Here is a 57,671-nt window from a genome sequence, read left to right as displayed (position 1 = left end):
CGGTGAATTTCCTGACCCGATCGCATAACCCATTCCGCTACCCATTTTCGGTGAATCCCCGGTTCAAAAACCTACTCAAACACCACCGTTCGGTTGCCATACACCAACACCCGGTTTTGTAAGTGCAACCGCACCGCTCTGGCCAAAACCACTCGTTCTAGATCTTTCCCTTTGCGAACCAAATCCTCAACGGTGTCGCGGTGGCTGACTCGGGAAACATCCTGTTCAATAATCGGCCCTTCGTCCAAATCTTGGGTGACGTAGTGGGCCGTTGCGCCAATCACTTTCACACCCCGATCGTGTGCCCGTTGGTAGGGATTGGCTCCGGGAAATGCCGGCAAAAAGGAATGGTGAATGTTAATCGCATTCGGAAAAGCCGCCACAAATCCCGGGGTGAGAATTTGCATATATTTCGCCAGCACCACCAAATCAATTTGATATTCCCGCAGTAGCTCCAATTGTTTAGCTTCGGCTTCGGCCTTGGTATCTTTGCTGATGGGCACGTGGTGATAGTCGATACCAAATTGTTGGGCGATCGGGGCCAAGTCCGGGTGATTGCTAATAATGAGAACAATTTTGGCGGGGATTTCACCGGCTTTGTTCCGCCACAGCAAATCCAGCAGGCAATGATCTTGACGGCTAACCCAAATAGCCATCCGGGGTACTTCGTCAGAGAAGTGAAGCTGCCAAGTTGCGCCGAGGGGTTTGGCGATCGCCCCAAAGGCTGGATCAATTAAATCGCGGGGCAAATTAAACCCATCTAGTTGCCATTCCACCCGACTCAAAAAGAGATTGGCTGTCGGGTCTTGGTGTTGGTCGGCGTGCAAAATATTACCACCGTTGGCATCAATAAAACTGGCAATTTTGGCGACTAAACCCCGTTGATCTGGACAGTTAATGAGCAGTGTTGCAGTGGCTAAAGACATGTTTGCAAAGGTGGGAGGCGCGATCGAACCTTTGAATTTTAAGCGAAACCCTGACGAACACAGGGCCGTAGATTCCGTAGGGGCGTACCGCTGTACGCCCTCCGCTGTACGCCCTCCGCTGTACGCTCTCCGCCAGGATCAATCGCTTGATCTCCTTTGGGTATTGGGGGATCTGGCGTACCGGAGGGCGCATGGCGATGCGCCCCTACGGTGAGGCTGCGGGCGATCGGGGTTGATCGCCTGATCTCGGTTGGGTATTCGAGATTTGGTGGGTATCCGAGATCTGGCGTACCGGAGGGCGCATGGCGATGCGCCCCTACGGTGAGGCTGCGGGCGATGGTGAGGTCGTGGGGCTGGGGCTGGCTGTGGGGCTAGCCGTCGGGCTGACTGTGGGGCCGGCTGTCGGGCTGGGCGTGACCGATCCACTCGGGCTAGGACTTGGAGGCGGCGGCGGTTGCTTCCATTCCGCTAAGGGCCGATCGACCGTGGCGAGCTGGAAATCCTTGGGGATTAAGGCCACAGACACCTTGCCGGGCAAGGGTTGGGGCGGATCCACCAGCGCATAGAGAAAAGAATCGTCAAACCCAGCCTGCCCGATCGCCAGCCGATGTTGCTGGCCGGTTTTCAGGCGCATCGTGATTTCGGCACGGGGGCGATCGAGGCCCAATTCTGCAAGCTGGGCGGGCGATCGCTCAATGGTGCGATCGCGCTGAGACGAGGCCAGCAAACTGGTCAAAAACGCCACGGCTCCATCGCTGGCCGGTTCCGCTGCACCTCCATTCAACCGCAGTTCCCAAAGGGTTTGCCCCGGTTGGAAGTTGGCCCGGCGATCGAGCTGCACGGTTCGATCGCCCAGTTTCAGGGTCAACTGTTGAATATCAGCTTCCGCAAAGCCAAACAGCTTGGCCTGTTGCTGTTGTTGGGCTTGTTTTTGGGTGGATTGCGTCTCAAACAAAGCCACGCCACCGGCCACCCCCAGGGCGATCGCCAAAATCCAAAGGGTCGAAGATTTGAGCTTCATGGTCGTTCGCTCCCTAGCGTCGCTTCCACCACATCACACCCGCCAAGGTCAGCCCCCCGATCGGGAACACCCCCAACGCCAACAGCAGCAACAGCGCGGACTGTTGATTCGTGATGGTGAAACGTCGGTTATTGGGTTCGCGCGGCCGAATGGAAAGGCTGCTTTCCGCGCGATCGCCCAACCAACCCACCGAATTCAGAAACACATCGCCATTGAGCTGCTGGCTAAATAGCCCATCTGCCATAAACGACGAGTTACCAATCACCACCAGCCGAGCGGCTTTCGGAGGGGCCGGGCTGAGGGAAGGACTCGGCGAAGGACTAGGGGCCGGGCTGGGGCTGGCCGTCGGGGATGCGGTTGGGGATCCAGTCGGACTTGGGCTAGCCGTCGGAGAAGCAGTTGGGGATGTGGTCGGGGATACGGTCGGACTTGGGCTAGCCGTCGGAGAAGCAGTCGGGGATGCCGTTGGAGATACGGTCGGACTTGGGCTGGCCGTCGGGCTAGGACTGGGGGAGGGACTCGCGGCCGGTTCAGGGGCGATCGCCCGTTCCAAGGCAACCCCCAAAACCAACGGCCCTTGGCGATCTTGCGGGGGCGTGAAGGTGAGTTGTTGGGCGGTGGGTTCGCTTTCAGCCCAACTCTTTTCGTCGGTTTTGATGAGAGGTGTGGCCGTGATGCCGCTGGTGGTGACGATTTCGAGCGATCGCGCCACCGGGTAAATCGAAACCCCGCCTTTGAAATCCTGGGTGATTGGGTGGTCGCCATATTGGGTGACGATCGGGGCATCGGGGCCTAAACCGGCCAACTGGCCCGTTCCCGACGCATCCACCACCAGGCGGTTATCCAGCTTCACCCCCCAACGGGTCAGCAACTGGCTGAGGCCGCCATCGGACGCGGGATCCAACAGCGCCAACAGCCGCCCACCCCGCTGCAAATAGGTTTCCAGCAGCACCAGTTCCCGATCGAGCAAAGGACGTTGGGGGCCAATGATCGCCAAGGCAATGCCATCCTCAGGAATTTTGCCCTCACGAATCAGGTTCAAGGGTTTGGCGATGAAGTTTTTGGTTTTCAGGCCCGTCACCGCTTCCGTCAAACCGCCCTGTTCCCCTTCAATTGGGCGCTCTCCATGGCCTTGCAGGAAATAAATCGTTGCTTGGGTGGTGCTGGAAAGCTGGGCGATCGCGTTGGTTAACTCCGTTTCCTTCAGGCGACTTTCGGGCCCCAAGGTGGTCACTAAGCGTTTTTGTTCACCTGCTTCCAAATACACTTCCCCAAAGGATTTGACCTTAAAACTTTGGGCCCGGCCAAAATCCACCTGTGGATCGACTAATTCATAGGTGAAGTTGGGATTTAATTTGGCGTAATTACTCAGCAGTTCCCGATCGGTATCAGAGAGCGATCGATCAAAAACCAAGATTTTGATTTTTTGACCCAAATTGCGCACCGTTTCCTGGGTTTCGGGAGCCAGCGTAAACAGTTGAGTTTCGGTTAAATCAAACTTGGTACTGTAACGAGATCCCAAGAAATTGATCGCCCCAAAAATTAGCAACGCGGCCAAGGTCGCCAACAATGCATTGGTATTGGATTGGGTTGATCGCTGGCTCCAAGTGCGGCGCAAATTACCGTGGGTGACCAGCCAAATCCCGATCGCCACAATGCCAGCCACCATCAGTCCCCCAGCCAAGGGGCCCCAACCACCCACAAAGCCCGCTGACAGGCCCGCCGCCATCAGGAACAGGCCCACGAAAATTAGATATTTACCGAGATATCTAAGCCCAGATTTGAGATAACGAGGCAACAGTTGCCGTACAGATGCCAGTTTCATAGCCACTAAATCAGTTCCCCCTGAATGGCAAACAAGCCAGAATTAATACTGAATTCGCTCAATTTCACTTGCACAATTTCACACGAACAATTTCATCTGCTCAATTGCAGTTCCTCAGTTGCATTTCCCTAATCGCACCCAGGCGCTTGAACTCAGGCAATGAAGTTTAGGCGATGAAATTTAGGCGATGAAATTTAGGCGATCGCCCCAAAATCCAGACTGCTGAGGATATGCCTAAGAGCGCTGAAAACGGAAGGTTTCCACCGATTGAGCCGTCAAGAAAATGCCGAGTAGGATATAGCTCAAAAACAAAATTACACTGCCTGTTTCGGGCACACCACGCACCGCCGCTTCGTAATGTTTCAGCAAAGATAAATGCCCGATCGCCTGACCCACATCACCCCCGATCGCGTTAGCCAACAGATCAATAATCCAGAGGGAAAGATTGAGGGCAAAGGTCATCATCGCCGCCAAAACCGTGCTGGCCGTCAGGGATGACAGGAACATTCCCAGAGACAAAACGCCACCCCCCATCAGCAACAGCCCCAGATGCCCCGATACTGCCACCCAAGGAGAAATGGGCGGATTAGAGGCCGCCAAAACAATCAATTCCAGCAACAGAATCGGAGCCAAAATGCTGGCAAAAAAGGTCAGCACCCCCAAGAGCTTGCCCAGGGCTACGGCCCAGTTCGTAATTGGTGATGTGGCTAATAGCTCGATCGTGCCGCGTTTGCGCTCTTCGGTATAGAGACTCATGGACAAAATCGGCAGAATGAAAAGGGATAGTGACCCCAAACTCCCCAAATAAATTTTCAGAAATTCATAGGGAACATCGATCGGCGGCACAGGAATGCCCATTTGCTGGCCCTGCATATCGCGCATGGCCGATTGGGCAATGATACCCGCCGGCCCCAGCAGCACCGCCACAAAGAAGATGCCTGCAATTAGCCAAAAAATACTAGCCACTCCATAGGCCAAGGGAGAGACAAAATAACTCTGTAATTCCCGTTGATAGATGGCCACAATATTGGCCAAAATTACTCGCAATCGATGTCCTAAGTTAACAGCCATGCCTCAGTTTCAACCATCCTTGAGAAAAATCTAAAAGTTAGCCGTGAAAGATGCGCAAGCAAAATCGAGAAGCCAGCATTCAGAATTGAAAGTTGAGAAGCAAGAAGAATCAGTCGTGGCAATTAGAGCAGGAAAGTATTAGGAAACAAGGCCAGGAGAAAGCACTTTTTGATCATGCAATTCGTTGACTAGCTGGTTGCCGATTCCATATCCGTCACTCACAATCTATGGGCAGAAAAGTTGGCAGCTCAAAATTGGTATGACAGGTCAACCCAAGCGGGCCTTATTCAGCCGCTTCCGGGGGCGAGTCCGGGGAAATGGCAAGGTCGATCGGTTCGGGATCCACAGCCACCGGATCATGGGAGTCGATCGCCCCAGTTGTCTCCGTTGGGGTCGTCGGTTCCTCCGTGGTCAAATCCAAGAACACATCTTCCAAGGTGGCTTGGCTGCGGCGCAATTCACATAGCCCCAAATCGGCGGCAATGACGGCGCGGGCAATTTCCTGGGCAGGTTCCGTATCTCGCTCGATCGCCACCTTCAACCGCAATCGATCGGGTCGATCGCCCGGAGATCCTTGGGGCGTGACCGATCGCACTCCCGCCAACGTTTGCAACCGCTCCACCAACTGGGCCGCCCGATCGAGCAATTGCGGCGACTCCCCTTCCGTCAGGGCCACCAACGCCGACTCAGCGCCATCGATTTCCAAGTCGTAGGCCGCGCCGCCCACACGACCCGCCATCAGGTTGTCGGGGGTGTCGGTGGCCACCACTCGCCCACCGTTCACGATCGCCACCCGGCTGCAAGTCATGCTCACTTCCGGCAGGATGTGGGTGGACAAAATCACCGTATGGTCGCCCGCCAAACTTTTGATTAGGTTACGGACTTCCGCAATTTGGCGCGGATCCAGACCCACCGTTGGCTCGTCCAACACAATGGCCGGTGGATCATGCACGATCGCCTGGGCAATCCCTACCCGCTGGCGATAGCCCTTCGACAATTTATTAATGATGGTTTTGCGGCGATCGCTCAAACCACAGCGCTCGATCGACCAGCGCACCCGCTCCGCCCGATCGCCCGCCGAAACGCCCTTAATTCGCGCCACAAAGTTCAAAAATCCCTCCACCGTCATATCTGGGTAGAGAGGCGGCGTTTCTGGCAAATAGCCAATCCGTTCGCGCACCGCCATCGAATCGTCATGCACATCAAATCCCGCCACCCGCGCCGTGCCACTGGTGGCCGGTAGATAGCCGGTCAAAATTCGCATTGTGGTGGTTTTGCCTGCACCGTTGGGGCCCAGAAACCCCAAAATTTCTCCCGGCTCCACAGAAAACGTCACCTCGCGAATGGCTACGGTGCTGCCGTAGACCTTCCGCAACTGTTCCACTTCAATCATGGCGAGCGATCTCGGTCAAAAATCCCAGTCGATCGGCCCCAAAGCCGAGACCACGCCCCATTATGCCGCACGGCTTCCCGAACGACATGACCCGATCGTCAACCGGTTCGATCGTTTCAATAATGGTTAATGGTCGGGTCTATCAAGTCGATCGATCAATTCATGGGTTTTAAGGTTTATCTTTTAAGCTTTATTTTTAAGGTTTACAGCCTTTACCTAAAATAATTGGCACGCCATATCGCAAATGCCATGAAGCAACAATTTGGTGGGCAATGCCCACCCTACGGGCTAACGAAGACAAGGGGCTTAAGCCCCTTATTCCGATGATTTTCAATTCAATTTTTTCGGTTATTGAATCACGGATTTTATCAAGATAAAACTACCAATAAAAACAAGGGGCTTAAGCCCCTTGCTCCGATGGTTTTCAATTCAATTTTTTCGGTTATTGAATCACGGATTCTATTTCAAGCTTCCGGATCAAAGGCCTATGATTCCAGCAACTCCGGCGGCTGATGAATATTGCGCGCCAAGCCCAAAATAGACAGCACCCAAATCGCCCACCAGGTCATATCAATTTCCCACCAACGCCAACCACATTTCGCCACATGGGGGTAGGCATGGTGATTGTTATGCCAACCTTCGCCGTAGGTCAAAATGGCCGCCCACCAGAGATTGCGGGTAGTGTCTTCAGTTGCAAAGGGACGATAGCCCCCGTACAAATGGGTTACGGAATTGATGAACCAGGTGGAATGCCAAAGCAAAACGGCTCGCAGGAAAATGCCGTAAATCACAAAAGACCAACCACCCCAGAAATACAACCCGATCGCGATCGGGAGTTGCAGCCACAGGAAGTTTTGATTTAACCACCGATAAACGGGGTCGCGGGCCAAATCCGGCGCATAGCGTTGGTATTGATCGTATTCAAAAAACTCCGGCCGCGGATACAACATCCAGAGCATATGGCTCCACCAAAAACCGCGCCGAGAGGAATAGGGGTCTTTGTCTTCGTCTTCGGTGAAAGCGTGGTGCAATCGGTGACCCGCGACCCAAAAGATTGGCCCCCCTTGCAGCGCCATGGAGCCAATTAAGGCAATCAAATATTCTAGGGGTTTGGGCACTTGGAAACTGCGATGGCTGAGGAGGCGGTGAAAGCCGAGACAGATGCCAATGCTGCCAAATAGCCAGTGCAACAGGAGGCAAACTCCCAGGGCTGACCAAGAGAAAAACCAAGGGGCAGAGAGGGCAACAAGATGAAAGACAGCAAAGAATCCTACGGCCCACAGGTTTAACTTGACCGGCGGACGATCGGCTGATAGCTGTTTCCAAATAACGGTCATGAACACAACTCCTCAAGAGCCACAAATAAACCGGTGATTTCGGCTGGGGTGGTTTGGCCGAACAAAAAGGGGAGGTGCGATCGCGCAGTCTCCCCCATCCAATGAGTGCTGAGAATGACGAATCCGAGAAGTTAACCTGAGAAGTTAATCTGTTGCGCTTCTACGGGGTAACGAATTCATGCCAACCATGACATTGATTCATCATTTCCATCAGCCTCAAGACCAATTTCGACACCACAAACTTTCAGTTAGCCTGTCACAAACTTTCAGTTAGCCTGCGATTGCGGGAACTGTCAGGCTAGCGGGTTGAAAGTCCGCTTGAAAGTCCGATTGCAAGGCCGAAACGGGTTGAAAGTCCGCCGAACTTGCCAAGTCTAAAGGAAACTGGTGCGCGTTCCGTTCGTGCATCACTTCGATGCCCAAGTTGGCTCGATTCAGCACATCAGCCCAGGTGTTAATCGGGTGTCCTTGGCTATCCAAAATGGAGTTATTGAAATTAAATCCATTCAGGTTAAAAGACATGGTAGAAACGCCCAAGGCGGCGAACCAAATGCCAATCACGGGCCAAGCGGCTAAGAAGAAGTGCAACGAACGGGAATTGTTGAAGCTGGCGTATTGAAAAATCAACCGGCCAAAGTAACCGTGGGCTGCCACGATGTTGTAGGTTTCCGTTTCTTGGCCGAACTTGTAGCCATGATTAGGCGATTCGTTCATGTTGGTTTCCCGTACCAAGGAAGAGGTCACCAACGAGCCATGCATGGCGGAAAACAGTGCGCCCCCAAAAACACCAGCCACGCCCAACATGTGGAAGGGGTGCATCAGGATGTTGTGTTCCGGCGAGAACACAATCATGAAGTTGAAAGTGCCGGAAATGCCGAGCATCATGCCATCGGAAAAGCTACCTTGCCCGATCGGGTAAATCAACAAAACAGCGGTGGCAGCAGCGACGGGAGCCGAAAAGGCCACGGGAATCCAAGGACGCATTCCCAATCGGTAGCTCAGTTCCCATTGGCGACCCAGGTAGCTGTAGATCGCAATCAGGAAGTGGAAAACGATCAGCTCGTAGGGGCCACCGTTGTAGAGCCATTCATCCAATGAGGCGGCTTCCCAAATGGGGTAAAAGTGCAACCCGATCGCAGCGGATGGGGGAATCACGGTGGCGGAAATCAGATTGTTGCCATAGAGCAGGGAACCGGCAACGGGTTCGCGGATGCCGTCAATGTCTACGGGCGGCGCGGCAATGAATGCCAGGATAAAGACGATCGCGGCGGTCAGCATGGTGGGGATCATCAACACACCAAACCAGCCCACATACAAGCGGTTTTCGGTGCTGGTGATCCAGTTACAAAACCGATCCCAGCGACTAGGCGCGGGAGTCGATCGCAAAGATAGGGTCATGGATGAGTACCTCTGTCAAACCTTGGTTAAGGTTGGTATTCTGGGGACTCAGAAAGCCCACCAGACTTGGGGTTATGGCTACTGGAGGCCGGGTAAGCAGGAATTAAATGGGGGCACAGGGGCGATCGAACAAGTCGAAAGCGATTCCCTATGCCCCTATGGGACTAGCACTCCAGTGACGGACAATGCCTTAGATTCAGAGAGCTAATGCTTTGAGCAACCCGCAAGCGATCGCCCAGTCAGCCTTCAGCCTTTGATTCCGGGCATTGCCCATTGAGATGGGACGCTCAATCTCCCAGGAATTGAGTGACCCCAGCCCGAACCTGTATTCGTTTTATAACTATAAAGCGATTGAAGAATCAAGCATCATCCAATCAACTAATGAAATCAATCTTGATTAATCAGAATTGTTAATTTATAAATCGGCCCATTCCGGGGCGATCGGCCAGTCGATCGAACCCCCAGTTCTCGAAACCTTGATATCGTTGAATTTTTATGACCACACCTCTTTGGCCCTACGTCACACCCGGCATTCCCGATGATTTGTTTGAGCGGTTGCCGGGCATTCCGATGACCAAACGCGAAACCCGGCTAGCGATTTTGTCCATGTTGCGGTTGTCGGCCAATTCCGTGCTGTGGGATATCGGCGCAGGCACGGGGACGATTTCGGTGGAAGCGGCTTTGATGATCCCACAAGGGCGAGTGGTGGCGATCGAGCGAGATTCCGACGTGGTGCAACTGATTCGGACTAACTGCGATCGCTTTGGGGTCAAGAATGTGCGGGTGGTGGAAGGCAGCGCACCGGACTGTTTTGGCCTGCTGAAGCAACCGCCCGATCGGGTCTGCATCGGTGGTGGGCGGCCCCTGAAGGACTTGTTGGAAACGGCGTGGGAGCGGCTGCCTTTGGGGGGGCGCGTGGTGGCCCTGTCTACCAGCCTGGAGGGTCTATACGCCCTTTCGGAAGCCCTGGCGGAGGTGCAAGCGTTGAACATTGAGGTGGTGCAAGCGGCGGGCAATCGCTTGGAGCGGCGGGCCAATAGCCAGGTTTTGGCGGCGATCGACCCGCTGTTCATTCTCTGTGGCGAGAAGGGCGAAGGTTAGGGGGATAGGCGGAGATTTTTAGGCAATCTATGCCGGCCTCGTCAGAAATGGTTCGTATTGCGCTATATCCTTGGGCATTTCCGTCCCTGCGGTGAACATGCGATCGAACGGGCAGCAAACACCATGACACGATCCCCAGCGCCTCTATGCGGCGTTTTGGCCAAATCCCAAGCCTTAGCCAAGCCAGTCAACCAGCCATTCAACCAGCGATTAACCCAGTTATTCAGCAAGCCATTCCACAAGCCATTCACCAAGCCGTTAGGGTTGGGCAGGCTCTTATCAGGCGCATTACTCTCGGGCGCGATCGGGGCGGGGCCCCTGGCGCTGGGGGCGATCGCAGCTCCCACCGATGGCGGTGATCATTGGTCGCGAAGCTGTTTGGCAGCTTTGGCCGAGCGGCGATGGTTACCCCTGAACAGCGCTGGGCAATTTCAGCCCGATGAGCCAGCCACCCCGGAAGATTTGGCGCGGCTGCTGAATCAGGCTGTCCCAGAAGGCCCCCCGATCGCCCGCACCGGCAAGGACAACGAACCCCTGCGCCGCGATCGGGCAATTGCCATGATCATGACCCGCTTGGGCTGGACGGATAACGCGGCTGACCCTCGGGCCGGAACCCTGTTGCGCCAAACCTTTGAGGATGGTGAGCGGGTGGAATTTCCAGTGCGACCGGCCGTGGCCGCCGCCGTCCGGGCCGGCAAGGTGGTGAGCTATCCCAACCCCCGTCGCTTGGAACCGGAGCGATCGGTCACCCGAGGAGAGGCCGCCGCTTTCCTCTGCCAAGCCCTGAATGATCGGTTGGAAACCCCCGCCACCGATGCCTTCACGCCCTTCGTGGCCCGGCCGCCGGAAACACGCGGCGCTTGGTTAACCAACATTGACAGCGATATCTTGTTCGATCGCGATCGCCTGCGTCAGGCCCTTGAAAACCTGAAAGCCGCCAACTTCAACACCGTTTACATCACCGTTTGGAACGGTGGCTACACCCTCTACCCCAGCGACGTGGCCGAACGGGCCAGCGGCCAACGCATTGACCCCCACCCCGGTCTGCAAGGGCGAGACATCCTCGCCGAGGCGATCGCTGAAGGTCGTCGTTTAGGTTTGGCCGTTGTGCCCTGGTTGGAATTTGGGTTAATGGCTCCGGCCAACTCCGAGTTAGCTCGGCGGAATCCAGGTTGGATTGCCCAGCGCCGTGACGGTTCCAACCGGTTTCAGTACGGACGCGATACAAGGGTTTGGTTGAATCCTGGCCACCCGGATGTGCAGAAATTCATGACCGATTTGGTGGATGAGCTGGCTGCTCGCTACCCGGTGGACGGCATTCAATTTGATGACCATTTCGCCTATCCGGTGGAGTTAGGTTATGACCCCACCACCTTGGCCCAATACGCCCTGGAGCGAGCTGGCCAAACCCCGCCGGATTTAGCCACAGATCCAGACTGGATGCGCTGGCGATCGGGTCGGCTAACGCAACTGATGGGGCAAATTCAACAAACCCTCAAGGCCAAGCGATCGACGGCGATCATGTCCCTTTCGCCCAATCCCCAACCCTTTGCCTACAGCACTTCCTTGCAATCTTGGTCAGACTGGGTGGGGCGCGGCTGGATTGATGAACTGATTGTGCAAATTTACCGGGAAGATCCGGCCCTCTTTGAGGCGGAACTACTCGATCGGGATTTACAAATTGCCAGTTACAAAATTCCCGTCAGCGTCGGCATTCTCACGGGGCTGAAGGTCAAGCCCATGCCAATCGATCGCGTGGCCACCCAAGTGCAACTGGTGCGCCAAAAGCAACTGGCCGGCGTGTCCTTCTTTTTCTATGAAAGCCTCTGGAATTTGACCTCTGAGAACCGAGAGCGTCGCCAACAAACCATCCGCCGACTCTTTTTCAATCCCGCCTTCCGCTCCAATCGCTAATCCTTGCCCAAGCGCGGCCGATCGATGGGCTGCATCAGCCCCTTCAGCAACCAGCCCCATTGCGTCCTGTGGGGATTGGTTGCTGCCAAAATCCGTCTCCACCCCTCCGAAAACCTGACTTCTCCCTTTAGCAAAAGTGATGGATAAGCAAACTAATTTTATCGATCTTATTTAAAGATTGCTTGAAGATTGGAGAGATAGATTGAGTTTTTATGGATTTCGCCAAATAATGGATGAATCGTAATTTAACGACAACCCAAGAATCAACTCAAGATGGGTTGTATGGGTGCTGTGAGGATGGTGCGCGGCACAATTCAAGAAAGTCTGTCAGGAAGCTGTGGCCACACCCATTTGTCAACGTTTGGGGTCTAAATTAGGCTGAAGTTTGGATAGTGTTTTTTCTAAATCCAACTTTGTCCTTGTTGCTTCATGATCGCAACAGAGCCTGAATTGATCAAATTCAGGTTAAATCCCATACTTGGCCGATTGTTGTGGTCTTCTTTCTAAGCACCTAATTGCAGACTGAATTGAGGCGATCGCTCCTCTTTTTTGCAGATCTCGAATTTCCCAGATCTCCATGTGTCAATCAATACCCGATCGCCTCGGATCAGATCCTGATTTGATTCTGGGCTGGTCAGGATATGATCGAACGCGAGCTTTGCTCTTTTCCTAAGAAGACAATTTAAAAACCCCCTTAGAAACCACCGGACTGTTGGTTCTAGGCGGAGATAAATGAGTTCTAGGAGATTGCCAATGTGGCATTGGGGCAATGAAATTTCATGGGATTGACATCAACAGGGACGTGATTGCTAGGTGGGCAAAATTTAGTTAGCCTTCCCGCAATTTTCCCTATCGATTGTTATCAACCATGGTGTTGAGTGTTGATCGATCGCTAGGTGGCCAGACACCCCATCCCCCAAAGACCCCCAAAAGAGTCCCCATCGGGGGCCCCAAACGCACCCCAGAAAATGCCCGAGACTGAGGAGGCTAATCAACAGTCGGCACAGGTGTGAAGATGGTTAGCATCAAGGCAGTTCGCTGCTGTTGATGGGTGGTTGGTGTTCCTAAAGATTGTGGCCCCGTTGCTCATGCTGATTCCCCAAAACCTGGTTCGATCGAGTTACCCATGCGCTGACCTGCCTTTGCAAATCCGACCGGCGGAGTTTCGAGACTTAGCCGAGTTAGCCGATTTGTTGGCGGACAGCTTTCACCGACGACAAGGCTGGTGGCGTTGGCTGTTCCCCCTGTTGCGGGCTGGCATCTACGAAGATTTGCGAACGCGACTGCAATCCCAGCGCGATCGCTGTCTGTGTTTGGTGGCTTTCACGGCCCCCACGGCGGCGACGGGTCGGGGTCAGCATCCTGAGCTGATCGGCACGATCGAGATTGCAGCACGCTCCAATCTGCCTTGGCGATTGAACCAACATCACTATCCCTACATTTCCAATCTGGCGGTACGCACCGACTATCGTCGGCGGGGAGTTGCACTCCAACTCCTGTCCGCTTGCGAAGAAGTGGCACGTCACTGGGATAGTTCCGCCCTGTATCTTCATGTCCTGGCCGATAATTGTGCGGCGAGGCGGTTATACGATCGAGCTGGCTTTGTCCCCAGCGGGCGATCGGGCGGTGGTTCTCGACCCAGTTGGCAACGTTCCACACGTCTGTTGTTGCAAAAGCCATTGGGGTAAGCTACGACCGTGATTCGCCTCTCTCTCTCTCCCGATCGTTTTTCTACCGCCGCCCATCGAGACCCGTCCCACGTCGCCTCTGTGTTTCAGCTTGACCCGCCGCCCCTCGACCCGATCAACCCCGAATCGCCCCTCGGCCGTGTTCTGAGTGGTCAGGTTTGGATTGTCAACAATCGCCGCCGCAACGGCCTGTTGTTGATCAAAGAGTTCTATGCCGAATTTGCAGGGCCCGGGGCGGCGGTGGGCGGTCTGGTGGATCAAGACTGTCAGGCGGTGATTCCGTTGGGAGATTTTGAGCTGTTGCTGCCCAAGTCTTTAAAGGAGCAGGAAACAGGCTACCGAATTCGGTTGCAATGGCTGAAGTTGGTGGAACGATTCACGGCGCGGGGCGATGCCAAGCAGCGGGCCCGCAAACTGCTGGATCAGTTTGAAGAATTTTTTGATCGCTCAGATATTGACAAGTTACCGGATCAAGTCCTAGCGGCGGCCGTTGGTGTATTGCCCCACGTGATTCGTGCGGCCCGCCACAAGTGATCCTAGAAGATATCTAAGCATCTTCTAATGAGCGCCCATTGGAGTATTCGTTAGCAGCATAAGCTTCAGTCCCCCGAACGAACGGGTTTGCACCGGCATAACGAACTTGCGGTGCTTGGGAGAGGACGTTTGGTGTTTTGATGGTTGGGTTCTTTTCGATCGCCCCGGTCGCCGTCGTGTATCTCCAGCGTCTGCATCTGCGCCAGTTTCGGAACTATGCCGAGCAGTGGGTTGAATTTGTTGCACCCAAGACGATCCTGGTGGGGGACAATGCCCAGGGCAAATCCAACCTCTTGGAGGCGGTGGAGCTGCTGGCCACCCTGCGATCGCACCGCACCAGCCGCGATGGAGATTTGGTGCGATCGGCCCAAGACTGTGCCCAAATTACCGGTTGGATCGATCGAGCAGCGGGGCCCCTGGAACTGAGCTTGAGCCTGCGACGGGTGGGCAGACGCACCCTGGTACGGAGCGGCGAAACCCTGCGGCGGCAACTCGACGGGCTAGGATCCCTGAATGCGGTGGAATTTTCCAGTCTTGATCTGGACTTGGTGCGGGGCGGGCCGGAACAGCGCCGCCGTTGGTTAGATGGCTTGGTGATGCAACTGGAGCCAATCTATGCGCACCTGTTGCGCCAATACGAGCGAGTGTTGCGCCAACGGAATGCCCTGCTGCGAGATTGGGCCAAGCAACGCCGCCAGGGTCAGGCCTTGAGCGATCGGGCGGCAGAGCTGGCCGTTTGGGATGCGCAATTGGCGGCTACGGGAACCCGGCTAATTCGACGGCGGGCCAGGGCGATCGCCCGGTTAGCCCCCTTGGCCAGTCGTTGGCATGGGGCCATTAGCGGCCGCGTGGAAACCCTGACGTTGACCTATGCGCCGAATGTGGCGATCGCGCCGGATGTGTGGCAATTGCCGGCCCTGGAAGAAGCGCGGGCCATTGAAGCCACCTTGTTGGCCCAAATGCGCGATCGGGGGGAAATTGAGCAATACCAAGGCACATCCCTGGTGGGCCCCCACCGGGATGAAGTGACCCTGGCGGTGGATGATGCCCCGGCTAAACAGTACGGCTCCCAAGGGCAACAACGCACGTTAGTTTTGGCGCTGAAGCTGGCGGAACTTTGCGCGATCGAGGCCGTGGTGGGGGAACCGCCGCTGTTGCTGTTGGATGACGTGTTGGCGGAACTGGACTTAGCCCGCCAAAACCAATTATTGGGGGCGATCGCCGATCGGTTTCAAACGATTGTCACCACCACGCACCTGGGAGCCTTTGATGCTCGCTGGCTGGATTCAGCCCAGGTGCTGACGGTGCGATCGGGCGAAATCGTAGCCTGACGGCCTGATTCAAGGAGTTTCAGTTCGGACGTTTGAACCTTTGAATTTGGCTAAATTCAATTAAATTCAACTAAATTTGACTGAATTTAACTGAATTCAACTCGTTAAAACGGAATTTCATCATAATCCAGCTCATCACTCGGAGCCGGAGCCGGGGTCGGAGCCGGGGCCGGACGAGGCGGCACGGTGGCAGCCGGCGGCGGAGCCGATCGATAGCTGGCATTGGTGGGCGGGGCCACGGGCGCGGCCATGGCTGAGCTGGCCAGCGATCCCAAGCTGTGAACACGGCCCACCCGCAACTCGGCCCGTTTTTCCTTAAATCCTTCGGGACGGTCGATCGTGGTCATGGTGAGTCGGCCTTCCAAAATCACCCGATCGCCCTGATGGCAAGACTGCTGAATTTCATTGGCCAAGTTGCCAAACCCCACCGCCTTAATCGTCGCGGACGGATCTTCAGGGCGCTGCCCCGGAAATTGCACCAACATCTCCGCGATCGCCAAGTTATCCGGCGTGTAGCGCAGTTCGGGATCCTTCACCACCTCTGCCATCAACACACAGCTATTCATGACGCGATCGCCTCCAAAATTACGAACATTAATCAATATCTAACCTTACGCCTAACCTTTAGACCCAGCACTTTCTCTCTCCCTCATGCCAAGCCTTGGTCTCTAGTTTCAAGGCCCTCGCCGCCAAAAGCAAATGGTTGGGGTGATCAGGACGAATTACAGCCCACCGGAATCGCCACCCCATCAGAATTGCATGAGAGACCCAGTTAGAGGTTAGGATTGGCCGCCGATCGGCCCCCGGCCAGTTGTTAAAGATAGTTAAAAAATCGCAAAACCACCAGCAAAGTAGGCGTGAATTGAGCGCAAGGACAACCGCGCCTGGCGGTGACCATGCCCTCCTTTGGGGCCATCGTGATTCTCTGGCCCTCTTTGGGGTTAATCAACGGTCTATCTCCCCTTCAAGCGACCCAGCGCGATCGCTCGTCAATGGGCAGGGCGATCGCACCCGCGCCCAGGGATATTTAACAAGACCCAAAAGGGACAAAGCCAGCGGCTGACCGGCGCGTTGGTTGATGTCTGGGGTTGTAGCTGTTAGAACGTAAGGGTTAATCAACGGTGATTGAGCGGATGAAGCTGACTTCGCCGCAATAAAGCAGGAAGTCTCCTGATTGCCGCATTTGCTGGCGAGTCGCAGCCATGATTTAGAGAAGCCGTAACGAAAAGAAGCAGGAACCCGACTCGCGAGGCTCGGGAATCGCCGCCCATCAGGGGTGGAGAAGATGTCAACAGCGCTGTAACCAAAACGTTTGGGTAAGGGTTTGTCGTCGTGACGCTCGATCAAGACTTGGAAATTAAAAGCCTTTTGGCCGACCTAGACGCGGCTCTTGCTGCGGCTGGTAACGATACAACGCAGGTTCAAGCGCCCCGAGCCTTAATCGAGCAGGTGCGAAGTCGTTTAACCCAATTGGCGACTCCGACCCCGGATGCCGGTGAGGTAGCGATCGATGAGGCCCTGTGGGTTCAGCAGTCTTGGGATGCGCTCGCGCCGGACTTGCAAACGGAGCCACCGGCCACCACCACCGTGCAAGCCTTGGCCCAAGGACTGCTGCGATCGATGCAGCAGGAGATTGACCAACTGCGCCAAGGGGCGATCGCCCCAATCCAGTCAGATTTGGAGTCTCTGCGTCAACAGCGCCAAATTCTGAGCGAAGAAATTGCCCAACTGGAAAATCAGCGCCAGTATTACCAATCCCTGGCCCAGCAGCAGGCGAACCAAGAGCAGATCATCGGCGACTTTTTGCAACAAGTGCGCGATCGCCTGCAAACCAGCATCACCGACCAAGTTTCGCAGCTCGTGGCTCGCAAGGAAGCGGCCCCTAGCTCCCAAGACCTCACGGAACTGGACAGCTCCGCCAGCAGCATTCTGGAGCATTTGCAAACAACCCTCAACGCCATCACCAGCACCCTGCAATCCAATTCGCAGCGCTACGAAGAGGCCCTGAATGCGGCCCTGGAGCGGATGCATGTGCTGGGCGAAGAAAGTGAAGCGGTGCTTGATCACTGGCTCAGTCGTTTGGCTTCGGCCCTGGGCCGCGATTTGCCGGCCGATGAAGCCGCGATCGAGGGCCGTTCCGAGGCAACCAACGCGGCCGACGAACGTTCATCGGCGATCGCCACCAGTTTGGCCCTGTCAGCCCTGGGAGGTGGGGCGATCGCGGCCACGGCTGCGGCCACCGCAGACCCCGCCGACGCTACGGAAGCAGCACCCCTCGATTTGGATCTGAACTATGACTTACCCACCGATGACGCATCGGATTGGGCGGGGAGTTCGGGTTTCGGTGAACCTGAGGCCGCTGAACAGGGGAGTGAGCTGACAACGGCCGAGGCTGGTCAAGCACCGGATGCGCTGGATTTGGATCTGAACCTGGCGATCGATTCCACGGCCCATGACCCCACGGCAGACCTGAGCACGATCGCCCCGATCGAGGATCTTCCCGATTCGGAAGCTGATTTCAGGGCTGAACTAGATCCGCTGCTAGCTCCCGATCAAGACAACAGCACCGCCACGGACGATCTCGGGGCCATTGATGATCGAGCCATTGCCGATCAGGCCGTTGATGATCAGACCATTGGCGACATTGACTTTGATGCCCTGGATCTGCCGCCCTTGACAACAGAATCGATCGCGGCGGGAGATTCAGCAATCGAACTGAACGAGGCGATCGACTCGCCCACCACGGAACCGGCGATCGCCACCGAAGCGCCCGCACCAACCGACAGCGACGATCTAGACACCAGCGATCCCACCTGGATTGGGTCAGAGGAAGATATTTTTTCGGATGTGGATGCCATCTTCCGGTTTGATGACCCCGTGGAGCCGGAAACCACCGCCCCGGGTGATTCAGCCTCAGATGATGCCGACCCAGGCGATTGGGATCCTTTGGCCGCCGTGACAGGGGCAACTGTGGCCGGCGTTGGCCTGCTGGGCGTGGCCGCTTCAGCGGAAGCTGCCCTCCCGCCCGCAGACCTGCCGATCGCCCTCGATGCGATCGCCCCGCCCCCCTCTCTGGATTACGGCGCAGAGCCGGATCTCAGCGACAGCCCCCCCTTGCCCGATGGCCAATCCCCGGCGGACATCATCGACGCGGTGGATGCTACCAGCGAGGTCACCAATTTGGATCTGCCTTGGCAAGCGGAATCCACCGCCACGGCAGATTTGAGCAGCTTTAGCGGCGGTGGGGGTTCGTTCACCACAGCTGACGGTTTGGATCTGGATGAGCCAAGCCCGGCGCTGGGGTCAGACCTCCCTTCAGACCTCTCTTCAGAGGTGAATTTTGAGGCGATCGGGGAGCCAACTGCTGCACCGGAGGCGATCGAAGCGGCCGCCGCCAGTGAATTCAGCCCCCTCGCGGGGCTTGAGGATTGGTCAGTGGAGCCGGATTTGGAAGCGGTCGCCCCCGCCGATAGTGTTTTGCCAGAACCCTGGCTGGACTCGGAACTCACGGGTGATGCAGACCTGGCCGAGGACGTGAGCCAGTGGGATCAAATTGCGGTGGAAGCCCCGGATGCGGGTAGCTCGCCCCTTGAGCCGACCGATGCTTGGGATTTGGGGAATGAAGTTCCATCCCTGGAACCCGATGCCGAAGATTCCGCGCTTGCTCAAGCATTCCCCTCCGAGCCTGACCCCAGTGCTGGGCTGGATCTTGGTCTTGAGCTGGATTCGGAACCGGAGTTACCGCCGCTGGCCGCTGAGTTGGCTTCCGAGTCGGAAGATTTGGGCGGTGATTTGCGGGCGGAGCTGGCCGCTTGGCAGCAACCCAGTGATGCTGGGGTCAGTGATGATCTGGAGTCGATCGCCCCGTCCATCGAAGATTCCTTCTGGCAAGTGGAGGAAGAGGAACAGCCGATCGAAAGCTCGATCGCTCCCAGTGATTTGGAATTGCCAACGCCGGAAGCTATTGCCACCTTTGATCCGCTTAATCAGTTTGACCAATCCCTTGGGCAACCCCCTGAGGAATCTTTTGAGGAATCTTTTGATCAACTGCCTGAGCCGTCGCTCGATCAGCCCGAGGATGATCTGTTCGCGCAGGATCTTGACCCAGCGATCGACCCAGCGATCGAACTAGAGCCAGAGTTGATGTCTGCCTTCGACGGCACACCCGACACCAGCTTGGTGGCAGAAGAAACGCCCGGGTTTGAAGGATCCTGGTCAGATGAGCCTTCCGATCTGCTGGCGGCGGAATCGGCGGCCCCAGCAGATCTCCTGGGAGGCGCGGCGGATGATGACCTTGGCCTTGACCTCGCGCTAGATGTGGCCAGTGACAGCGACCTCGGAGCGATCGACCTATCCGGCAATGTTGAATCGCTGCCCTTGGGCTTAGGGGCTGACCCGGGCGCGGGCGACTTGGCAGACTTGGGAGTCGCTGATCTGGGAGCGATCGAACTGGAGGGCGATGGGGCGAGTGAGCTGGGTGGTGATCTGAATGATCTGAATAATGATTTGGATTTGGACTTGGCCACTGATCTGGCTGACGACCCAGGCTCGGATCTGGAAGCAGCCTTGGGCACAGACTTGGGCGCGGATCTCGATCAGTCCACTCCGGCCGATGAACTCAACACCCCAGGTTTCGAGAACCTGGGATTCTTGGCCGCCCCCATCGGTAGCCTGTTGACCCCCGACCAGGGACAACCGATCGGCGAAACCGCAGAGGCAGTAACGTTTGATTTCTGGGACGGCGAAACGAACCAGCCAGCCCCGGAACCCGAGTTGGCATCCGAAGGGGCGATCGAGCCGGGCCTCGAAGGGTCGGATTTAGGGGATTTGGCATTACCGGAAGATTTGGTCTTGCCGGACGGCGGTTCCGGGTCTGATTTTGGCGCAGACTTTGGCGATGATCTGCTGCCGGGTTTGGATTTGCCGGTGGATGAGGTGATCGAGGAACCCAATGATTTCACAACCGACGCGGCCATCGGTTCCGCGATTGATTTGACCTCGGAAGCAACCGATTTTGCGATCGCCAGCTCCGGGGATACAGCCCTTGAGGCCCTGGAAACCCCAGATCTGGACTGGTCTTCCGATCCTCTGGACTCGTCGGAAGCCTCATTGCCGAACGAATTTGCAGAGGCATTCCCAGCCGAGTCGGTTGCTGTGGGCGACTTGGGTTTGGATCTGTCTTTGCCCGCCGATGAACAAACCCAAAGCGATCCCTTCGATGCCGGTTTAGAGGCGATCGCAGGGTTGCGCGACGACCTGAGTTTCGGTGACATCAGCAGCGCCTTTGGCAATGCTCTGGATTCCGAGGCCACAGCGGAGTTATCAGAACTGGAAACCGACGCAGCCCTCAATCTCCCTGAGCAAGTGGATTGGGAGGCGGCCTTGGCGGAACCGGCTGTTGAGCAGGATTTGACCGCCGAGGCCTTGGCCACAGACGACTTGGCCACAGAGGCGGCGACCACTGACGCATGGACTGATCTAGGCAACGCCAATGATCCAAGCATCAGCGCTCCCGTGGGGTTAGGTCAATTCATGACTGACGCATGGACTGACTTAGACAACGCCAGCGATTCCAATGCCGATGAACCAGAGGAGTCCAGTGATCTTGCTGCCTATTTCGTGGAGTTCAGCGATCAACCGTCAACGACCGCTGAAGCCGAAGAGCAACCGACATCCCTGGAGTCCCTAGACTTGGGCGATGACCTGGATTCCCCGATCGAGGATTTGGGCGACGATCCCGGGACGGCGTTCAGCATCGAGGGACTGAGCGATGAGGTGGGTGATGATTTGGGCTTAGAGCCAGACTTCAGCGCTGACTTCAACCCGGGTTTAGGGGCCGATTTGGGATCCACTGAGTTCAACCCTTTGGCGGACTTGGAGACCAATCTGGAAACCGCTGCGGATCCTGATTTGTTGGCGGCGGTTGGTGAAGCCAATGACGATCCGCTGCTGGAGTTTGCCAATGACTCAGGCTTGGAACTGCCGGAACTTGCCGCTGAGGATGAATCGGACTTCGCTACCGATCTGGATCTCGGCGCGGATCTCAACCTGGCCGCAGAAGCCAGCGCAGATGATTTTGATTGGGCCGCAGATTCCACGCCCCCGATCGCCCCGGAAGCTGACACTGCACCGCTGGAGATGGATAACCTGCTGTTGGAGATGGGGGAGGCCACGGATGATGGGGCGATCGCCCCTTCCCTTCTAAATTTCAATGCTGAGGCTGAGGATCTCGACTTTGGCGACGGGGCCACAGCCAACGCGGAGCCGCTGGCCGGTTTGGATCCGCTGGATTTGGATCTACCTTCCTTTGATGAGGCCATGGGTGAGCCGCTGCTGTCGCTGGATGATGTGACGGCGAATCCCTTGGAAATCAGCAGCCTGGATCAAGCCCTTGACATGGGAATGGCGGCCTTTGAGCTGCCCAATGCGCCAACGGATGGCTCTTTGGATCCGATCGCCCTGGATCTGACCGGTGGGACTGATTTTGACCCAACGGCGCTGGATGCGGCCTTGACGGAATTTGGTGAATCATCGGTTTCCCCCTTGGGCGAACTGGATCCAGAGCTGGATGCGCTGCTGGCGGAATCCCTGCTGGCGGATACTGACCTGGACGAAACCAAGAAGGAATGAGCCGATCGACCGATGGGCGCTGGTGTTTGGGCCTCAGCTTAGGAGACGGCCTCTGGGCAGTGGCCCTGCGCGATCGCCAGTCCGATCGGGTTGGGCTGCTCGGTCAAGTCCAAGCCAGTGGCGCAACCTTCGTTCAACCCTGGAGTTCGTTGGATGGGCAGTCACCGGAATCTGGCGGCTCTCGGTTGCTGTTGGATGCAGGTTTGCCCTACCGCAATCCCCAAACGGGCCAAGCGCATCCCCTGGTCACCTGGGCCGGTGAATTGCGATCCTTGCCACAATTGCTGGAGACACTAGCCGAGTCCCTGGCAAGATTGCGGGATCCGGCGATCGCCTGGGTCACCACCACCGGAAAGCCTGTGCCAAGCCAGGTGCTGCGATCGGTTGAGGACGTGGTAGTGGGCTATCCTGTCCCCTCTGGGGAGGCCTTTCGGTTCAACAGCCGAGAACTGGTGCTGAAGGCTGGCTTGGTCACCCATGGTCAACGGGTGATGACGGTGGCCGAAGGATTGGGGTCGGCCTTGGGTTGGGATGGGCTGCAAGGTTGGGGCTGCTGTTGGGTGATTGATCTGGCGTTGCCAGGCCCTCTGCCCCTTCCCCAATCACCCACCCCAGCCCCCTTAACCCAAGCTCACCTAACCCAAATCACCTTGCTCGATCGGGACTTTGGCCGACAACTGGGCCAAACCCACGGCTTAACGGGCCCATGGCATGGTTGGCCCCAATGGATTGAGACCCTAAATTCAGCCCTCAATCATTTGGTGGCCCAATCGGGCATTGCTCCCCAAAAGGTAGAACGGATTTTGTTGCGTGGCGCGATCGCCCAGGCTCCCCGATCGAGTGACCCCACCGGGGCCCTTCAGGATTACCTGCGTCAAAAATGCCCCAGCGCCACCCTCCATTGGGAACCCTCCTCCCAACCGCTCGGACGATTGGCCATGGGGTTGAGTCGGATGGTGGACTGTCCGCCCTGGGATGAGGCCAAGCCCTATGATGACTACTTCCTGTTTGCGGCCCTGTTGCGCCATTTGACCCCGGAACCTCAACCGCTCGATCGGCTCTTGGAAGCCTTGGCGCAAGATGGCATTCACGGCCGCACCTGCCGTCGATCGATTCAACAACTGCTGGCGGGGGAAATTCCGCCCGGTCTGTTGCCCCATCCATGCTGGGCCCCCAACTCCCTGGCGGATCCGGACTATCAAGCGCTGGCGGCCCAATCGCCGTTTCAATGCTTGGCTAGCGGGTGGTATGCTCTCGATGCTTCGGCCGGAACCCGTTGGCGACGCTATTTAGGCCTGGTGTGGGGGCGATCGAGCACGGCAGCTTTGGAACCGATCGGGGCGATCTAGGGCCACTTGATCACACACCAATCTTCATCAATCGATTCAGCCCATGACTGTTTCCCCTCCCCGATCGCCCGCCGATTTACCCCCCGAGCCAGAGAATCGCCCGCTTCAGCCTCCCCGCACAGACACGATCGCCCCATTAGCCCTGGTGGAAACGGCCTTCTTAGCCAGTGCCGCCAGCCTCATCTGGTTAGTCAATTTTTATTTCCCCCTTGGGCCGGCGCTCCGGGTCTTTTTTTCCCTCCCGATCGCCTTGGTATACCTCCGATGGGGATCCCGATCGGCTTGGATGGCGGCCATTGTGTCCGGACTCTTGCTATCGGTGCTGATGGGCCCGCCTCGCAGCATCCAGTACGTGATGCCCTATGGACTTCTGGGGGTCTTGCTAGGCTGTCTATGGCGGCGTGGCGTAGGTTGGGGACGTTCCATTGCCCTGGGAACACTCCTGAGCGCCACGGGACTGTTTTTCCGAATTGCGTTGGTTTCCACCCTGCTCGGGGATGATCTGTGGACTTACGTCACCGTCCAGGTCACCGGTTTGCTGGAGTGGGGAGCCACCCGGTTGGGCCTGCTTTGGCGGCCGGAACTGGGAGCGGTTCAAGGGGCAACGGTTTTGATGATCTTGATCAATGCGGCCGTGTATGTGTTCGCGGTGCATTTGGTCTCCTGGGCCGTCTTTGAGCGGTTGGGCCTGCGGTTGCCACCGCCGCCGCGCTGGGTTCAAACCTTACTCGAGATAGACTAGGAACGCTTGATCAGGCGATCTGCGCTATGGCAATGATGCAGCCACAGGATATTCAGCCATTGTCGATCGATCAATTGCCAGCGGATAACTGCGACTCGATGCTGCCCCCGTCGTTGCACATTTTGGCGGGGGGCGATCGAGCACGGGCTTGGGTGCAATCACGACGGGGCCAACAACCGCTGTTTAGCTGTGTGTTGGGGTTCACGGAAACGGGGCTGATTCCGGGCATTTCTGCGGCCGGGGCCACTCCGGCCGATCGCCGCTACACGGCCCTGGCCGATGCGGAATTTTTGGTGAATGGGCCCAGGGGCAATCCGGCCTATCCGCTCCCTCCCTTGGCTGGGGGAGCCTCACCGGTTTTGATTTCTCGGGCGATTTTGGAATCTCTCCATTGGCGATTGCGTGTGATTAATGCGGGGCTACAGGATTTGCCCTCCATTCCCCACATCCGCATGGGCGGACTGCCGGCTCGCTGTTTAAGCACGGGCTATGCGCTCGATCGAGCCGTGGTGGAGCAGCTCTTTGCAGCGGGCTATCGTTTGGGACAACAGCTCGCCACCGAGGGCAACCCCCTGCCGCCGGATTATTTGCTGATTTCTGAATGCGTTGTGGGCGGCACTAGCACAGCCCTGGCGGTCTTGTTGGGACTGGGGATTGATGCCACCAACCGGGTCAACAGCAGCCATATTTTCTGTAACCATGCCCAGAAATTGGACTTGGCTCTTACGGGCTTGCGGCGATCGGGTCTGGGCGAGTGGCATCCCGATCGCCAATGCGTGCAAGGATCCCTCGACCAAGATCCGCTGGCCGTGGTGGCGGCGGTGGGCGACCCCATGCAACCGGTGGCGGCGGGCATGGCCCTCGCGGCCAGCCAAACCAGCGGTGTGCTGTTGGCGGGAGGAACACAAATGTTGGCGGTCTATGCCCTGGCCCGGGCGATCGCCCAACGCCGACAGTTGCCCTGGAAACCGGAGGCGATCGCCATTGGCACGACCCGTTGGGTGGCCTACGATGCCAGCGGCGACACCCTTGGCCTGGCCAAGGCGATCGCCCCACCGGAGGAGGAACCGATCCTGCTCACAACCTTGCTGAATTTTGCCCAGTCCACTTGGACGCAATTACGAGCTTATGAAGCCGGATTTGTGAAGGAAGGAGTTGGGGCCGGCGGGGCGGCCATCGCGGCCAGTTGTGCCGCCGGTTGGGACAGTGAGCGCTGTCTCCAGGCAATTGAAGGGTTGCTCAGTCGCTGGTCAACGGTGCTGCATAATCCCTAGTGAATGTCACAGTGAATGTCACCTGATTGGACATCGAGGGCAGGCATTTCTAGAGCAATCCCTCCAATCGCCGCCGGATTCGCTCCAGCTCGGCGGCACTCATGGATCCGGCATCCTCTTCATTGGCCGTGGGAGGCGCTTCCCCCTCCACCTGCCAGCTCATTTCATCGGTCGATCGATTGGTTTCCATCGGGATCGCCAATTCCCCTTGGGCCACCAATTGGCACTCGTAGCCCGCTTCTTTGCAAAATTCCCGCACTTCGTCATCCTCGATCGGCTCCACGGTGGCCAGGGGAAAATCCTGGGCCTCCAGCAAGCCCGCGTAGCGAGTGGCATCGTCCTCATCTTCAAACATCAGGACGCAGTTACGTTCCACACCTTCCCCATCTCGCAGCCAAATGCTGTAGATTCCTTCATTTTCGGTGCGGGCGTTGAAGAGCAGAACGAAGACGCGCATAGTGAATCGTGAAATGGACCAAGGACACAACCCGATCGCCCGCAAGGGTCGCAGCCAGCCAACGGGCGATCGGGCGGTTAGCGCCTATCATCTTAAGGGGTCTGGCGGTGGAATTTGCGAACAGCGGCATTTGCCAAATTTGCCAACCGCTATTTCACCCAGCTTCTGACTGCCGTTGATTCCCCATTCCTGCGCCCGATCCCTTAAACCGACGAACTGGGACAAGGCCCCGATCGGGGCTGGTCATGGCTCACCAAGCTTTGATTGATCACGCTTCGCCGCTCCTCTTCGATCAATCCAGGACTTAAACCTTCGGTGAAGAACTGGTTCTCAATTTCCTGCGGCGGCAGCGGCTTGGCAAACCAATAGCCCTGGCCAAATTCACAGCCCAATTGTTCCAGCCACCGCAATTGCTGTTGGGTTTCCACCCCCTCCGCCACCACATCCAAACCCAACTGATTACTGAGGGCCACGATCGTGCTGACCACCTGGAAATTGCGGTTTCCCTTTTCCATTTGCCCCACAAACGATCGGTCGATTTTTAAATAGTCAGCGGGCAAGCGGTGCAAGTAGCTTAAGGATGAGTACCCCGTCCCGAAATCATCAATGCTGATTTGAATGTGGTGACGTTTTAACTCCGTCAACAGCTCGATCGTCTGATTAATATCTTCAATTAACATACTCTCCGTAATTTCCAGCGTCAGATAATGAGGCTCCAAACCCACCTCATCCAACGTTTGCAAGATTTCTGAAACCATCGTTGGTTTTCGCAACTCCTGCGCCGAAAGATTCACACTCATCTTTAGGGGTGCAAACTCCGGGAAAGATCGCTGCCAGTGCAACAACTGTTGGCAAGCCTGGCGCAAAATCCACCGACTGAGCTGTTGAATCACGCCCGTTTCTTCCGCCACGGGAATGAATTCTGCCGGAGAAATCCAGCCCCGCGTTGCATGGTGCCAACGGGCCAAAGCCTCAAAGCCCACCAATCGGCCTTTGGCTAAATTAATCACCGGTTGATAGTAAACCCGAAATTCTTCTTGGGTTAGGGCCTTGCGCAAATCGGTTTCCAAGGTCAGACGATTGATCGCCTGATGATGCATTTCTGCTCCAAAAATCTTGTAGGTGCTGCGCCCCGACGACTTGGCGCGGTACATCGCAATATCCGCATCCCGCAACAGATCCGATGGGTGATCGTAGTCGGCGCTGCCCAGCACAATGCCAATGCTAGCAGTAATCACAATTTCATAATCATCAATGGCGATCGGCTTTTCAAAGCTGCTGAGAATTCCCTCCGCCATGCGCACCGCCGCATCCAAGCTTTCCAAATCTTCTAAGAGAATGACAAACTCATCTCCCCCCACTCGGGCGAGAAAGTCGCTGAAGCGCAAATAGCTTTTGAGGTTTTGGGCCATTTGCACTAGCAGGCGATCGCCAATTAAGTGCCCCAAACTATCGTTAATCACCTTGAATTGATCTAGATCTAAAAACAGCACCGCATAGCGATAACTGCTGACCCGCTTTGAACGGTTAATGGCTAACTCCAAGCGTTCCGTTAAGAGCGATCGATTCGGCAAATTCGTCAACAAATCATGTAAGGCATTGTGCAGAATTTGAGCTTCGGCTCGCTTCAGGGCGCTGATATCCGTCACCGTGCCCACATAGCCCACCACCTGATCTTGGGCATCGTATTCCGCCACCACTTGCCCAAAAACCCAAGGATCTTCGTGACAATCACTGCGCAAGCGATATTCCAACTGAAAAGGCCGCTGTTCGTTCACAAATCGCTGCCATTCGTCTTGGAATTTCACCTGATCATCCGGGTGAATATAATCTAGCCAACCCATCCCCATGGCCGCGCGGGTGGAGTAACCCGTAATCTGCGACCATCGTTGATTCACGTAAAGACATTGATGGTTGGCATCCGTGCGGAAAATTCCAACGGGCACTGCATTGGCCAGGTTGATGTAGCGCTGTTCGCTCTCCCGCAGCCGCACTTCCGTTTGTCGTCGTTCATTTAGCTCCGTTTGCAATTGGTGATAGGCCTGGGCCTGTTGAAGGGCGATCGCCAATTGTGTTGAAAGCTGTTTTAAAAATTCCTGTTCTTCCGTGGGCCAATGCTCTGAACTTTGACAGTGAATGACGCTTAAAAATCCCCAGAGCTTTTCATTTTGCAAGATGGGCACGGCAAGCTGTTGACAGTGAGCCGTTCGTGGAAATTTTTCCGGACAATCGGTCATCAAATCCTGAAAATGCACCGTGGCATCATTGCCCTTTTCAAGCTGATAGGCTTGCAGTCTGACGCGGCTCAGATGAATTTGGTCACGATCTTTCAAGAGCGGAGCCATGGTCGGATCCTGGGCCGCAGCCACCACCGTGGCTACTTGGCTATTGTGATCCGCAATAGAGGATTGTAATTGCCAAATTGCAACCGCACGGCACTGGAAGAGTTGTTGCACTTCTTGAACCGTGGTTTCAACAATTTCGTTGAAATCAAAGGACGCGCAAATCTGAGTAGCAATAATTGATAAAACCCGATCGCGCTCGGCCTTTGCTTGGAGCGCTGCGGTGCGGGTTTGGACTTGCTGTTCAAGATCAATATAGGTTTGTTTAATTCGCAACATTGACTGCACGCGCGCTCGCAGTTCAATGCCATTAATGGGCTTAGTAATGAAGTCATCGGCCCCAGCCGCCATACAGCGGGCCAGGTCTTTTTTTTCCGTTAGCGCCGTAACAATGACGATCGGAACCGTGTGCCAATCGGGCATGGCTTTGATGCGAGCGCAAACCTCAATCCCATCCAGCCCGGGCATCATCACATCCAACAGGATCACATCCGGTTGAAAGAGGTCTAGGGACTCAAGGGCATCAATGCCGTTGGAAACGTAGTGTAACTGGTAAGGGCGATCGCTCAGTAACGATTCAATGACATCGAAATTATCCGGCTCATCGTCAACTACCAGAACTGAACTGTAAGCCATGACTGCGTAATCATAAATGAGGGAAAGACAACGGAAGCAGAGATTCCCCCTATCTTAACCTGTTTCCCATATTGTCCCTGTGATCTCGTGCTTGCCATGGAAAGTTAACTGTCCAGTCATGAACAAGCACCAACCCTAAACCATGGCCATTTGAGGTTGAACTGCGAGGGGTAATTTTGCCGTCACCGTGGTTTCTTGATCCACAACACTTTGGATCAGGAGCGAGCCACCATAACGATCGATCAATTTTTGAACGATCGCCAACCCCAGCCCAAGTCCCTGTTGTTCATAACTTCGGCGCTCAAATTGAATAAATGCTCCAATTTGGGCAATTTGCAGCTCGGTCATGCCGCGCCCTTGATTCGTAATGGATAAGTACAACCAAGAATCCATCGACTCCGTTTTAATCGTAATCGGCGTACCTGCCTGGGAAAACTTGATGGCGTTGTCCAGCAATTCTTCAACAATGGTTTGTAAATGCTTGATCGACATGGACAGTTGCGCGGTAGCCAAATCCAAAACCAAATCAGCTGATCGCTTGACCGAGTTAGTCTGAGATGCTGAAGCGTTGGCAATCCATTCCGCACTGTCAATAGTTTCCAGCGCAATCTCGGAAGCTGTCGATGCGACATTGGCCGCCATGCTTGAATTACTGACCAATTTCAGACTACTGTCACGGACGAGTTGAATATAGTTAAGGTAGCGACGACTAACCCGCTCTAGGCGCATAGTTGAGGTTTTAGCCAGTTGCAATAGCTCTGCGATTTCCTCATGATCCATGTCTTCATGTTCCTCAATGAGGATGCCCAGAACACCAAAAATTCCATTTAAAGGGGTATTTAATTCGTGAGGCAAACTCATCGACAAACTGCCTCGCAACTCATCAAGACTACCCTGAAGAATATCGATCGTTCTTTCTTGTAATTGGGATAGTTCTTGGATGCTTTGATACTGCTGCCGAATGCGCAGCATCGATTGTACTCGTGCCCTCAGTTCTGTGCTGTTAACCGGCTTGCTGATAAAGTCATCGGCTCCTGCTTGGATGCAACGGGCCAGATCTTCTTTATCGCTGAGAGCAGTGACCATGATAATTGGCACTGATTTCCATTCGGGCATCGCCTTAATTTTTTGGCAGGTGGTGATCCCATCTAGCTCGGGCATCATCACATCCAACAAAATCACATCAGGTTGGAAAACATGTAGAGATTTCAGCGCCTCTAGACCATTCCAGGCATAGTGGAGTTGATAATCCCGATCGCTCAAAAAAGCTTCAATAACATCAAAGTTATCCGGCTCATCATCAACAACTAAGATGGAAGGAATGGTCATCATTTGTCTCCTGCTATTCTGTGCTGTTCCAAGAGATGTCAGCGTCATGCCTCGCTATTTAGCAGCTAATAGCTCTTGGATCTTGACTGCTAATTGCTTGAGCTTGATTGGCTTTGTGAAGTAGTCATTTGCACCCGCACTGAGACAGCGTTCTCGATCGCCTGGCATCGCCAACGCTGTGAGAGCAATTATCATTGTACTCGCCAGCTCTGGGGTTTGTCTAATTTGCTGCATTGCCGTTAAGCCATCCAGATTGGGCATTTGAATATCCATGAGGATGAGATCGGGGTGATGCAGTTTTGCCATCTCGATCGCTTGCACACCATCCTTTGCTAGCAGAATTTGGTAGTTCTTAGCCTTTAAGTAACTGGAAATAGTATTAACATTGGCTTCATTATCCTCCACCAGCAAGATCATGGGTGGGCGGGGTTGATCCATCGCAATTGCGGTTGGGGAGGTCTCAAGTTGGGGCACAGGAACAGTGACTGGCGCGTTTGCCAATTCCATCACCGGAAAACAAACTTCAAAGCAACTGCCAACCCCAACTTCACTGGTCACAGACACCAGCCCTTGGTGCATTTCCACCATGCGCTTGACCAGCGATAATCCCAGCCCCGTTCCAGCATATTGACGACTGAGCGAGCTATCAATCTGGATAAAAGGTTTAAAGAGTTTTTCAAGATCAACAGCAGAAATTCCAATCCCTGTATCCGTCACCTTGAAGGAAATAAGCGATGGAGAGCGCTTGGTGTTTTGAGCGTGCGCATCTTGAATTTCCGTAGACTGAGAATCAGAATTCGTAAAGTACTTTAAGGTGTTAGTGGGTCGTTCAAAAATCTGCGAAACCGTTAAGGTCACTTGCCCTCCATCGGCAGTGAACTTAATGGCATTGCTCAACAAATTAATTAACACCTGACGCACTCGGCGCTCATCCACAAAAATATCCGGGAGGTTGGGCTGAATAGTCACCCCCAGCTTAATTTGTTTTTTCAGCGCCTGTTGCTTAACAAAGGTAATGGTTGCTTGACAGAGTTGATTGATTTGCGTAGGTGCTCGATTCAGAAGAATTTGACCTGATTCAATTTTGGCCAAATCTAGAATGTCGTTAATTAGCTCCAGCAAATGCGTGCCACTGCGCTCGATTGTTTTCAGAGCTTGCCCTTGGCGGTTATTAATTTCTCCATAAATTCCATCTTGAATAACTTCAGCCATGCCCAAAATTGCATTCAAAGGGGTGCGCAATTCATGGCTCATATTGGCTAAAAATTCATCCTTGAGCTTCGTAGCCCTGGCCAGTTGCAAATTGCTTTCTTGCAGTTGGGCATAGAGTTCCGATTGCTGAATAGCGATCGAGCATTGTTCAGCCAACCGTTGCATAAATTCCACTTCCCCGGTACACCAATACCGTTGGGAGCTGCACTGATGGGCAATTAACAGCCCCCACAGTTGATTAGATTTTTGCTCAATAATTGGCACGGCAAGCTTAGCTCGAATTTGCAGGGTTTGCATGAAACTAGACAGGCAGTTAGCCAAATGCTCATGATCCCGATCGGTAATGGTGCAAACATAACCATTCATATATTTCTGATGGCAGCTATCCGGGAACACTTCTGCACTAAATTCCATGCCCAAGAGGCTAGGGCAATGGTCAATCCGAGATTCAGCCACAATTTTGCCGCTACTTTGTTCATAGACTTTGTAAATCACAACTCGATCGGCAAATAGAATTTGTCGAGCCTCTTCCGCCGTATTGAACAAAACAGATTCCAATTCCAAGGATTGGCGAATTCGTCGGATCACGGAACTAAGCACTTTTTCCTTTTCAAATAGCCGCCGAAACTGCTCCTCACTGCTTTTGAGCGCTGTTGTTCGCTCCAGCACTTTCGCTTCCAAATCTTGGTTGAGTTGTTGCAGTGCTGCTTCCGATTTTTTCTGATTGGTAATATCCGTGATCGTGGTGATGTAGCCCACCACTTCTTCATGGTCGGAATATTCGGGCACGGATTGGGCCAACACCCAACAAACACCAGCCTGATAACGCTGAATTCGGTATTCCAGCGAAAAGGGCTGTTTTTGTTTGCGGTAATGACGCATTTCTTCAATCACCCAGGCGCGATCGTCCGGATGAATTGAGCGTTCCCAGCCAATTTGATGAATAACCCTCGCCGCCAGTCCCAAAATGTCGCAGAATCGTTGATTAACATAAAGGCTTTTGCCCTTTAGATTAGTTCGAATAATTCCTACGGGAATTGCTTTGGCTAAGCTGACATAGCGACGCTCACTCGCTCGTAATTTCTCTTCAGTTTGTCGTCGTTCATGGAGTTCCGTTTGCAGTTGTTCATAGGCCGTTGCCTGCTGAATAGCAATCTCCAAATGCATGGCTAAATGCTGCACCAGTTGAATATCTTCCGATCGCCAATAGCGCGGATGATTACTTTCCACAACGGCCAGTAGTCCCCAGAAGTTTTCCTGCTGAAACAGGGGAATCAAAATCTTGGCACGCACTTGCAACCGCTCAAGCAATTGACGATGGCAAGGGGTCATTTGTGCAGCATAGATATCATTCACAACGCGCACATGGCCTTGCTTAGTTAGGGGGCTGAGTCCTTCCATGAAGCAGCAGTCTTTCACGGAGTTGGTGGGCACGGCCAAACTGGGATCTAGCAAAGCCACCGCCGCAATCACCATCGTTTGATCGGCTTGGAATTGCCAAATCTCGGCGCGATCAGACTGAACCAGGTTTCGCAGTTCTTGAACTGTAGAATTTAGAATTTCCGATAAATTTAAAGACGATCGAATCTGGGAAGCCACATTGGCAATTAATCGATCGCGCTCCGCCTGTCGTTGCAAAGAAGCCGTGCGATCAATAATTTGTTGCTCCAACTCAGAAGTTCGCTGCTCCAAAAGCGCCAATTTTTCTGCTTCCAATTGAGAAATCTTATGCTCTAGGCTAATACCCCATTGGTATAGCTCTGAGGAATTCAGCAGTTTCAAAATGCTTCGTTGAGTCACCAAACCCAACAGCGATCCATCATCACGCACCACCACCACCTGTTGAATATCCTGGCGGGTCATGAATTGTTGCGTCAGCAACAACGAATCCTGAAGCCGAACTGGCTTGTCGATCGCCTGCATGACATCCTCAGCAATCACGCGCTCCGCCGACAAATCAAGGGTCTGAAACTGAACCAAATCCGACTCAGTAATCATCCCCACTGGTTTGGGAATCGGTGGATAGTCAGCCGCCAAGGTATCCGGCTCCTGGAGCTGCATCAGCACCACACAATTCGTATCCTGTTCCGCCATCAAACGAGTGATCTGAGCGACGCTGGCCCTAGTGGTTTCGCAGGCTACTTCAGTCACCAAAGCATCCGCAACAGAGCGCGATCGCAACCAGTCCACAGGGTTGGTAATTCGCCGCAATCCTTCATCATTTAATAACCCAATGAGCTGCCCTTGATCATCCACTAAAGGCAGATATTCCAGACCAAACTGATCCATTAAATTAATAGCAACCAGCGCATTTTTAAATTCTGATTGCCTTAAAACGCAAGGAATAGGCGACATCACTTCGCCCACTTTGACCTGATGAAGATTCACCCCTTTGGCCAGCAGCCGAACCACCGTTCGATCGCTCAAAATTCCACAGAGTTGACCCCGATCGACCACCACCACACAGTGAACCTCCGCAACCGGCAAATCAACCACGGCCGCTTCAGAAGTCAACTCAAAATTCAACTCGGAATTTAACGGCGAATGACTAGCCTCCAACCGATCGCCCCCCAAGCCACTAGACTCGCGATCGCCCAAGGACAAATTCGGTTCAGCAATGGCTTGAATTTGATCGCTCGCTGTCACTGCGGCAGACCCATTGAGCAAGGAGCCTGAAACATGCGTTTCCAAGATATCATCCGCCGGCCAACTATTCTTTGAATGGGTAGAGTTGGCGGTTAGTTCTTGATGAGAAAATTCGAGATGGATAATAGGGTGATGATGATCATGATCTTGTGCATTCAGAGAGCAGGATTGGCAATTTTGATACATTTGCCCAATGACATCCCAAAGGCTCGTGTCCAATTCAACCTGGATTGGATGTCGCATAATGGCTTGATCCGCTTCTGCATCCACGAGCAAGTTAGTAGCCATAGTCTTAGCGATAAGCCCTAAATCCCAGAAATGCCGAGATTATCTTATTATCCTTTTAAACAAAAATTAGCAAACTTTGATAGCCGTCCTTGCCACAAAAATTAGCAATTACTTTCTTGTTAAATTACATTAATATTTTCGATCAGAACCAAAGGGTATTTTAGGGAACTGAAACCCGAAATCGAGAAATTTATAGTGCAGATCAGAAAATTGACGAAAATCTTAAACCCAATTGAGTTTCGAGACGCATTTTATACATTCAAGAACTTTGGTTTTCATTACTCAACCATCAATTCACTAGGGGCGAAATCGCTCAAACATCGATAGGCTCAGCTAGGGCGCTCAAGCTTAATTGACCCCGCTGAAATCCCTGAAAATACTGAGCATTTTCGGTCAGATGACTCGATCATCCTCCAGACCAGCCGATCGAGTCGGCAGACCCAGCGCCCGGGTCAAACCAGCAACGCCAGGAGACGAACTAGGCAGGTTCACAAAACCGGCTCCTGACGGGGATCGCCCGATCGAACCCAGTTCCTTTCCCAAACGGACAAGATTCCGATCGTCTCTTACCTTTAATATGCCCAACCGGAGTCCAAGAAATCGCCTAGGGGACAACTCCCAAGAGACGATGATTGAGCTTAACCGTGGGGGGTGCTGAGTCGGATCAAACGGGATAGCATCAACCGATAGTCTCGCCGAACCACTTCGGTTGTTGGTCTAGGGCCAGAATCCCCACTCCTTTAGGATGGGGAGGATGTCAACAGACTCGGACTCATGCAGAATTCGGCGATCGCCCTGCCCGTGATGGGTTGCGGCACTTGGGCTTGGGGCAACCGGCTGCTCTGGGGTTATGACGAAACCATGGACAGCGAGTTGCAGCAAGTGTTTAACCACTGCGTGGCGGCCGGCGTGACGCTGTTTGACACGGGCGATTCCTACGGCACGGGACGGCTGAACGGCCGCAGTGAGCAACTTTTGGGGCAATTTGCCCGGGACTATCAGGGGCCTCAGGGCGATCGCCTCTGTTTGGCCACCAAACTCGCGGCCTATCCTTGGCGACTGACTCGGGGATCCATGGTCAGGGCCTGTGCAGCTTCAGCCCAGCGCCTGGGGCGAGTGGACTTGGCCCAACTGCACTGGTCAACGGCCAATTATGCTCCCTGGCAAGAATGGGCCCTGCTGGATGGGCTGTGCGACCTCTACGAACAAGGACTGGTGCGCGGTGTGGGCCTCTCGAACTTTGGCCCCCAGCGGTTACGACAGGTTCACCGCCGATTCCAAGAACGCGGCATCCCGATCGCCACGTTGCAAGTGCAATATTCCTTGCTGTCCACCTACCCGGTCACGGAGTTGGGACTGAAGGACACCTGCGATGAACTGGGGATCAAACTGATTGCCTACAGCCCTCTGGGGTTGGGTTTGCTCACGGGTAAATACAACCCCCAAACGACCCTCCCAAAGGGAATTCGCGGGGTGCTGTTTCGGCAACTATTACCGGGACTGCAACCCTTGCTCGATTGCCTGGGAGCGATCGCCCAAGCAAGGGCCAAAACCATCACCCAAGTGGCGCTGAACTGGTGCATCGCCAAGGGCGCTATGCCAATTCCTGGGGCCAAATCCCTGATTCAGGCCAAGGAAAACACAGGGGCGATCGGCTGGTTGCTGGATGCGGGCGAAGTGGCCGAACTCGATCGGGTGGCGGCGGGCCTCGATCGGGTGATGGTGCAAAACATTTTCCAGTCGCGATAGTGGTTGCTGCTCGATCCTCACCAGCTATTGCCCGGTCATTAGCTCACTCCACGTTTTAAGAACACTGAACTCTAACGCCACTCATTCCAACGAATCTGGATCAACACCCAATTCCCGTAACTTATCCGCAAGTGGCTGACGCTTGGCTTACCTCGCTGGCCACCGCTCCTGATCAGACATAGGCATCCTCCGCAAATGCTGCTCACTCCCAGTCTAGCCGCTGCCATTTCCCGCCCGATACACTAGACAGCAACCACCCTGCTCGATCGCCCCATGCTGCCCTTGCCCTTTGATGTCGATCGCCTGATCACCCTTTGCCAAGCGCACCATGTTTGCAAAATCGGTCTGTTTGGTTCCATGGCCCGAGGCGAAGCCACCGAAAACAGCGACATTGACTTAGTGGTGACCTTCGATCGCCCCACTAGCTTGTTAGCTTGCATTGCCCTCGAACAAGCACTCACCGTCGCCCTCGATCGCCCAGTTGATCTCCTCACCGAAGGCGCAATTTCTCCCTATTTGCGAAATGATATTCTGAGCGAATTAAAGATTATTTACGACGCAAATCAAGATTCTCAAAAATTAGACTTTGTAAATCATGAAAAAATTCAATGACTCGATTTACTTGCAACATATTCTCGATGCTATTCAGAAAATAAGTCTCTATTTGCAAGGAATTGACAAAGACAAGTTTTAAGGAATTGACAAAGACAAGTTTTTAAAAAATTCACTGATTCAAGATGGTGTAATTCGTCAGCTAGAGATCATTGGCGAAGCAACTAAGCAGATTTCATCGGAATTACGGGATCAACAATCGTCAATTCCTTGGAGTCAAATGGCAGGCATGAGAGATAAGTTGATTCATCACTATTTTGGTGTTGATCTTGAAACAGTCTGGCTCACAGCTACTCAAGACATTCCTGAACTCAGAATTCCTATTCAGTCATTGATCGACCAACTGACCTAAAATATACAATTGGTTTGATCGCCCCAGCCTCTGAATCAATCACCGGATCAGACGACGAGGCGATCGCAGGCGAAACAGACATAGGCATCCTCCGCAAATGCTGCTCACTCCCAGTCTAGCCACGGCGATCACTGCGATTGGTTGCAAGGAGTGGTGGCGCGATCGCGGAGGTATTCAGTCACCATGTTGATCACTTCCACTTGGTTGATGTCTGATCGTCCTTGATAGATCAATCGCGCCTCCGTGCTCGCCCGCATCGCTTTGGGATGGTTGTTCATTACCGTCAGTAGCTCAGTTGGGTGGCGGTGGTGCTGGTTGGTCAAATCACCACCTCTCGATCGCGATCGCCCCCCATCATCACGTAGCGCCAGCCTCTCCGCCGCCAAACATTCACCACCGCCCAGCCCCCGATCGGGTGGCCAAAGCCAGACCGAAATTAAATTGACCGGAGACGGTGCGATCGGCCTTGGCTCTGATAGAATGATTGCCCGGGTTGCCAAAAACCCAACCACCAGCCTTCGCGGGCGTAGTTTAGTGGTAAAACTACAGTCTTCCAAACTGTCGTTGCGGGTTCGATTCCCGCCGCCCGCTTTGATTCTGAGCTTAGTTTTTTGAGCTAACTAGTCTTTTGAGCTGAATGATCCTGATGGATGTTGTTGTGCCAAAACGGCTGACCGATCGGTTCGTGCCATGAAGCTTCTGTGCATCAGCAATGGCCATGGTGAAGACGCGATCGCGGTGCAAATTCTGCAAGCCTTTGCACAGTTGCCCACCCAGCCCGATCGATTCGCTTTGCCACTGGTGGGAGAAGGAAACGCCTACCGACGCGCCGGAATCCCGATTATTGGCGAAGTGAAAACCCTGCCGTCGGGCGGTTTTGTTTATATGGATGCGGGCCAACTGCTGCGGGACATGCGCGGGGGTCTGGTGGGCCTGACTTGGCAACAGTGGCGATCGGTGCGGCAGTGGGTGCAAACACACCGGGCAACCAGCAAAGAACCGCTGTTGGTGTTGGCGGTGGGTGACATTGTGCCCCTGTTGTTTGCTTGGGCCAGCGGTGCGCCCTATGGCTTTGTGGGCACGGCCAAATCGGAATATTACCTGCGGGATAGTCAAGGGCAGTTTTTGGGGGCCCGGCGTTGGGAGGGCTGGTCGGGTTCGGTTTATCTGCCCTGGGAACGGTGGTTGATGGGACGATCGCGCTGTCGGGGTTTGTTTCCGCGCGACACACTGACGGCTCAGATTTTGCGGCGCTGGCTGCCCGATCGCACCTTTGACTGTGGCAATCCAATGATGGACGGCTTCACGGGGGATTTGCCCGATTGCGCTCGGCCGGAGCCGGGGTCAGCCTTGCGCGTGTTGCTGTTGCCGGGGTCGCGTTTTCCAGAGGTGCTGGACAATTGGCGACGCATGTTGACGGCGTTGCAAGCCTGGCCCGATTTGGCCCAACGGGGGGTGATGTTGCAGGCGGCGATCGCCCCTGGAATCGATCGTGCGCCGCTTCAGCAGGCCCTTCAGCAGGCCGGCTGGCGATCGAGCACCGGGGAACAATGGCATTACGAGTTAGCCCAGTTGGAGCTGGCTAGCGATCGGTTTTGGGATTGGGCCAAGGCGGCTCACTTCGCGATCGCCACGGCCGGCACAGCCACGGAACAGGTGGTGGGCTTGGGCAAGCCGGCCATTACGCTGTCGGGCAACGGGCCCCAATTCACCCCCGCTTTTGCGGAAGCCCAAACCCGCCTGTTGGGCCCCTCTGTCACTTGGATTCAGGAGCCAACGGAACTCCCGGAGGCGATCGAGCAATTACTTCGAGATTCAACCCAATGGCAGGTCAAAATCGACAATGGCCGGCAACGGTTGGGCCCGCCCGGAGCCGCTCGCCGCATTGCCGAGCAATTGTTGAATTTGGCATTGAATCAGGCGGGCGATCGCTAGTGGCGCGATCGAGCCGCGAATCCAAATCATTTTGTTACAATTTGCATCAGTCTGATCATTGCGTATTTGGCTCAACCGATCGCTGCTTTCTGTCCCCGCAAAACTACCGCTCGATCGCCCCTATGACTGCTGTGCTCGCCCCTCAACCATTGCATCGGGCTGCCACCACAGCCCCGGTCAAGACTCCTGAACGAACCGATCAAACCGTCCGCAAAACCTATCCAAACTATAAAGTAATTGTCTTGAATGACGACGTGAACACTTTCAATCACGTCGCCAATTGCTTGTCGAAATATATTCCAAATATGACAACCGATCGGGCTTGGAAATTAACCTATCAAATTCATAACGAAGGACAAGCCATTGTTTGGGTTGGCCCCCAAGAACAAGCAGAACTCTATCACCAACAACTGAGCCGCGAAGGACTAACCATGGCTCCCCTAGAAAGCGCCTAAATTCAGCGCCCCACGTCATGGCAAAATCCAAAAAACAACCCACCGCCGCCATTCCTGCCCCCCAAGCCAATTCCCGATCGCCCGAGCCAGACCAGTCCCCAAAAAACGCCAAAAAAGCCAAAGCCGCCCCCACTTCAGGGCGACTGGTTTGGAACCATTCCACTCATTTGGATGGGCTGATTCCGATTTTGGAAAAGCTAACCCAAGTGACGGGCATCAGCACCATCACGCCGGCCGTGCTCTCCCATGGTCGCAGCAACAGCCCCCAATTACAGCTCAAAGTTTCCGTACCGATCCGAGGCGGCTACAAGCTAATTGCACGCAAGGGCAAAACAATTCAAGAAGTCTTTGTGATCACGGATCTCAGTGCCGAAGAACTGAAGCAGGCGATCGAGCAAATTGTTACCCGTTAATACCCGTTCATGCTGGTTAATCATGAATTAATCGCGCGATCAACCCACAATTGATCACGCGACAATTTGGGTTTGGGGGTTTTAGGCTTCCGAGAGGGTGGGAGGCAAAGATCCTAGGGCGATCGGGGGTGCGTCAACCGCCGGAGCCACCGTCCGCACCTGTGCCATCAAACTCGCCATCTCAAGGGCGCTCATGGCATAGTTCCAACCCAAGTTGCTCTTAATGCCTGCCCGCTCCAAAGCCTGTTGCATCGTGTCCGTGGTGACAATGCCAAACACAACCGGCACACCGGTTTGGAAGCTGGCGGCGGCAATTCCCTTAGAAACTTCCGCGCAAACGTAATCAAAATGCGGCGTTTGGCCGCGAATCACTGCGCCCAGGCAAATCACGGCATCGTAACGCTGACTGAGGGCCAATTGGCGGGCAACGGTGGGGATTTCAAAGCTACCGGGAACCCAAACATAGTCCACCTGGCGGCCTTGGGGGTCAATATCCACCCCATGGCGCTTGAGGCAATCTTGGCAACCGGCCAGTAATTTGCTGGTGATCAGGTCGTTAAAGCGGCCAATAACGATGGCAAATCGTTGTGATCCAGCGCGATCGAAACTTCCTTCAAAAACAGCCATGTTGCACTCAAAACTGGACTCAATTGGCCAAGAAACTCAATTCGCCAAGAAATTTGGCCAAAACAAATTAGGGGCAAGCGATCGCCCCCATCAACCTTGCTTTTAACCTTGCACAGCGGCTCAGGGCTACTGTTTGAATGGCTATTGGTATTGGTTTGACTTGTGGTAGCGGCTGCGATCGAACCCTAAGCCACAAAGAAGTTCAAAACGGCTACCGCAATCACCAACAGGAACCAAACACCGGAACCCAGGTACAGCAAGGGCTTGGAACGATCCCAGCTTTGGGGAAGTGCATAGGCCACTGGCACACCCACAACCAAGATCAACGACAACGCAACCAGCGCAAAAAGAACGAGTTGAAAGGCGATCGTCATAGGATTTTTCCGTATTTTCCAACACAGCGCGCTCAGGCCATGCCACCGAGCGAGCGCCCGAACGGAGATATTCTATCAAACGGATGCGTTCAGGCTCGATGGGGATTGGGCGATCGGGTCAACTTCGCCAGCCCACGGCCGACCCGCAGACAACCCCAGCCGCTTCATGGGAGTCGAGATGGATTTTTGTAAACTTTCTTAAATCTCCCGAGTCGCCAACCGTAGGATAATTGAATCGATTTTTCGCAATGATGGGTGGCAACATCTGGCTTAGAAACCAGCTTGGCCCAGCCACTCGGCCCATGATCAGACCCTGATCAGAGCATCAACGAGTCATTCATGATCCAGAGCGTCTCAGATCATCAATGACTCAAAAACGACTCAAAACCGATTTCAAGACCTAAAGGGACTGGGAAGACTATGGAAGCACTGACGGATGCGATCGGCGGCATTAACTGGTTGGTGGTGGGGCAACTGACCACGTTGGCACTTCTAGTGATTGCCGGCCCGGTGATTGTGTTTATTTTGGCCTTCCGGGGCGGCAACCTGTAGAAGCTTGCCAGTGGGGATGGTCTATCCCCTCAGCTTTTTGTTGCAAAACTTGTTGCAAAAAAAAATATTGGTAGAGATGACGGAGCGGGAGCCAGTGAATGATGGCTCCCGCTTTTTATTTGGTGACCCAGCGAGTAGGGCGATCGATGCTCACCACCTTGATCACTACCTTCTCGCTGAGGGGACATCGATCCTTCCTTGAACATGCTCAAACTCACGCTCAAAGTCATGATTACCCTCTTCCCAAGGGCGATCGGCTTCGTTGAGGACTCTGGACTGAGGATTCTGGGCTGAGGGTTTTTCGTTGAGGATTTTTTGCGCAGATTTTAGCCTTGTGATATCTGTACGAATATTGTACATTAATCGAAGTCGCCAATCGAAGTCACCAATCAAGGTCGCCTCCAGAGCGAACGCTATTCACCAAGCTGTCGTTACAAACTCGTCCCTCAGTGACCGTTCTCGCGGGGATGTCTGTGGGGATGTCTGTGGGGCAATCTCTGGAGCTGCCTTTGGGGATGACTGAGGATTGCTAGCAGTCTTTTTCGGCAAGTCGCAAGCAAGAAGCACTCACGATCATGCGTAAAACCCTTGACTTTGACACGGTGCGCGTCTATTTGCAGGAAATTGGGCGAATTCCCCTCCTCACCACGGAACAGGAGCGAGAACTGGGTGCGGCCATTCGGGCTTGGCAATCCCTGCGCGATCGAGATCAGCCCCAGTCTGCGCGGGCCAAGGCGATCGCCCGGCGAGGGCGGCAGGCCAAGGCGCGGCTGGTGGCGGCTAATTTGCGGCTGGTGGTGTCCATTGCCAAGCACTACACCGGTCGGGGTCTGGATTTGCTGGATCTGATTCAGGAGGGCAGCTTGGGACTGGATCGCGCCGCCGAAAAATTTGATGAGCGCTTGGGCTACAAGTTCAGCACCTATGCCACTTGGTGGATTCGGCAGGCGGTGGCGCGGGCCTTGGCCAACCAAAGCCGGACGATTCGGCTACCGATTCAGGTGAACGATCGCCTGCGCAAGGTGCGGAAGGTGACGGCTCAACTGTCGGGGCAGTTGGGCCACCCGCCCACCACGGCACAGGTGGCGGCGGCGATGGAGCTGACGGTTACGGAATTGCAGACGTTGTTAGCCTATGGTCGGCCGCCCAAGAGTTTGGATGCGCCGCTGACGAATCATTGCGATTCTGACCATGCGATCGACCTGATTCCCGATGCCAGTGTGAATCTGGATCATGTGTTGGATGCGGTGGACGATCGCGCCGCTTTGGTGACCCTGCTGGGCCTGTTGGATCAACGGGAGCGACTGGTGGTGATGCGGCGGTTTGGCTTAATTCAAGGGGATGCCCGATTGGCGGCGATCGGGGCAGATTTGAACCTCACCCGGGAACGGATTCGCCAAATTGAACGGACTGCCCTTTCCAAGATGCGAGCCGCCGCCGCCACGATGCTGCCCTAGGGAATACGCGGGAATGCGCGAGAATACGCGGGATCTGGTGTTGGATAGGCCGTCGATTTAGTCGATTCAGTAGCAAGGGCTGGATTTACCAGTCGATCGATTCGCTGGGGATCGATTCGCTTGATTTGCTGGATTGGCCTGATTTGCTGGATTGGCCTGATTGGATCGATCGACTAGGGGCGAAAGCGATTGCGGCAGGCCCGCGCCAGTTGCGTCAAGTTGCCCGCCGCTTCGCCCTTGGGTCGCAGGTAATCCTGAAGCCAACGACAACTGCGATCGAGCAAGTTTTCCAAGTCCAAATCGCGAATCACCAACTGCTGATCAAACCCTCCCGATACCAACAGCTTGCCATCGGGGCTGAACCGCACGCCGCCCACGCCGGATTTGTGCTCCCGAAAAACCTTGATCATCTTGCCATCCAGACTCCAAAGGGTCACGGAACCATCCCAACTGGCGGCGGCCAAAAACTGACCATTGGGGCTAAACCGCACGCTGTTGACCGCATCCCCATGACCCAACACTTGCAGCAGGGAACCGTTGGCACTCCACAGGCGGACGGTGCTATCGTCCCCAGCGGAAGCAATGTAACGCCCATCGGGACTAAAGGTGACATCATTCACAAAGCTGCTGTGGCCCGCGAGGGTGCGGATGGGTTCCCCTTGCAACGTCCAAAGTCGAATCAGGGCATCATCTCCACCCGTGGCCAGGATGCGACCATCGGGACTGAAGGTGATGCTGTTGAGTCGTTTGGCGCGATCGTCGCTGGAGGTGAGCTTGAAGGCGGCCACCTGTTTGCCGTCCGGTTGCCACAGGTAACCGCGACCACTGCGATAGGTGGCGGCGATCAGTTTGCCATCGGGACTGAAGGCCACGCTGGAAATGTTGTTGGATTCGATCGGGTTGTTCCGCAGCACCAGTTCATCGGCAAAGACCCGTTGCAGTTGGCCCGATCGCGACCAAAGCCGCACCCGCCCATCGTTGCTGCCCACCAAAACCCAACGGCTGTCGGGGCTGAAGGCGGCCACTCGCACCCCACCGCCGGGATCCTGGAAGTGGGTGGGGCGGTAGGTGTTGCGATCCCACAGTTTCACCTGTTGATCGCGGCTGGCGGACAGGATGGTTTGCCCATCGCGGCTGATGTCTACGCCATAGATGCGATCGGTGTGGGCCGTGATTTGGGTGATCGATTCCGGCTGCAAACGCCAAAACCGAACGGTGCGATCGTAGCTGCTGGTGACCAGGGTAGACCCATCGGGACTGAAGGCCACGCTGGTGACCCGATCGGTGTGGCCAGCGAAGTTTTGTTCTAGGTTGCCCCAAAACGTCCAGTATTTAATGGTTTTGTCTTCACTGGTGGAAGCCAGATAGCGCCCATCGGGACTGAAGGCCACACTTAAGACACCATCCCGGTGTCCCGATAACATGCGCACGGGTTTGCCCGATCGGGTCCAAATGCGGATGGTCTTGTCCAGGCTGGCGGAGGCGAGGAATTGACCATCAGGGCTGAAGGTCACATTCATGACGCTGTTGCCATGGCCGCGAAGGGTGGCGAGTTCTTGGCCGTCCAGGTTCCAAAGCTTGATGGTGCGATCGTCGCTGGCCGTGGCGATCAGTTGCCCATCGGGGCTGAAGCTGGCCCATTGCACGGGGCCGCCGTGGGTGGTCAGTTGGCGCACCACTTGGCCCTGAAGGTTCCACAGGCGCACGGTGCGATCGTCGCTGGCCGTGGCGATCAATTGCCCATCGGGACTGAAGGCGGCGCTGTTGATGCGGGCCGGATGTTCACCCAATTCCCGCACCAATTTGCCCGCCCTGTTCCACAGTCGCAATTTGCCAGCGGTTCCCCGCTTGCCGGTGCTGGTGGCCAAAAATTCCCCATCGGGACTGAACACCACGTTGGTCACGGCCCCTTCATGGTTCAGCACGATCGGTCGCCCTTGGTTGTCCGCCAGGGGTTCTCCGCTGCGCTGCCACAACCGCACGGTGCGATCGCTGCTGGCCGTGGCCAGAAATTGCCCATCGGGACTGAAACTCACGTCCCAAACCGTTTCCACATGGCCCAAGCGCCCTTCAATGCGGTTCACCTCCCGCACATGCTTGAGGGCCTGCTGCAAACTGGCTCCCACCTTCAGCTCCGTGGCCAAGCGGGCGTTGGGTTTGGCCCACAGCAGCCATTGACGTTGGCTCCGTTGCTGCCAGGCCTGAAGACCCGAGAGCAGGGCCTCAAAGGGCTGGTTGGAACCAATCAGGGCCTCCGAAACGGCGGTGCTGGCATCAATTTGGGCGCTGATTTCATCGGCCCCCAACAACACCGCAAAACTGGAGGACGACAAAAACAAAATTCCGAGCACTGCGCCAGCAGCATAGAGTTCCTGAATTCGTTTTTTGAGGATGGCGTTCAGTTGGGACTGGGTGAGACGATAGCGGGCCCGTTCGTCGGCTTGGCGCTGCTGGCGAATGAAGGTGACGAGGTAGTCATGCACCAGTTGATAGAAGTCGGCGGTGGACTCCCGGAACATGACCACCAAACCGGCTCCGGACAAAATGTTCAACACCAGTTCCAGTTGCCCATCGCTGGCTCCCAGTTCAACGGCTAGCTCGGTGCGGGTTTTGAGGGGGCGAGTGCCATTTTCGGCGGTGAGCAGGAATAACACTTCGCGAGCGATGTTTTCGCCTTCGGGGCCGCAGTCGCGAATGGTGTTTTCCAAGTAGCGCTCCACGAGCACTTCTTTGGAGCCATATTCCCGCTGGTATTCGGCTAGGGTGACGATGCGATCGGCCTGGAGTTGGGCCCCCACCACTTGCAGCTCGATCGGGTTGACTTCACCGGTTTCGCGGGCCAATTCACCCACCAGGGCATCAATCAGGTCGGGTTCCAGGCCCAGGCGCGATCGCTCCGTGAGGCTTTGGATCGTGGCACGGGCATCGGCGGGCGAAAAGTCTCCCACGTAATAGCGAACCTGGCGGGCCAACACGTTGTCGTCAATGATTGACAAGTCCGTGGCCCGTTCCCACTCCAGCAAGAAATGTAGGTAATCTTCCCGCATGGAGATGATGAGCTTGACGTAGGGCACATTCAAGCAATCGCGCAGAAACTCAAAGAAGGGCTGGCGATCGACCACCGTGGGCCAGTGGAAAAACAATTCCTCAAACTGGTCAAAGATCAGAATGATGGCGAAGTTTTGCTGGCTCAACTGCTGAAGCCGATCGAGCAGGGCCCGCAACCGTAGCCCTTGGCTGTTGACCGACAGATCCAAACTGGGCAGGGCAATATTTGCCTCGATCGCCAGGTCGTCCCAAGTGGTGAGGGTGCGATCGTTGTCGAGACCCTTTTGGTCAGCCGCTCGATCAAGGGCATTTTCCGTGGCTGCGATCCAGTCCGTATAAACCTCGATCGTCACCGGCAACACATCCCGATCGCCCAAGGCCCGCCGATGCAACTCCGGCACCAAACCGGCTTTCAGCAACGAACTCTTGCCCGCCCCCGAATGACCATGCACCACCGTGAGCTTCAGATCGGCCCGGGCCAAGCGAGCGATCAAATTTTCCACATCTTTTTGGCGGCCAGAGGCGGCAATTTCCGGGGCCGCCACCGGCAACACCATGCCATCGTCCACCAGGGCCGCCGGTTGCGGTTGCAGTTGGCCCGCGCCAATAAACGCTAACCAACTGCATTGGTGTTCCACGCGCCGCAGTTCTTGCTTCGTTCGGAACGCATCCAGGTAGCGGGTTTGCTGGAAATAAACCTCCCGCAACCGCGACAACAACCGCACCGTCAACTGGGGTTGCTCGAAGTTCCAAACCGTGGCCCGGGCCCGCTCCAAATGGCTGATGGCTAAACCAGAGCGCCCCAAATGCCAATTGGCTTCCCCCAACAGAAACCAAGCTTGGCTTTGGCGCAACCGCACCGCCCGCAACAGATCGGGCCCCAGGGCCGTTGGGTCATGGGCACTGGCATGGGACAGATGGTTCAAGGCCCGCTCCGCCCACTCGCAGGCCTGTTCCCAACGGGTTTGCACCAGGGCCACTTCCGCCAAAAAGCAACAGTCCCGAGCCAACTCAGCCCGGTTCCCCGGATGATCCGGTGCGCCATGGAGCGCCGTTGCCACCTGGGCCAATTGCTCCAGCCCCAACCAGTCGTGGAGTTCTTGGAGCACTTCCCCCAATGACCCAATGAACTTGGCCGTGAGATCGGGGCGATCGAGCGCTGCGAAACAATCCGCACAGGCCTGTAGCGCTTCTCGAGCCAGTCGCCAGCGCTGGGCCCGGGCCGACTGGCTTTCCGGCAATTCCACGGGATTGCTGTTGCCCAGGGCTAAACGCGCATGGCAAAACCCCACATAAAACCGCAACAGGCCTGAACGAACTTGGGCTTCGATCGGGGAAATGGGCAACCGGGGCAGGGCGATCGCCCCCTCTGTGTTCACAGCGGCCGGTGGCTCATTGGCGTTGTCGTTGGCGTTGGTATTGGCGGCCGCTGGGCGCAAGGCTTGGGCCAAGGTTTGCCAACTGTCCAACGCATTGCCAAACATCTTCAGCGCTAGCTCATAGTCCCCCCGGCCCATGGCCGTCCACCCTTCCAGGAACTCCACACTAGCCAGCAAATCCACATCCAACTGCACGCCCCGTTTGGCCAAGTCCGCCCGCGCCGCCGCCAGCTCCTGCCGGTGGCGGGCCTCCGCCAAGGCCGGCGGCAGTTGATAGATTGAATAGCCCGCCGAAGCCGCAAAGGCCCGATCGAACGCCTGACTGGCCCGCTCCCGCAAAAAGTCAATCACCCCCTGCGTGTCCATCTCCAGCCGAACCGGCGTGGCGGCCCAGCTCTTGAGATCCGGAGCCACCCGCTTCAGCTTGTCCAGGCTTTCATCCGTCAGCCACAACACGATCGGGAACGGCAACTGCTTGAAGCGATCGCGCATCTGGTTCGCCAGCGCAAACACTGTATCCAGCGACTCCGCCATCTCCAGCCCCAGCACCATCACCGCCCGGGGCGGACAGGGATCCGAAATCGCCGCCACCAACGGATAGAGCGTTTTGATGGTGGGCGGAACCACCAGGCAAGTCACCCGATCGAACGGCTGCCCCTCTCCCGAGCGATCGGCTACCCAATCCAACACACTCTGACGCAAGCGCTCATAACTACAACGCACCAACACCAGAGAAAACTGACCCTCTGACAACACAATTGCCCGCTCTAAAGTTCGCAGGGCCCGCTCATTCGCTTGAGCAGTTTCTTGATCCATTACCAACTGCACTCCCTGCGGTTGCAAACCAGTCGCAAACGGCTTGACCTCCGACAATCGCTCCATAACCTCTGCACCCTTTCCATCTCTCCGCCAACAGCCCTTGCATCCCCCTTTCCCCCCTCAAACTCCGTCATAATTATTACCAGCATGGCAACAACAGAATCGGCAATCAATGCCACCAAGTCAGATCCTGCACTGGCCCTTCAGGTTTCCCATAGATACCTCACGGCCAAGCCCTTGGAGCGCCTGGAATTCAGTTCGATTTCCAGGCATAAATTGAAGACCAAAATCATTGCTAAATCTAAGTTCCCCTAAATAACTATTCCCGTTTTTATGGGACTTGAAATCACTGATCCCAAAAGAAAATTACAAGGAATCGGGCTGATGCGTTAATAATTTGCAACCTGTCTGCAACTGACCTGTAATTCATCACCGACAGCGTTAAGAGTCAGCCAGCACTAAAGCCAAAATCGGGTCAGAAGTCTATCCATCATCAAACCGAGTACGCAATTGAGTTATTTGATGGAATTGATTGGGAAATGTGTCAAAAATCTGCGAGTAGCGGAGTTGATTAAAAATCACGAAAACCCCTAAACGGATCCTGGCACAGATCATCGAAAAAACAGAAGCCTTGCGTATCAAAGCGAACATGATTTGACAAAAAAACAATTGAAAATGATAAAAACAGAACAAATCTATAAGTCACGAGCAATCAGAAGCCACTGATCTACCGTTGCCAAATAGGCCAAGCGGCTTCATCATGGGTCTCAGCAATTGGGGGTGAAACCATCTATTTGAGAGGGAGTTGAACCATTCAAGGGGATTGCCCCCTACAGGCTATTGATCGCAGAAATCTTGCGATCGACCAAACTGGTTGAAGCGATCAGAACCAGTGACCCAAAGTCCCAGAACCCCAACCAAACCACGCATCAGAGGGGGCAGATGGATTGATAGACGGGGAACCCAATCAGCACGTTCAGAGTCTGATTCAGTGTCTGATTTTGAAACGATCGGGACTGGCTAGAAGGGAAGAGCGTGACAATCTTTCGCAGGGAAAGAAGGCTGTGGAGAACGTGGCTGTGGAGAGTGTGGAGTTTGTGGCTGTCCCTTGAGCACACCAGCTCGATGATAATCGAACGGTTGTTCATGAAAAATTTAGGAACAGCTCAAGATTAGACGAAACTTTATCAAATTTTTAAACTTATTAATTGGGCATGATCCCAATCACGTCATTGCCATCAAAATATCAATTGGCATGAGTGATCGCGATCAATGCAAGGAGCGAAGTAATCCACGGGGGATGGTTGAGCGGCCATCCTAGACCCGATCGCCCCTAAAATCGTGCAAATCTCCCAAAGGCCGATCGCTAACTCAGGCCATAGGACACGAGTTCACCGATGATTAACCGGCACAAGAGAGACTCAGGTTTTACGTTTTTGAGAAAATTTTAGAAGTCAAATTTGATACAAGTCCTGCGGCCACCCCGGAGGCAATGAAGCGGTTGAGGTCTTTGCCCAGGCCTCCGGGGCGATCGAGCCATGCTTCCTCAGCCCTGTTTCTCAGCCGCTAATTAACCCTGTTGCAGGTAGGCCCGGTAACCAAGGCGATCGAGCTGGGTTTGTTTGTCTTCCACCATTTGCCGCAAGCCGTCCCGATAGGCTTGCACCTTGGCCAACAGCTCGGGGTCATGGGCCGCCAACATTTGCACCGCCAACAGTCCGGCGTTTTTGGCATTCCCGATCGCGACGGTGGCCACGGGAATCCCCCCCGGCATTTGCACGATCGAATACAGGGAATCTACGCCACTGAGCTGGCGGGTGCTCACGGGCACGCCAATCACCGGTAACACCGTCAGGGCGGCAACCATACCGGGTAAGTGAGCTGCGCCGCCTGCACCTGCGATAATCACTTTCAAGCCCCGATCAACGGCAGTTTTGGCATAATTCACCATCCGATCGGGTGTGCGGTGGGCAGAGACGATCGCCACTTCGGTGGGAATGCCAAATTCTTCGCAAACGGCGATCGCGGCTTCCATGGTGGGCAGGTCGGAATCGCTGCCCATGATGATGCCAATCAGGGGGGAGGCGGGGGTGGCCATGGTTGTGCAGGGGGAAAGAGTCGGTTAACCTGTTCAAATTTAAGGCGTTGGCGCGATCGCACAGCACCAAGCTGGTGTGATCAACTCGATTTAGACCTGATATAGACCCGATTTTTGAGCTTCAGTTTCTGAGCTTCCGCCAAAGCCACCCAATCATGATTGATCGATGACCCATTGGCAAAATCGACGCATCCACCGCGCCCGACTGATCGATCGACCGGGACTCTATGACCTGACCTGCGACGATCGGGGGTTGGTGGCGGAAATTGACCCCCATGATCCCAAGATTTTTGGGGTGGGCGATCGGGCGGACACGCTGCTGAATGCCGATGCGATCGACCTACATGGCGATTGGCTCTCGCCCGGTGGGGTGGACTTGCAAATTAACGGAGCCTTGGGTTTGGCCTTTCCAGACCTGACCTTGGCCGATTTGCCCCAAGTGGATCGCATTTGCCAATTGCTGTGGCGGCAAGGGGTGCAGGCTTTTTTGCCCACGATTGTGACCACGGCGATCGAGAAAGTTCACCAAAGCCTGGCCACGCTGGCGGCCTATCAGGACTACCGAACCCAATACCCAGCGGGCGATCGGGCGGAAATTTGGGGCGCACATCTTGAGGGGCCGTTCCTGAATCCACAAAAGCGCGGGGCCCATCCACAGCAATTCCTGTTGCCCCTGACGGTCAATCAGGTGGCGGCGGTGGTTGGCTCCCACGCGGCCCAGGTGGCCAAGATGACCCTCGCGCCGGAATTGGATCCCACGGGCGAGGCGATCGATTGGCTGCGATCGCGCGGAATTACCGTCAGCCTTGGCCATTCCCAGGCCACGGCAGCGGAAGCCATGGCCGCGTTCGATCGGGGAGCCACCATGGTCACCCATGCTTTTAATGCCATGCCGCCACTGCACCACCGGGAACCGGGGCTTTTGGGTGCGGCCATTGTTCGATCGGGCGTGCGCTGTGGCTTCATTGCCGATGGGGTGCATGTGTGTCCCACCATGTTGCAAGTGCTGTTGCGGGCCAGCGAGGGCCACAGGGGGCTGTTTATGGTGAGCGATGCCTTGGCTCCCTTGGGGTTGCCCGACGGAATCTATCCTTGGGATGAACGCACCATTGAGGTGAAAAACGGCACAGCTCGCCTGTCCGATGGCACTTTGTCGGGCACAACCCTCAGCCTGCTGGAGGGGGTTTTGAACCTGATTCGTTGGCAACTTTGCACCCCGGAACAGGCGATCGCCCTGGCCACCATTGCGCCGCGTCGGGCCCTGGGTCGGCTGCCCGAGTCGGCGGATCCCTACGGTGGCGAGTCGCCGGCCCAACTGCTGCGTTGGCATCGACAGCCGGACGGCCAATGGACTTGGCGACGGCTACAGGGCCCCTAGGGTGCGGAGAAAAAGGAAAAAGGAAGAAGGCAGAAGGGAGCAGGAAAAAGGAAAATTTGGGCTAGCCGTTCTATTTCTCTGTGTTTTTTCTCTGTGTTTTTTGCCTTTTGCCTTTTGATTTTTACCTTTTTTGAACCATGTCTTTAACGATCGTGCTGGTGGAACCGGCCGGGCCGCTGAATGTGGGTTCCGTCGCGCGGGTGATGAAGAATTTTGGGTTGCGGCGGCTGGTGTTGGTGAATCCCCAATGCGATCGACTGGGGCGCGAAGCCCTGCAAATGGCCATCCACGCGCGGGATTTGCTGGAGGAAGCGATCGAGGTGGCCAGCTTGCCCGAGGCCTTGGCCGGGTGCGATCGGGTTGGAGCCACGATCGGGCGAGATTGGGATTCTCCTGTGCCGGTGCGGGAACCAGCGGCGGCCTTGCCTTGGTTGCGGGCCGGGCGATCGGCGGCGTTGGTCTTTGGGCGGGAAGATCGGGGCTTAACCAACGACGAGCTGAAATATGCCCAACAACTCATCCGCATTCCCACCAGCGATGACTATCCCTCCATGAACTTGGCCCAAGCGGTGGCGGTTTGTGCCTATGAGTGGGCCCGCCCAGCCCCAGAAACCAGCCCTGGCCCCGAGGTTACTCTTCACCCCCAAGTTGCCCCCGAGCCGATCGCCCTGGCCCCCTTTGAGCAAGTGGAGCATTTCCATCAAGATTTGGCAGATCTGTTGTTGAGATCGGGCTTTTTATATCCCCACACGGCCAGCAGTCGCATGGAAAAATTGCGGCGAATCTTGCAGCGGGCAAATCCTTCCCAAAATGATGTGGCGCTGTTGTGGGGAGCCATTAAACAACTGAATTGGGCGATCGACCATTTGCCGCGCCCCAACTCTGGCCAGTAAAATGCCAGCCATCCCGATCTTGAGATTGGCTCGGGATGGCCGCCAAATTTTGGGCTGAAACCGAACTTGCCATGCCCCAACCGCCCGATCGCCCTCGCCCTTTGCCTGCCCCTCGGCCCCTGGCTGCTGTGCCCCCGCCGCCCGGTGCGCGTCGTTCCCGTGCTCGGCCTCCCGCTCACCAAAATTGGTTGCAAAGTACGGTCGATCGGCTGACCCGGCCCACCACCCCGGAACCGGGCCAGGCCAACGGGCGATCGCCCCGGCCCCGCCCAACAGCCCCAGACCGGCCGCCCACTCGCCGCAGCAAGGGCGACCCTCTGTGGTTACAGGCTTTGCGCACCTTGATTGTGGGGGCTGGTTTAGGGGCGATCGTGGGCACGGTGTTGATGGCCTTTGATCCGGCCATGCGCCAAACGGCTTCCCCCGCTGGCACACAGATTAACCAAGTGGTGCGCCAAGGCCAAAAACAACTGGCCAGCCCCGCGTTGCCGCCGCCGGGATCCGCCTTTCGCCAGCCGATCGCCTCATTGAGCGATCAGTTCCAAAAAATTGCCGCTCGCTATCCCAGCCTAATTCTTCATGCGGCTGCCTTGGATTTGGATACGGGAGATTTTGCCGCCTGGAACGATACCCGATCGGTCGCCGCCGCCAGCACGATTAAAGTGCCGATCCTAGTGGCCTTTTTTCAGGATGTGGATGCGGGCAAAATTCGCCTTGATGAAATGCTGACCATGGAGGCGCGGTTTGTGGCTCCCGAGGCGGGCACGATGCAATATCAAAAACCGGGCCAAAAATTCTCCGCGATCGACACCGCCCGCCAAATGATTGTGATCAGCGACAACACCGCCACCAACATGATCATGGCCCGCACGGGTGGCTCTGGCCCCCTGAACCAGCGGTTTCAATCCTGGGGGCTACAGGGCACAAGTATCCGCGACTTGCTGCCGGATATTACCGGTTTGAACCGCACCACCGCTCGGGACTTAGTGCAATTAACAGCATTGATTAACCGGGGCGAATTGGTTTCCATGCGATCGCGCGATCGGCTGTTGAGCATCATGCGCGGCACGGCGGCCAACAGTCTGCTACCGAAGGGCGTTGGTAAAGGTGGCGAGGTGGCCCACAAAACCGGCACATTGGCGAAGCTGTTGGCAGACACAGGCTTGGTAGACACCCCCAACGGCCGTCGCTACGGAATTGCCGTGTTGGCAGAACGGGCCCCCAACGATCCCAAGGCCGCCGAAGCCATCCGCGACTATTCCCGCGCCGCCTATAACCACTTCAGCAACCAGCCCCCGATCGCCCGTTAATGGCGATCAACTTCAGGAAGCGTCCATTGCTCCTGAGTCCAACGCTAACGGAACGGATAACACGGATAGCAAACCCAATTGCTTGCCATTCCGTCATTTTGTGATTCCGTTATGTTGAAACTCGCGCTTTTCCAGCGATGGAGCCATGCTTTCACCCTGGCTCTCATGGCCACCGCCACCCACCCGATCGCGGCGCAGGCCAACGCAGGCCCAACCAACGCGATTCCCGTCACGACAATCCAAACCAGCACGGCTCAAGCCAGTACAACCCAAACCAATACAACCCAAGCCAGCCCAACCCAGGCCAGCCCAACCCGCCTCACCTGCGAAACCATGGCGACTTGGGGATCCAACACCACCTTGACCTATCAAGTGGCGGGGCCAGTAGCGGGGCCCGAATCTTCCGGCACAACCCCCCTCACCCTCACGGTGTTGACACAAACCCGCAACGGGCATCTGCAAACCCTGATCCGAAACGCCGTGGTTCAGGATTATCGGCAATTGGCTCCCGATGCGGACTTTTCCCGCTTGCCCTTTGATGGCGAGTTTCGTGCGCAACCCAATAATGGCGATCGGCTCTATGGCACACCCGCCTCGGCCCATGGGCTTTACGTCAGCTTGCGACCCATGGCCGGCCAGCCCAAACAAATCCAGATTGTGCATTACTTCGGAGCTGGCAAATTTGCCCGATCGACCATTGGGACTTGCCAAACCGAAACCCCAGCCACCGACGCAGCAGCCCGCCAACTGATTGCCCAACTCCAAACCCACCTGCAAGCCCAAAACTGGGTCGAGGCCGATCGCCTCACGCGCCGCCTGTTGGCCCCCGAATCTGCCACCATGCCACCGGCTGGCCCCGCCTTGACTGACCCGGCCCTGATTCGCGAAATTGACCAAGCCTGGCTCACGGCCAGCAACGGCCGCTTCGGTCTCAGCGTGCAGTTGCGGCTCTGGCAAGCGGCCACCATTGCCCATCCCACCAACCTGGAAGCGGCCGTGAACAACTTCCGCGATCGCGTCGGTTGGAAAATCGCCGCCCCCCGCACCGAACAGGACTTCATCAGCAGCGATTGGCGCAACGAGTCGGAATTAAACCGCTCCCTGCAAAGTCCCGTGGGTCACTTGCCCTGGGCCGGCGTTTCCGACCAAGTGGTGCAGCGGATTGCCGTTCCGCCGCCAGGAGTCCATTGCGGCAGTTGCAGCATTGATGCGATTCAGCTTCGCCATGATCGGTTTTATACCTACATTCCCCGCCTGATGATGCGTTTAAAGTTCGCCTTGGGCTAATCCTCAGGCCGTCAGTTCCGGTTCGGTTCAGCGATCCAGTCAACGTCCATTCAGGATCGATCGCAGCTTGGGATCAGCGAGTCCTTGCAGCGAAAGCGCATCATCTTAATGACAGCCCTATCGATAGCAAGCCTTGGCCTCAATGGACGTTGACTTCGATCAAAATTTGCTACTTTGGCAATCAAAATTTTAGCTAAAGACATATGTTCATGCATTCAAATTCACGAAATCATCAATCAATTGCTTGATTTTTATCGATATAGATTCCAAACCAAATTTTAGTTTAAATTTTTCTCAGATTTATTTTGAATTATTTCCTCAAGGTCATTGTTTATACAAGTAAATGGTCTAATTTGGTATCAATTGATCACAGCGGTAATACTTCTAACAAATCAATTCAGCCTTGAAATGATGGCAGGGATTGCAAAAATCGATTTTTCTTGATAGTTTCGTCAAAGCAGCAAAATACACTATCAAGCAATCATGAGTCAGCATGGTTTTTTGTCTTCTTAAAGCAATCAGTATTGAATCTGAATTTCAAGAAGCCAAAAACCGGGGGGAATGCAAACTGATTCACGAGGTTGATCCACTTAGTGTTGCAATTTCCCTCTTTATTGGTTGCGGAGCAAAAGTTCATGATTGCGCGCAAAAATTCACCCCAGTATGTAACTGACTTGGAAGAAATTTATGGTGGCCCTACCCAGTCGTTTCTTGGCAGCGCTGTTTTCTATGAGGTTTTGAAGCCCGAAGATGACCTCAGCTACGTAGCGCTGAAGAAGTACAAGTATTTTGTGGGTAAGCACTGGAGTCAGGCTTATCGGGATGCATGGAAGATGGTCTATGGACGATCAATAGATGCACCGCGAGCAATTATTTCAGAGCTGCGATCGTTAAATGACTTCCAGGCTGAACTCTCTGCTTCTCTGATTTTGGACAACATCGATGATGCAGAGGCAGGTCAACGGGCCCTGGTTGCCGCTTTTGATGACCCAAAGACTATCGAGCTGACAATTCACAAGATGGGCGATGGAGAAGCAATTTCAGGATTGGTCATTTCTGGCCGCCACGCCAACGGAGAAGCAACATTTTTGGTTTCTATCGGTGATTAGTCATCGTCAATTGGTGCTCAGATTGGCCCCAGCGCTTAGGGCCTAGCCCACGATCAATTCAATGACGATTAGCCCGATCGAACCCTTGAGAGTCGATCGGGCTTTTGGGTCTGAAAACTTGCCTTTTCGCTGAACAAACCCCTGGCGCAACCCAGAGCCGAACTACTGCCCCGATTCCGCCGCCGCGCTAAATTCTGCCACCGCATCCATCGCATGACTGGCATACATCAGCGCGGGGCCGCCTCCCATCACGATCGCCACACCAAGCGCGTCTGAAATTTCCTCCGGCGTTGCGCCAGCATTCAAACAGGCTTGAGCATGGAAACCAATACAGTCATCGCAGCGCAGGGCCACGGCGATCGACAGGGAAATCAACTCTTTGGTTTTGGCATCGAGCGATCGGGCCTCGCCCCCAACCCGGTTCAGTTCCCGAAAGGTACGCATCACGTCCGGTTGTTGTTTGGCAAATTTGCCAATCCCAGCCCGACGCTGGGCAACGCGATCGGAATAAGAAGAGGTGCTCATTAGATTTAACCTCAATGACCATATAACTCAATTGTAATCTAATCAGAAAACCTAGAATCGGGGTCGCGAGTCATAATTCAAAGAGCGCTGGCCACCGTGAAAAAATGCTAATTAGCCCAACTGGACACGGATCTCTTTCCAGTCCAGCATTGGGGCGCGTTAGAGTGAGAGTAATTGGGCTTCATGCAAAATTGACACCCCAGACCATGACTGAATCCCAGCTTCTCGAAGCTATTCTGCAACTGCCTGAGGGCGATCGGTTAGACCTGCTCGATCGGCTTATGGGCGCTCTAATTCACGATTCTGGAAAGGCGAAAAATCTTTTTCAGCGCTATATCTTATTACATTTATTGCAAGATCCAGACTGCTTAGCTGGGCTGAGTCCCACAGAATTAACCACCTTAGCCCACAGTCAGCTCACGAGCGATCGACAAGCAGAGTTGCGTGAGCTGTTGTCTCGTAACTGTCAGGATATGAATGGCTTAAGCAGCGATGAACAAATTCGACTAGACGAGATTTTGGTTGAGATTGATCCAGAAGTGTTGAATCTAAACACAAAACTTCATATTCTAGGCAACAAGAGTTTCTGGCAGTAAATCATAGCTCCAATGACTGATTGAGCCATAGCGACCGAGTACAACTTGCAAATATCGCAATTTATCTAGTAGCGTCTGACTATAGAATTGCGGCAATTCTATTAACTGCAAGATGGCATAAGCAATTAAGACCATGTAGATCTGTATTGCTACGCCATTTTGATTTTTCGTAATGAGCTGATCTAATTTTAAATGCATCTTTAAGAACTTCCATAGCAACTCAATCTGCCAGCGCTTTCGATACAGTTCTCCAATCTCT

General features: G+C 55.0%; 44 protein-coding genes and 1 tRNA gene. 26 read left to right on the top strand and 19 right to left on the bottom strand.

Going from position 1 to position 57,671, the window contains the following annotated elements; translation table 11 throughout:
- Window positions 1–71: 71 nt before the first annotated feature.
- The 5 genes from purU to H6F46_RS10425 all read right to left on the bottom strand — a co-directional run bounded on the left by purU (window position 72) and on the right by H6F46_RS10425 (window position 6,236).
- On the bottom strand, window positions 72–926 hold the full coding sequence (gene purU / locus H6F46_RS10445) for a formyltetrahydrofolate deformylase (protein WP_099534156.1): 855 nt from the start codon (window positions 924–926) through the stop codon (window positions 72–74).
- Between the two features lie 316 nt (window positions 927–1,242).
- On the bottom strand, window positions 1,243–1,947 hold the full coding sequence (locus H6F46_RS10440; RefSeq protein WP_099534155.1) for a DUF4340 domain-containing protein: 705 nt from the start codon (window positions 1,945–1,947) through the stop codon (window positions 1,243–1,245).
- 13 nt (window positions 1,948–1,960) lie between these two features.
- On the bottom strand, window positions 1,961–3,772 hold the full coding sequence (locus tag H6F46_RS10435; protein WP_190355264.1) for a Gldg family protein: 1,812 nt from the start codon (window positions 3,770–3,772) through the stop codon (window positions 1,961–1,963).
- A gap of 234 nt (window positions 3,773–4,006) precedes the next feature.
- Window positions 4,007–4,819, bottom strand: coding sequence for an ABC transporter permease subunit (locus H6F46_RS10430; RefSeq protein ID WP_190355307.1), 813 nt, complete (start codon window positions 4,817–4,819; stop codon window positions 4,007–4,009).
- Between the two features lie 307 nt (window positions 4,820–5,126).
- Entirely contained in the window at window positions 5,127–6,236 is a 1,110-nt protein-coding gene (locus H6F46_RS10425) for an ABC transporter ATP-binding protein (RefSeq protein ID WP_190355265.1), read from the bottom strand.
- Here H6F46_RS10425 and H6F46_RS19575 point away from each other — a divergent pair.
- Window positions 6,235–6,366 carry a hypothetical protein gene (locus tag H6F46_RS19575; RefSeq protein WP_255508960.1) on the top strand — a complete coding sequence of 44 codons (132 nt, stop codon included), beginning with the start codon at window positions 6,235–6,237 and terminating at the stop codon, window positions 6,364–6,366. The genes H6F46_RS10425 and H6F46_RS19575 overlap by 2 nt on opposite strands.
- A gap of 355 nt (window positions 6,367–6,721) precedes the next feature.
- Here H6F46_RS19575 and H6F46_RS10420 read toward each other — a convergent pair whose 3' ends face one another.
- Together H6F46_RS10420 and psbA are read right to left on the bottom strand one after the other, a co-directional pair.
- Window positions 6,722–7,573, bottom strand: a complete 852-nt coding sequence (locus tag H6F46_RS10420) for a fatty acid desaturase (protein ID WP_190355266.1) — start codon at window positions 7,571–7,573, stop codon at window positions 6,722–6,724.
- A gap of 270 nt (window positions 7,574–7,843) precedes the next feature.
- Window positions 7,844–8,971 carry a photosystem II q(b) protein gene (gene psbA / locus H6F46_RS10415; protein ID WP_190355267.1) on the bottom strand — a complete coding sequence of 376 codons (1,128 nt, stop codon included), beginning with the start codon at window positions 8,969–8,971 and terminating at the stop codon, window positions 7,844–7,846.
- A 495-nt stretch (window positions 8,972–9,466) separates the two neighbouring features.
- On the opposite strand from psbA, the gene cbiT reads away from it, so the two are divergent.
- The 5 genes from cbiT to recF all read left to right on the top strand — a co-directional run bounded on the left by cbiT (window position 9,467) and on the right by recF (window position 15,539).
- Window positions 9,467–10,072 (top strand): precorrin-6Y C5,15-methyltransferase subunit CbiT, encoded by a 606-nt coding sequence (gene cbiT / locus H6F46_RS10410; protein WP_190355268.1) that lies wholly within the window; start codon window positions 9,467–9,469, stop codon window positions 10,070–10,072.
- Between the two features lie 123 nt (window positions 10,073–10,195).
- Window positions 10,196–11,986 carry a glycoside hydrolase family 10 protein gene (locus H6F46_RS10405; protein ID WP_190355269.1) on the top strand — a complete coding sequence of 597 codons (1,791 nt, stop codon included), beginning with the start codon at window positions 10,196–10,198 and terminating at the stop codon, window positions 11,984–11,986.
- Window positions 11,987–13,044: 1,058 nt separating this feature from the next.
- Window positions 13,045–13,674: a GNAT family N-acetyltransferase gene (locus H6F46_RS10400; protein ID WP_190355270.1), complete on the top strand. Its 630-nt coding sequence runs from the start codon at window positions 13,045–13,047 to the stop codon at window positions 13,672–13,674.
- Between the two features lie 9 nt (window positions 13,675–13,683).
- Window positions 13,684–14,208: a hypothetical protein gene (locus H6F46_RS10395; RefSeq protein WP_199291502.1), complete on the top strand. Its 525-nt coding sequence runs from the start codon at window positions 13,684–13,686 to the stop codon at window positions 14,206–14,208.
- Window positions 14,209–14,384: 176 nt separating this feature from the next.
- Window positions 14,385–15,539: a DNA replication/repair protein RecF gene (recF, locus tag H6F46_RS10390; RefSeq protein ID WP_190355308.1), complete on the top strand. Its 1,155-nt coding sequence runs from the start codon at window positions 14,385–14,387 to the stop codon at window positions 15,537–15,539.
- Between the two features lie 104 nt (window positions 15,540–15,643).
- Here recF and H6F46_RS10385 read toward each other — a convergent pair whose 3' ends face one another.
- Window positions 15,644–16,105 (bottom strand): single-stranded DNA-binding protein, encoded by a 462-nt coding sequence (locus tag H6F46_RS10385; protein ID WP_190355271.1) that lies wholly within the window; start codon window positions 16,103–16,105, stop codon window positions 15,644–15,646.
- A gap of 766 nt (window positions 16,106–16,871) precedes the next feature.
- Between H6F46_RS10385 and H6F46_RS10380 the strand changes: the two genes are divergently transcribed.
- The 4 genes from H6F46_RS10380 to cobT all read left to right on the top strand — a co-directional run bounded on the left by H6F46_RS10380 (window position 16,872) and on the right by cobT (window position 25,534).
- On the top strand, window positions 16,872–22,169 hold the full coding sequence (locus tag H6F46_RS10380) for a hypothetical protein (RefSeq protein WP_190355272.1): 5,298 nt from the start codon (window positions 16,872–16,874) through the stop codon (window positions 22,167–22,169).
- On the top strand, window positions 22,166–23,518 hold the full coding sequence (locus H6F46_RS10375) for a hypothetical protein (RefSeq protein ID WP_190355273.1): 1,353 nt from the start codon (window positions 22,166–22,168) through the stop codon (window positions 23,516–23,518). The genes H6F46_RS10380 and H6F46_RS10375 overlap by 4 nt, the downstream gene beginning before the upstream one ends.
- Before the next feature lie 43 nt (window positions 23,519–23,561).
- Window positions 23,562–24,260, top strand: a complete 699-nt coding sequence (locus H6F46_RS10370) for a DUF2232 domain-containing protein (protein ID WP_190355274.1) — start codon at window positions 23,562–23,564, stop codon at window positions 24,258–24,260.
- A gap of 98 nt (window positions 24,261–24,358) precedes the next feature.
- On the top strand, window positions 24,359–25,534 hold the full coding sequence (gene cobT, locus H6F46_RS10365; protein WP_190355309.1) for a nicotinate mononucleotide-dependent phosphoribosyltransferase CobT: 1,176 nt from the start codon (window positions 24,359–24,361) through the stop codon (window positions 25,532–25,534).
- 49 nt (window positions 25,535–25,583) lie between these two features.
- Here the strand turns inward: cobT and H6F46_RS10360 are convergent, their stop codons facing one another.
- Window positions 25,584–25,991 (bottom strand): DUF3110 domain-containing protein, encoded by a 408-nt coding sequence (locus H6F46_RS10360; protein WP_099532308.1) that lies wholly within the window; start codon window positions 25,989–25,991, stop codon window positions 25,584–25,586.
- A gap of 8 nt (window positions 25,992–25,999) precedes the next feature.
- Between H6F46_RS10360 and H6F46_RS10355 the strand changes: the two genes are divergently transcribed.
- Window positions 26,000–26,170 (top strand): hypothetical protein, encoded by a 171-nt coding sequence (locus tag H6F46_RS10355; protein ID WP_206753584.1) that lies wholly within the window; start codon window positions 26,000–26,002, stop codon window positions 26,168–26,170.
- A 24-nt stretch (window positions 26,171–26,194) separates the two neighbouring features.
- On the opposite strand, the gene H6F46_RS10350 is transcribed toward H6F46_RS10355, so the two are convergent.
- The 3 genes from H6F46_RS10350 to H6F46_RS10340 form a co-directional block, all read right to left on the bottom strand.
- Window positions 26,195–28,969, bottom strand: coding sequence for an EAL domain-containing protein (locus H6F46_RS10350; RefSeq protein ID WP_190355275.1), 2,775 nt, complete (start codon window positions 28,967–28,969; stop codon window positions 26,195–26,197).
- Between the two features lie 135 nt (window positions 28,970–29,104).
- The gene (locus H6F46_RS10345; protein WP_199291500.1) at window positions 29,105–30,301 is read right to left on the bottom strand and encodes a response regulator; all 1,197 of its coding nucleotides are present in this window, start codon (window positions 30,299–30,301) and stop codon (window positions 29,105–29,107) included.
- A 51-nt stretch (window positions 30,302–30,352) separates the two neighbouring features.
- Window positions 30,353–34,156: a GAF domain-containing protein gene (locus H6F46_RS10340; RefSeq protein WP_190355277.1), complete on the bottom strand. Its 3,804-nt coding sequence runs from the start codon at window positions 34,154–34,156 to the stop codon at window positions 30,353–30,355.
- A 1,062-nt stretch (window positions 34,157–35,218) separates the two neighbouring features.
- Between H6F46_RS10340 and H6F46_RS10335 the strand changes: the two genes are divergently transcribed.
- The 3 genes from H6F46_RS10335 to H6F46_RS19840 all read left to right on the top strand — a co-directional run bounded on the left by H6F46_RS10335 (window position 35,219) and on the right by H6F46_RS19840 (window position 37,157).
- The gene (locus H6F46_RS10335) at window positions 35,219–36,193 is read left to right on the top strand and encodes an aldo/keto reductase (protein WP_190355278.1); all 975 of its coding nucleotides are present in this window, start codon (window positions 35,219–35,221) and stop codon (window positions 36,191–36,193) included.
- Between the two features lie 273 nt (window positions 36,194–36,466).
- Window positions 36,467–36,805 carry a nucleotidyltransferase family protein gene (locus H6F46_RS10330; RefSeq protein WP_190355279.1) on the top strand — a complete coding sequence of 113 codons (339 nt, stop codon included), beginning with the start codon at window positions 36,467–36,469 and terminating at the stop codon, window positions 36,803–36,805.
- An 85-nt stretch (window positions 36,806–36,890) separates the two neighbouring features.
- The gene (locus tag H6F46_RS19840; protein WP_347278331.1) at window positions 36,891–37,157 is read left to right on the top strand and encodes a DUF86 domain-containing protein; all 267 of its coding nucleotides are present in this window, start codon (window positions 36,891–36,893) and stop codon (window positions 37,155–37,157) included.
- 128 nt (window positions 37,158–37,285) lie between these two features.
- Here the strand turns inward: H6F46_RS19840 and H6F46_RS10320 are convergent, their stop codons facing one another.
- Complete coding sequence (locus tag H6F46_RS10320) at window positions 37,286–37,657, bottom strand: hypothetical protein (RefSeq protein ID WP_206753583.1); 372 nt, start codon at window positions 37,655–37,657, stop codon at window positions 37,286–37,288.
- 20 nt (window positions 37,658–37,677) lie between these two features.
- On the opposite strand from H6F46_RS10320, the gene H6F46_RS10315 reads away from it, so the two are divergent.
- The 4 genes from H6F46_RS10315 (at window position 37,678) to H6F46_RS10300 (ending at window position 39,960) form a co-directional block, all read left to right on the top strand.
- Window positions 37,678–37,748: transfer RNA gene (locus H6F46_RS10315), tRNA-Gly, on the top strand.
- 99 nt (window positions 37,749–37,847) lie between these two features.
- Window positions 37,848–39,092: a lipid-A-disaccharide synthase-related protein gene (locus tag H6F46_RS10310; RefSeq protein ID WP_190355281.1), complete on the top strand. Its 1,245-nt coding sequence runs from the start codon at window positions 37,848–37,850 to the stop codon at window positions 39,090–39,092.
- A gap of 122 nt (window positions 39,093–39,214) precedes the next feature.
- Window positions 39,215–39,547 (top strand): ATP-dependent Clp protease adapter ClpS, encoded by a 333-nt coding sequence (clpS, locus tag H6F46_RS10305; protein ID WP_099532939.1) that lies wholly within the window; start codon window positions 39,215–39,217, stop codon window positions 39,545–39,547.
- 143 nt (window positions 39,548–39,690) lie between these two features.
- Window positions 39,691–39,960 (top strand): DUF2103 domain-containing protein, encoded by a 270-nt coding sequence (locus H6F46_RS10300; protein WP_242027903.1) that lies wholly within the window; start codon window positions 39,691–39,693, stop codon window positions 39,958–39,960.
- 81 nt (window positions 39,961–40,041) lie between these two features.
- On the opposite strand, the gene ribH is transcribed toward H6F46_RS10300, so the two are convergent.
- On the bottom strand, window positions 40,042–40,587 hold the full coding sequence (gene ribH / locus H6F46_RS10295; RefSeq protein WP_099532930.1) for a 6,7-dimethyl-8-ribityllumazine synthase: 546 nt from the start codon (window positions 40,585–40,587) through the stop codon (window positions 40,042–40,044).
- A 185-nt stretch (window positions 40,588–40,772) separates the two neighbouring features.
- Window positions 40,773–40,961, bottom strand: a complete 189-nt coding sequence (psbZ, locus tag H6F46_RS10290) for a photosystem II reaction center protein PsbZ (RefSeq protein WP_190355283.1) — start codon at window positions 40,959–40,961, stop codon at window positions 40,773–40,775.
- A gap of 420 nt (window positions 40,962–41,381) precedes the next feature.
- Here psbZ and psb30 point away from each other — a divergent pair, with 420 nt between their 5' ends.
- Together psb30 and H6F46_RS10280 are read left to right on the top strand one after the other, a co-directional pair.
- On the top strand, window positions 41,382–41,513 hold the full coding sequence (gene psb30, locus H6F46_RS10285) for a photosystem II reaction center protein Ycf12/Psb30 (RefSeq protein ID WP_099532928.1): 132 nt from the start codon (window positions 41,382–41,384) through the stop codon (window positions 41,511–41,513).
- Between the two features lie 575 nt (window positions 41,514–42,088).
- Window positions 42,089–42,970, top strand: coding sequence for an RNA polymerase sigma factor RpoD/SigA (locus H6F46_RS10280; protein WP_099532927.1), 882 nt, complete (start codon window positions 42,089–42,091; stop codon window positions 42,968–42,970).
- Between the two features lie 173 nt (window positions 42,971–43,143).
- Here H6F46_RS10280 and H6F46_RS10275 read toward each other — a convergent pair whose 3' ends face one another.
- Complete coding sequence (locus H6F46_RS10275; protein WP_190355284.1) at window positions 43,144–48,279, bottom strand: WD40 repeat domain-containing protein; 5,136 nt, start codon at window positions 48,277–48,279, stop codon at window positions 43,144–43,146.
- Between the two features lie 1,507 nt (window positions 48,280–49,786).
- On the bottom strand, window positions 49,787–50,314 hold the full coding sequence (purE, locus tag H6F46_RS10270; RefSeq protein WP_190355285.1) for a 5-(carboxyamino)imidazole ribonucleotide mutase: 528 nt from the start codon (window positions 50,312–50,314) through the stop codon (window positions 49,787–49,789).
- Window positions 50,315–50,480: 166 nt separating this feature from the next.
- Between purE and nagA the strand changes: the two genes are divergently transcribed.
- The 5 genes from nagA to H6F46_RS10245 all read left to right on the top strand — a co-directional run bounded on the left by nagA (window position 50,481) and on the right by H6F46_RS10245 (window position 56,291).
- Window positions 50,481–51,692, top strand: a complete 1,212-nt coding sequence (nagA, locus tag H6F46_RS10265; protein WP_190355286.1) for an N-acetylglucosamine-6-phosphate deacetylase — start codon at window positions 50,481–50,483, stop codon at window positions 51,690–51,692.
- A gap of 137 nt (window positions 51,693–51,829) precedes the next feature.
- The gene (locus tag H6F46_RS10260) at window positions 51,830–52,585 is read left to right on the top strand and encodes an RNA methyltransferase (protein WP_190355287.1); all 756 of its coding nucleotides are present in this window, start codon (window positions 51,830–51,832) and stop codon (window positions 52,583–52,585) included.
- Between the two features lie 35 nt (window positions 52,586–52,620).
- On the top strand, window positions 52,621–53,895 hold the full coding sequence (locus H6F46_RS10255; RefSeq protein WP_190355288.1) for a serine hydrolase: 1,275 nt from the start codon (window positions 52,621–52,623) through the stop codon (window positions 53,893–53,895).
- A gap of 111 nt (window positions 53,896–54,006) precedes the next feature.
- Window positions 54,007–55,182, top strand: a complete 1,176-nt coding sequence (locus H6F46_RS10250; RefSeq protein ID WP_199291499.1) for a GUN4 domain-containing protein — start codon at window positions 54,007–54,009, stop codon at window positions 55,180–55,182.
- A gap of 635 nt (window positions 55,183–55,817) precedes the next feature.
- Window positions 55,818–56,291, top strand: a complete 474-nt coding sequence (locus H6F46_RS10245; RefSeq protein ID WP_206753582.1) for a hypothetical protein — start codon at window positions 55,818–55,820, stop codon at window positions 56,289–56,291.
- A gap of 162 nt (window positions 56,292–56,453) precedes the next feature.
- Here the strand turns inward: H6F46_RS10245 and H6F46_RS10240 are convergent, their stop codons facing one another.
- Window positions 56,454–56,816: a carboxymuconolactone decarboxylase family protein gene (locus H6F46_RS10240; protein ID WP_190355290.1), complete on the bottom strand. Its 363-nt coding sequence runs from the start codon at window positions 56,814–56,816 to the stop codon at window positions 56,454–56,456.
- 206 nt (window positions 56,817–57,022) lie between these two features.
- Between H6F46_RS10240 and H6F46_RS10235 the strand changes: the two genes are divergently transcribed.
- Window positions 57,023–57,412: a hypothetical protein gene (locus H6F46_RS10235; RefSeq protein WP_190355291.1), complete on the top strand. Its 390-nt coding sequence runs from the start codon at window positions 57,023–57,025 to the stop codon at window positions 57,410–57,412.
- Here the strand turns inward: H6F46_RS10235 and H6F46_RS10230 are convergent.
- A partial coding sequence (locus tag H6F46_RS10230) for a transposase (protein ID WP_242027764.1) occupies window positions 57,386–57,671 on the bottom strand: 286 nt, incomplete at its 5' end. The genes H6F46_RS10235 and H6F46_RS10230 overlap by 27 nt on opposite strands.

It is taken from the genome of Limnothrix sp. FACHB-1083 (genome assembly GCF_014696485.1).
Taxonomy (GTDB): Bacteria; Cyanobacteriota; Cyanobacteriia; order CACIAM-69d; family CACIAM-69d; genus CACIAM-69d.
Note: the sequence above shows the minus strand (reverse complement) of the source record. Positions and strands in the feature narration are given on the sequence as shown.

Excerpts from the sequence above, each read along its gene's own strand:
- purU (WP_099534156.1), bottom strand. The coding sequence starts at position 926 with ATGTCTTTAGCCACTGCAACACTGCTCATTAACTGTCCAGATCAACGG.
- H6F46_RS10440 (WP_099534155.1), bottom strand. The coding sequence starts at position 1,947 with ATGAAGCTCAAATCTTCGACCCTTTGGATTTTGGCGATCGCCCTGGGG.
- H6F46_RS10435 (WP_190355264.1), bottom strand. The coding sequence starts at position 3,772 with ATGAAACTGGCATCTGTACGGCAACTGTTGCCTCGTTATCTCAAATCT.
- H6F46_RS19575 (WP_255508960.1), top strand. The coding sequence starts at position 6,235 with ATGGCGAGCGATCTCGGTCAAAAATCCCAGTCGATCGGCCCCAAAGCC.
- H6F46_RS10425 (WP_190355265.1), bottom strand. The coding sequence starts at position 6,236 with ATGATTGAAGTGGAACAGTTGCGGAAGGTCTACGGCAGCACCGTAGCC.
- H6F46_RS10420 (WP_190355266.1), bottom strand. The coding sequence starts at position 7,573 with ATGACCGTTATTTGGAAACAGCTATCAGCCGATCGTCCGCCGGTCAAG.
- psbA (WP_190355267.1), bottom strand. The coding sequence starts at position 8,971 with ATGACCCTATCTTTGCGATCGACTCCCGCGCCTAGTCGCTGGGATCGG.
- cbiT (WP_190355268.1), top strand. The coding sequence starts at position 9,467 with ATGACCACACCTCTTTGGCCCTACGTCACACCCGGCATTCCCGATGAT.
- H6F46_RS10405 (WP_190355269.1), top strand. The coding sequence starts at position 10,196 with ATGACACGATCCCCAGCGCCTCTATGCGGCGTTTTGGCCAAATCCCAA.
- H6F46_RS10385 (WP_190355271.1), bottom strand. The coding sequence starts at position 16,105 with ATGAATAGCTGTGTGTTGATGGCAGAGGTGGTGAAGGATCCCGAACTG.
- H6F46_RS10375 (WP_190355273.1), top strand. The coding sequence starts at position 22,166 with ATGAGCCGATCGACCGATGGGCGCTGGTGTTTGGGCCTCAGCTTAGGA.
- H6F46_RS10370 (WP_190355274.1), top strand. The coding sequence starts at position 23,562 with ATGACTGTTTCCCCTCCCCGATCGCCCGCCGATTTACCCCCCGAGCCA.
- cobT (WP_190355309.1), top strand. The coding sequence starts at position 24,359 with ATGCTGCCCCCGTCGTTGCACATTTTGGCGGGGGGCGATCGAGCACGG.
- H6F46_RS10360 (WP_099532308.1), bottom strand. The coding sequence starts at position 25,991 with ATGCGCGTCTTCGTTCTGCTCTTCAACGCCCGCACCGAAAATGAAGGA.
- H6F46_RS10350 (WP_190355275.1), bottom strand. The coding sequence starts at position 28,969 with ATGGCTTACAGTTCAGTTCTGGTAGTTGACGATGAGCCGGATAATTTC.
- H6F46_RS10345 (WP_199291500.1), bottom strand. The coding sequence starts at position 30,301 with ATGATGACCATTCCTTCCATCTTAGTTGTTGATGATGAGCCGGATAAC.
- H6F46_RS10335 (WP_190355278.1), top strand. The coding sequence starts at position 35,219 with ATGCAGAATTCGGCGATCGCCCTGCCCGTGATGGGTTGCGGCACTTGG.
- H6F46_RS10330 (WP_190355279.1), top strand. The coding sequence starts at position 36,467 with ATGCTGCCCTTGCCCTTTGATGTCGATCGCCTGATCACCCTTTGCCAA.
- H6F46_RS10310 (WP_190355281.1), top strand. The coding sequence starts at position 37,848 with ATGAAGCTTCTGTGCATCAGCAATGGCCATGGTGAAGACGCGATCGCG.
- clpS (WP_099532939.1), top strand. The coding sequence starts at position 39,215 with ATGACTGCTGTGCTCGCCCCTCAACCATTGCATCGGGCTGCCACCACA.
- ribH (WP_099532930.1), bottom strand. The coding sequence starts at position 40,587 with ATGGCTGTTTTTGAAGGAAGTTTCGATCGCGCTGGATCACAACGATTT.
- psbZ (WP_190355283.1), bottom strand. The coding sequence starts at position 40,961 with ATGACGATCGCCTTTCAACTCGTTCTTTTTGCGCTGGTTGCGTTGTCG.
- psb30 (WP_099532928.1), top strand. The coding sequence starts at position 41,382 with ATGGAAGCACTGACGGATGCGATCGGCGGCATTAACTGGTTGGTGGTG.
- H6F46_RS10280 (WP_099532927.1), top strand. The coding sequence starts at position 42,089 with ATGCGTAAAACCCTTGACTTTGACACGGTGCGCGTCTATTTGCAGGAA.
- H6F46_RS10275 (WP_190355284.1), bottom strand. The coding sequence starts at position 48,279 with ATGGAGCGATTGTCGGAGGTCAAGCCGTTTGCGACTGGTTTGCAACCG.
- purE (WP_190355285.1), bottom strand. The coding sequence starts at position 50,314 with ATGGCCACCCCCGCCTCCCCCCTGATTGGCATCATCATGGGCAGCGAT.
- nagA (WP_190355286.1), top strand. The coding sequence starts at position 50,481 with ATGACCCATTGGCAAAATCGACGCATCCACCGCGCCCGACTGATCGAT.
- H6F46_RS10260 (WP_190355287.1), top strand. The coding sequence starts at position 51,830 with ATGTCTTTAACGATCGTGCTGGTGGAACCGGCCGGGCCGCTGAATGTG.
- H6F46_RS10255 (WP_190355288.1), top strand. The coding sequence starts at position 52,621 with ATGGCCGCCAAATTTTGGGCTGAAACCGAACTTGCCATGCCCCAACCG.
- H6F46_RS10250 (WP_199291499.1), top strand. The coding sequence starts at position 54,007 with ATGTTGAAACTCGCGCTTTTCCAGCGATGGAGCCATGCTTTCACCCTG.
- H6F46_RS10245 (WP_206753582.1), top strand. The coding sequence starts at position 55,818 with ATGATTGCGCGCAAAAATTCACCCCAGTATGTAACTGACTTGGAAGAA.
- H6F46_RS10240 (WP_190355290.1), bottom strand. The coding sequence starts at position 56,816 with ATGAGCACCTCTTCTTATTCCGATCGCGTTGCCCAGCGTCGGGCTGGG.
- H6F46_RS10235 (WP_190355291.1), top strand. The coding sequence starts at position 57,023 with ATGACTGAATCCCAGCTTCTCGAAGCTATTCTGCAACTGCCTGAGGGC.